The organism is Paracoccus litorisediminis (assembly GCF_009711205.1).
Classification (GTDB): Bacteria; Pseudomonadota; Alphaproteobacteria; order Rhodobacterales; family Rhodobacteraceae; genus Paracoccus; species Paracoccus litorisediminis.
This window is the reverse complement of sequence record NZ_WMIG01000010.1, coordinates 1-55,426: the sequence shown is the minus strand read 5'-3', so window position 1 is coordinate 55,426 and position 55,426 is coordinate 1. Positions and strand designations below refer to the sequence as shown.

Below are 55,426 nucleotides of genomic sequence, written 5' to 3'. Positions count from 1 at the left end.
CCCAAGGATGGGCGGGTGCTGCTGACGCTGACCCATACCGGCCTGACCGAGCGCTCGACCAAGGTCGGTGTCAGTGCCGGGTGGCACGTGCATCTGGACCTGCTGGTGGCCGAAGCCTCGGGCGATACGGCGTCCAGCTTCTGGAAGGACTGGACCGTCCTGCGCCAGACCTATGATGAGCGGATTCCGCAATAGCGGGCTCTGGCATCGGGACGCGGGCCATGCTTCATTGCCGCCCGGCCGGACATTTCCGGCGCAGGCAGGAGAAGAAGCATGGCCCGCGGCACCCCCGCAACGCTGGTCCTGAGCAAGGCCGGGATCACCTTTGAACTGGTCGAATATGATTACGACCCCGGTGGCGAACGGGTCGGCCTGCAGGCCGCCGAGGCCATGCAGGTCACGCCGGATCGGGTGTTCAAGACCCTGATGGCCGAGGTCGATGGTAAGCCCATCTGCGCCATCCTGCCCTCGGATGCCGAGGTTGACATGAAGGCGTTGGCTGCCGTCTGCGGTGGAAAATCGGCACGGATGATGAAGCCCGACGTGGCGGAACGGATGACCGGCTACAAGGTCGGCGGGATCAGCCCGCTGGGCCAGCGCAAGCAGGTCACGGCCCTGCTGGAGCAATCGGCGCAGACCCACGCCACCATCTATGTCAATGGCGGCAGGCGCGGGTTGCAGATCGTGCTGGCCCCGGATGACCTGACCCGCGCACTGTCCTGCGACATGGCGAAGTTCGCGCGCTAGGCTGTCAGGCCACTGCCGCCGCCAGCGCCGGAACGAAGCGCAGGTTGAACCGCGCGGCCAGACTGTCGATGGCCTGCGGCGTCTGCGGGTCTTCGACCTCGACCGCACCGAAAAAGCCCTCGAAGCCGCCGGGCGTCACGATGGTCATCACCCGCCCGGCGCTGTCGCCAATATTCTGGAAGCGATGCACCGCGCCGCGCGGGACGACGATCAGCCCGCCGGCCTCAAGCTCGACCCGCGTGCCGTTGCACCAGAAGGCGAAGCAGCCGTCGAGCACGCGAAAGAATTCATCCTCGCGTTCATGGACGTGCATCGGCGGGCCTTCTCCGGCAGGGATGCAGGATTCAAAGACGCCAAGGCGGCCGCCAGTGGCCTCGGACGGGATACGGATCAGATGCGGGCCAAAGCCCCTGGCCAGTTTCCCTTCGCCTGCGGGCGAAATGGCGGCCTGTTCAAAGCTGGTCATTCGGTTCTCCATCAAGACGATTGTTTTCGGATGCGACCGCTATAATCTGGGCCATGCTGGCCGATAAAGCGGCCGGATCCCGCTGCACTGTCCAGATGGTTTGACGAATGAAGACCGTCGATCCGCTTTACGGCATCGCCGCTTTCCTTGCCGTGGCCGCGCATGAAAGCTTCACCGCGGCCGCCGAAGGGCTGGGCCTGTCGCGGGCCACGGTCAGCGCGCAGGTCGCGGACCTTGAGCGGCGTCTGGGCGTGCGGCTGTTCCATCGCTCGACCCGGCTGGTGCGGTTGACCCCGGCGGGGCAGGTTTACCGCGATCACCTGTCCGATCTGGGCCAGCGCGTCGATCTGGCCGAACGCGCGGCCCGTGCCGAGCATACCGCCCCCGAAGGCCGGTTGCGCCTGACCGCACCACCGGATTTCTGCCAGCGTTTCCTGATCCCATGGACCGCCGAGTTCCTGTCCGCCCATCCCGGCATGCGGATCGAGCTGGACCTGTCGAATGACGAGCGCAACCTGATCGAAGGCCGTTTCGATCTGGCGATCCGGGGCACGATCGCGGTCGGGCCGAACCTTGTGACGCGGGCGCTGGGGGCGTCACCGCTGATGACGTGCGCCACGCCCGACTATCTGGCGCGGCGTGGGCGGCCCATCCTGCCCGGCGATCTGGTCGGGCACGATCTGCTGCATTTCGCGCCCCTGCGGCGGGGGCGGGTCTGGACGATGACCCGCGAGGATGAGCAGGTTGCCGTCCCGATCCTGCCCCGGCTGGAGTTGAATGACGGTAGCGCGCTGATGATCGCGGCGCTGAATGGCGCGGGCATCTGCCAATTGCCCGCCTTTGTCGTGGGCGACGAACTGCGCGCCGGGCGGCTTGAGGCCGTGCTGACGGATTGGCGCGCGGGCGAGGTGCCGCTGCATGCGGTCTATCCCGACAACCGGCTGATCGCCCTGCGGGTCAAGGCCTTTGTCGATTTTCTGGCCCGCAAGTCCAGGCGTCAACCGGATCTGTCGGGTAAGCCCTGACGCGGCGCGCCGTCAGACGGCCTGCTTCTGGTTCACCCGGCGCGATAGTTCTGCACGGCTTTCGACGCGCTCGGAATAGCGGTCGACCAGATGATCGCGGATGTCGCGGGTCAGCAGGGTGAAGCGGACCAGTTCCTCCATCACGTCGACGATCCGGTCGTAATAGGGCGAGGGCTTCATCCGCCCGGTCTCGTCGAACTCGTCCCATGCTTTCGCGACCGAGGATTGGTTGGGGATGGTCAGCAGTCGCATCCAGCGGCCTAGGATGCGCAGTTGATTGACGGTGTTGAAGCTTTGGCTGCCGCCGCAGACCTGCATCACCGCCAATGTCTTGCCCTGCGTCGGGCGCACCCCGCCCAGTGACAGCGGAATCCAGTCGATCTGGGTCTTCATCACCCCCGACATTGCCCCGTGCCGTTCCGGAGAAGACCAGACCATGCCCTCGCACCAGCCGACCAGATCGCGCAGTTCCGCGACCTTGGGGTGATCGGCGGTTGCCTCATCGACCATGGGCAGGCCATGCGGGTCGAAGAAGCGTGTCTCGGCACCCAAAGCTTGCAAAATGCGCGCCGCTTCCTCGGCTGACAGCCGCGAAAAGCTGCGTTCGCGCAGCGAGCCGTAAAGCAGCAGGATGCGCGGCGCATGGCTGCTGCGTTCGGTCGGGAACAGTTGCGCGGGTTCGCTGGGGGCGAAGCAGGCGGGCTGGATATTGGGAAGGTCAGTCAAGGATCTCGCCCTTTTCATTCAGGATCATCTGGCCGTCTTCCTTGAACAGCGGACCGGGAGGCAGGCGGTCCAGCAAGGGCAGCACCGTTTCGGACGGGCGGCACAGGCGCGTGCCCTTGGGCGAGGCGACGATGGGTCGGTTGACCAGCACCGGATGGGCCAGCATCGCCGCCAGGATCGTTTCGTCGCTGACGCCTTCGTCCAGCAGACCCAGTTCGGCGGCGGGGGATTTTGTGGTCCTTAGCGCCTGACGCGGGGTCAGGTCGCAGGCCGCGAACAGCGCCAGCAGTTGCGGCCGGGTCCAGCCATCGGACAGGTAGTCGATGATGACGGGATCAGACCCCGAGGCGCGGATGATCTGTAGCACGTTTCGGGATGTGCCGCAGTCGGGGTTGTGGTGAATGACGATCATCGCGGGCTCCTCAGGCGAAACGGTTGCGGGTGCGGTTGGCAAAGGCAACCAGCGACAGCATCACCGGAACCTCGACCAGCACGCCGACCACGGTGGCCAGGGCCGCGCCCGAATGCAGCCCGAACAGGCTGATCGCCACGGCCACGGCCAGTTCAAAGAAATTCGAGGTGCCGATCATGGCGCAGGGGGCGGCGATGCGATGCGGCACGCGCAGGGCATAGGCTGCGGCATAGGCGATGGCAAAGATCGCATAGCTCTGGATCAGGATTGGTAGGGCGATCAGGGCGATGATGAAGGGGCGGTCAAGGATCACCTGTCCCTGCAGCGCAAACAGGATGGCGACCGTGGCGATCAGGCCGATCATCGATATCGGTTTGATCCGCGCGGAAAACGCCGCGATCGCCTCGGGCGTGCCCAACCAGCGTCGGGTCAGCCAGCCTGCGGCCAGTGGCAGCACCACGTAAAGCAGCGTGGCGATGACCAGCGTGGACCACGGCACGGCGATCTCGGTCACGCCCAGTAGCAGCGCGACGATGGGGGCAAAGGCCACCACCATGACCAGATCATTGACCGAGACCTGCACCAGCGTATAGGTCGCGTCCCCCCGCACCAGTTGCGACCAGACAAAGACCATGGCCGTACAGGGCGCAGCCCCCAGCAGGATCAGCCCGGCAATATATTGCTGCGCGTCCTCGGGTGCGATCCATGGGGCAAAGACATGGTCAAAGAACAGCACCGCCAGCGCCGCCATGGTAAAGGGCTTGATCAGCCAATTGATGACCAGCGTGATCACCAACCCGCGCGGCTGGCGCGCCACACCGGCCACTGCGCCGAAATCGACATTGACCATCATCGGATAGACCATGGCCCAGATCAGCACTGCCACAACCAGATTGACGCTGGCGACCTCGGCCCCGGCAATGGCATGGATCATCCCCGGAGCGGCCGCGCCAAGCGCGATCCCCGTCCCCATCGCCAGCGCCACCCACAGGGTCAGGCCGCGTTCAAATGTCCCCAGTCGTGCCGGGGCGTCATCGGTCATGTCGGTCATCATGTCCTCGGGTCAGGTGCAGTCGCAGGCGATCTGGTCAAGCAGGGGCTGGCACAGCGCGGCATTACCGCCGCAGCAATCCTCCATCAGGAAGCCCAGTAGCCCGCGCATCGTCTGCATCTCAGCGAAATAGCGGATCGAGCGGCCCTCGCGCAGCGCGCGGACCAGCCCGGACGCGGCAAGGATGTTCAAATGGTTCGACAGCGTATTGGCGCGGAACTGAAGCGCCGTGGCGATCTCGCCCGCCGCCATGCCTTCGGGTCCGGCGCGGACCAGCAGGCGAAAGACCTGAAGCCGCCCTTCATGGGCAAGGGCTGAAAGCGAGTCGAGAGCGTGATTCATTTCCATAATTCAGGAATAATGGAAATGATTGGGTTGGTCAAGCGCCTGCAATGACGTGGCGGATAACGGCACGTTCATAAAGATTTAACGCTTTTCGGTCATTGCGATGAAACGATTTGCGCCTGCCGGGCGTTGGCGGGCCAAAAACGAAAGAAGACCATGGCGGAAATACCCAATGACCTGCTGGCCTCGCTTCGCGCGGCGCTGGTGGACCTGAACAGTTCGAACCCCGAAGTGACCGATGAATTTCTTGGAAACGCGGATTCGGCACTGAGCCACGCCTTTGACGACCTGCTGGCCACATCCTACCAGATCGTCGAGGTGGCCAGCGTTTCCTCGACGCTGCGCGAGGGCGCGGCGGCAGCCAAACGCGACGATGCCGATCAGCAGATCGAGACAGCCGATCTGGCGTTGATCTGACGCGGGCCGGGGCCTTGCATTCCCGCAGGGATCACGGCCCCACCCCAAAGGAAAGGTTCATGCAATGGCCAAGAACACGATCTGCCTGTGGTACGACAAGGATGCCGAAGAGGCCGCAAATTTCTATGCCGGGGTTTTCCCCGACAGCCGGGTGACTGCGGTGCATCGCGCGCCTGGCGACTACCCTTCGGGCAAGAAGGGCGATGTCCTGACCGTTGAGTTCACCGTGGCGGGCATTCCCTGCCTTGGACTGAATGGCGGCAGCTATTTTCATCACTCCGAGGCCTTCTCGTTCCAGATCGAGACCGAGGATCAGGAGGAAACCGACCGCTACTGGAACGCCATCGTCGGCAATGGCGGGCAGGAAAGCGAATGCGGCTGGTGCAAGGACAAATGGGGCCTGTCATGGCAGATCACCCCGCGCGCGCTGACCGAGGCCATGGCTGCGGGCGGCGAAGAGGCCAGTCGCGCCTTTGCCGCGATGATGACGATGGGCAAGATCGACGTGGCCGCGATCGAGGCCGCGCGCCGCGGCTGATCGCGCATGAAATACCCAATCCAATGGCAGGGGATGATCAGCCGTCCGCTCGCCGTTGGATTGATTGCAACACCAATTCAATCAGCGATCTAATTGTGAAAACTGCTCTCTTTCGAGGGTGGTTTTCTCGTGTTAGGCTTTTCCTGTTCAGTCAGCACTTCGACAGCTTGCCCGTTTGCCTTGCATGGGGGAATACAGTTGCCCGACGCTCGCTACGATACGCAGGACAGGCCCATCGCCCCCGGCCAACGGTTCAGGGAACTTGCGATTTTCCTTTTGCTTGCACTGGCCATCTGGCCGATTCTTTCGATTGCCTTTGTCGGAGCCTATGGCTTCATCGTCTGGATTTACCAGATATTCACAGGCCCACCCGGACCGCCGACAGTCGGGCACTGACCCGATATGCCAGCCAGTGCCAGCATATCCCGCCGCCAGCTTCTGAGGGGCCGCCCGCTTCCCGCGCCTTTTGAACCGCGCCCGCCCGGCGCGGTGTCGCTTGACGCCTGCACCGGCTGCGGCGATTGCGTCCGCGCCTGTCCGCAGCAGATCCTGTCCATCGCGCAGGACCGGGTGATCCTGCTGCCGCGCGACGAATGCACCTTTTGCGGCGAATGCGCGCGGGCCTGCCCCGAGCCGGTCTTTGGCAAAACCCGGATCATGGGCCATCTGGTCGCGATTTCCGGCGATTGCCTTACGCATGCCGGGATCAGCTGCATGACCTGCCGCGACACCTGCCCCGAGGACGCGATCTCGATGCGGCCGCGCATCGGCGGCCCCTTTCTGCCCGAAATCGACGGCGCCGCCTGCACGGGCTGTGGCGCCTGCATTGCGCCCTGTCCGAACGGGGCAATTGGCATCATCGAAAGGAACATGGCCGATGCAGAGTGAGGAATGGCATGTGTCCTCTGCCGTGATCAGCGTCGTCCCGGAAGCGATGCAATCCGTGCTGGAACAGATTTCCCGCCACGACAATGTCGAGGTGCATGGCCGCGACGATCGCCGGATCGTGGTCACGATCGAAGGCCGCAGCAGCGGCGAACTTGGCGAAAAACTGACGCAGATCAATCTGATAGACGGTGTCCTTGGCGCCAACATGGTGTTCGAGCACGCAGAGAATGCGGGGTAGCTAAGATGAGTGTCGACCAGACCAGACGTAACCTTCTGAAGGCCCATGCCGCGGCGCTCGCGGCGACGGCCGCCGGGCTTCCCGCTTCGGTTCTGGCCCAGCCCGTTCCGGGTGGGGTCGAGGCATTGCAGATCAAGTGGTCCAAGGCGCCCTGCCGTTTCTGCGGCACCGGCTGCGGGGTGATGGTCGGCGTCAAGGAAGGAAAGGTCGTCGCCACCCATGGCGACATGCAGGCCGAAGTGAACCGCGGCCTGAACTGCGTCAAAGGCTACTTCCTGTCCAAGATCATGTATGGCGAGGACCGCCTGACCACGCCCTTGATGCGCAAGACCAATGGCGTCTTCGACAAGGAAGGCGAGTTCGAGCCGGTCAGCTGGGACGAGGCCTTTGACGTCATGGCCGCCAAGGTCAAGGAGGTGCTCAAGGCCAAGGGGCCGGAGGGGGTCGGCATGTTCGGCTCGGGGCAATGGACCGTGCTGGAGGGCTATGCCGCGACCAAGCTGATGCGGGTCGGTCTGCGGTCGAACAACCTTGATCCGAATGCGCGCCACTGCATGGCCTCGGCGGCCACGGCCTTCATGCGCACCTTTGGCATCGATGAGCCGATGGGCTGCTACGACGATTTCGAACATGCCGACGCCTTCGTGCTGTGGGGCTCGAACATGGCGGAAATGCACCCGATCCTGTGGACGCGGCTGGCCGACCGTCGGCTGGGCACGCCGGGGGTGAAATGCGCGGTGCTGTCGACCTTTACCCATCGCTCGATGGATCTGGCCGACATTCCGATCGTGTTCAAGCCGGGGACCGATCTGGCGATCCTGAACTACATCGCCAATCACATCATTGAATCCGGTGCGGTGAACCAGGACTTCGTCGACAAATACACCAAGTTCGTGAAGGGCCAGACCGATATCGGCTATGGCCTGCGCCCCGACAACCCGCTGGAGGTCAAGGCCACCGGCGCGGCCGATGCGGGCAGGATGGACCCCTCGGATTTCGAGGCCTACAAGGCGCTGGTCTCAACCTACACGCTGGATTACGTCAGCAAGCTTTCAGGGGTCGAGCCGGGTTTCCTCAAGGAACTGGCCGAGCTTTACGCCGATCCGAACCGCAAGGTCATGTCCTTGTGGACCATGGGCTTCAACCAGCATGTGCGCGGCGTCTGGGCCAACCAGATGGTCTACAACATCCACCTGCTGACCGGGAAAATCTCGGAACCCGGCAATTCGCCCTTCTCGCTGACCGGCCAGCCCTCGGCTTGCGGCACGGCGCGAGAGGTGGGGACATTCGCCCACCGCCTGCCCGCCGACATGGTGGTGACCAATCCCGAACATGTCAAACATGCCGAGGAGTTGTGGAAGGTTCCTCATGGGCTTCTGAACACCAAGCCCGGTTTCCATGCCGTGCAGCAGGACCGGATGCTGCATGACGGGGTGCTGAATTTCTACTGGATCATGGTGAACAACAACCTGCAGGCTAGTGCGAACAGCTCGAACGAGGCTTATCCGGGGTACCGCAATCCCGACAACCTGATCGTGGTTTCGGACGCCTATCCGACGGTGACGGCGATGGCTGCCGACATCATTCTGCCCGCCGCAATGTGGGTGGAAAAAGAGGGCGTCTATGGCAATGCCGAACGTCGCACCCATGCCTGGCACCAGCTGGTCGACGCGCCCGGCGACGCGAAATCCGACCTGTGGCAACTGGTCGAGTTCTCGAAACGCTTCACCACCGATGAGGTCTGGCCCGCGGAACTGCTGGAGGCCAATCCCGAGTACAAGGGCAAGACCATCTTTGAGGTCGCCTATGCCAATGGTCAGGTCGACAAGTTTCCCCTGACCGAAATCCGCGAGGATTATGCCAACCCCGAGGCGCAGGAATTCGGCTTCTACATCCAGAAGGGCCTGTTCGAGGAATATGCAAGCTTTGGCCGCGGCCATGGCCACGACCTTGCCCCCTATGACATGTATCAAAGCGACGAGATCCGGGGTCTGCGCTGGCCGGTGGTGGACGGCAAGGAAACCCGTTGGCGCTTCCGCGAGGGCTACGATCCTTTTGTCGAAAAAGGCCGCGGCGTGCAGTTCTATGGCTATCCCGACGGCAAGGCGCTGATCATCGGCGTTCCCTATGAGCCGCCCGCCGAAAGCCCGGATGACGAGTTCAACTTCTGGCTGGTCACCGGGCGCGTGCTGGAACACTGGCATTCCGGTTCGATGACCATGCGCGTGCCGGAACTGTACAAGGCCTTCCCCGGCGCCAAGGTCTTCATGAACGCCACCGACGCGCGTGAGCGGGGGTTGAATCAGGGCATGGAGGTGCGGGTGATCTCGCGGCGCGGCGAGATCCGTTCGCGGGTGGAAATCCGCGGCCGCAACCGAATGCCCAAGGGGGTGATCTTCGTCCCGTGGTTCGATGCCAGCCAGTTGATCAACAAGGTGACGCTGGACGCGACCGATCCAATCTCGAAGCAGACCGATTTCAAGAAATGTGCCGTCAAGATTGAGGCCGTGTGATGAACGCGATCCGGACTGCCATGATTGTCCTTGCCTGCTGCGCCGCCAGCCTGACCCTGGCGCAGGGCCTTCCTCAGGACCCGCCCGAACTGACCGGCCCCACGCCTCAGCCGATGGAGCCGATCCCCGCCGCACCGCTGGAACGCTATGTCACCGATGACGTGCGGCAGATGCGCGCCTATCCCGAACAGCCGCCGATCATTCCGCATTCGATCGAGGGCTATCAGCTGTCGGTCAATGCCAACCGCTGCCTGTCCTGCCACAAGCGGGAAAACTCGCTGGGGACGGGCGCGCCGATGATCTCGATCACGCATTTCATGACCCGCGAGGGGCAGATGCTGGCTGATGTCTCGCCCCGGCGTTATTTCTGCACGCAATGCCATGTGCCGCAGGCCGATACCGAGGCGCTGGTGAAGAACACCTTTACCGACATGGCGGATATGGGCACGGAAACGGCGGGGGATCAGTGACATGCTGCACTGGATTCTTGCACCGTTCAAATGGTTCTGGCGCGTGCTCTGGACTCCGGCGGGAACGCTGGGGCTGGGCTTCCTGACGCTGGGCGGGTTCATCGGCGGGGTCATGTTCTGGGGCGCGTTCAACACCGCGCTGGAGCTGACCAACACCGAAAAATTCTGCACCTCGTGTCATGAGATGCGCGATAACGTCTATGAAGAACTGTCGCATACGGTCCATTTCTCGAACCGCTCGGGGGTGCGGGCATCATGCCCGGACTGCCATGTGCCGCATGAATGGACGCATAAGATCGCGCGCAAGATGCAGGCCAGCAAAGAGGTCTGGGGCAAGATCTTTGGTACGGTCAACACCCGCCAGAAGTTTCTGGAAAAGCGGATCGAGCTGGCCCAGCATGAATGGGCGCGGCTGAAGGCCAATGACAGTCTGGAATGCCGCAACTGCCACACGGCGGTCGCCATGGACCTGTCGAAACAGGCGCCGCGCGCCGCCAATATCCACAGCCAGTATCTGCTGACCGGCCAGCGCACCTGCATCGATTGCCACAAGGGCATCGCGCATGAGCTGCCCGACATGAGCGGGGTGGCTCCGGGCTGGACCGTGCCCAAGGACATGGACGCGACCCCCGCCGCCCCGGCCAGCGAGGTTCAGGGTTATCTTTTGCAGCGCGCGCACGAGGGTTAGCCCACCCCAAGCGCCTGCCGAAAGCCGCGCCGTCGCCGGGAAACCGGCGGCGGCGCAACCGTCTGCCGGGCAAACTTCATTGAAACGTCACCGGACTCTCGTCCCAGCGCCACGTTCAGGGCGCAAAGGCTGCGCGACCTTCACGGAAAGTCGCAACAGAAGAACACGAGAGGGAATGATGCTTATCAACCGTCGCCACACGCTGGGCCTGTTCGGTGCCGCCGCCGGTTCGCTGATCCTGCCGCGCGGCTTGCGCGCCCAAGGCCAGCGCCGCGAAATCACCATCGCCGTGCAAAAGATCACCAACAACAACACGCTGGACATCTGGTACGAACAGTCCAACGTCGGCGAGCGCGTCTTCTTCCCGAACCTGTGGGAAGGGCTGATCCTGCGCGACTGGATGGGCAATCAGGGCCCGGTGCCGGGTCTGGCCACCGAATGGAAGCGGCTGGACGACAAGACCATCGAACTCAAGCTGCGTCAGGGCGTCCGCTTCCACAATGGCGACGAACTGACCGCCGAGGACGTGGTGTTCTCCTTCTCGAACGAACGGCTTTTCGCCGGGACCGAGCCTGCGGGCGGCAAGACCCTGTATGAGGCGGATTTCAAGCCGCAATCGGCCAAGGAACTGCCCGCCAGCGTCCCCGGCATCGCCCGTCGCCTGTGGCCCGCCCTGCGCGGCGTCGAAGCTGTCGACAGATACACCGTCCGCTTCCACAACGCGACGCCGGACGTGACGCTGGAAGGGCGGCTGTATGCATTCGGCTCGCAGATCGCCAGCAAGCGCGCCTGGGACGAGGCCGCGACCTATGCCGATTGGGCCGCGAAACCCGTTACCACCGGCCCTTACCGGGTCGAGGAATTCCGCCCCGACGTGTCGCTGACGCTGGTGGCATTCGACGATTACTGGGGCGGCCGCCCGCCGCTGGCCCGCATCCGCTTTGTCGAGGTCCCCGAGGTCGCCAGCCGCGTCAACGGGCTGCTGTCGGGCGAATATGATTTCGCCTGCGACCTGCCGCCCGACCAGATCGCCACCATTCAGGCGGCCCCGGGGCTTGAGGTTCAATCCTCGACCATCTGGAACCACCGCATCTCGGTCTTCAACAAGCAGAACGAGATTCTGGCCGATCCGCTGGTGCGCCGCGCCTTCACCCATTCGATCGATCGCAAGGCCATCGTCGATGCGCTGTGGGGTGGGCAGACCGCGATCCCGGCGGGGATGCAGTTCGATAGCTTCAAGACCTCGGACATGTTCGTCGAGGGCTGGACCGTGCCGGAATACAATCCCGAACTGGCGCGCGACCTGCTGAAACAGGCGGGCTACAAGGGCGATGCGATCCCCTACCGCCTGCTGAACAACTACTATACCAACCAGACCCCCACCGCGCAGATTCTGGTCGAGATGTGGAAGCAGGTCGGTCTGAACGTCGAAATCCAGATGAAGGAAAACTGGGCGCAGATCCACGATCCCGAAGGGGTCAAGGGCGTGCGCGACTGGTCGGCCTCGAACAATATCAACGACCCGATCACGCCGTTGATCACCCAGTTCGGCCCGAATGGCGAGGCTCAGCAGAAGCGCGACTTCTGGAACGACGAGGTCAACCGCCTGTCCGTGGTCATGGAGACCTCGACCAGCCACGCCGACCGCAAGAAGGCGATCACCCGACTGCTGGAAATCTGCGAGCGCGAGGACCCGGCCTATACCGTGCTGCACCAGAACGCGGTCTTCACCGGCATGAAATCCGAGCTGAACTGGAAGGCCGCGCCGGCCTTTGCCATGGATTTCCGCGCCGCGAACTGGAGCGTCTGATTTCGAACGGGCAGGGCGGGTGACAGCATCCGCCCTGTTTCATTTTTCCAAGCAAGACAGGAGGGCGGCGCATGTCGTTCGTCTCCATCCGGGATCTGACGGTCGCCTTTGACGGCGTTCCGGTCCTGCACGGTATCGATCTGGATATCGACCGCGGCGAGGCCATCGGTCTGGTCGGCGAAAGCGGCTGCGGCAAGTCGGTAACGTGGCTGGCAGCGCTGGGATTGCTGCCGGGCAAGGCGCGGGTCCAGGGCTCGGTCCGGTTGGACGGGCAGGAACTGATCGGCGCGCCAAGGACCACACTGGAAGGGGTGCGCGGTGCCCGCATCGCGATGATCTTTCAGGACCCGTCATCTTCGCTGAACCCGGTGCAGCGCGTCGGTCGGCAAATTGGCGAAGGCCTGCGCCTACATCGCGGGCTGCGTGGTGCGCAGGCCCGGACCGAGGTGCTGCGGCTGATGGATATGGTCGGCATTCCCGACGCCAAGCGTCGCATCGACCTGTACCCGCATGAGTTTTCCGGTGGTCAGTGCCAGCGCATCATGATCGCCATGGCCCTTGCCGGTCAACCCGACCTGCTGATCGCGGATGAGCCGACGACCGCGCTGGACGCAACCATTCAGGCGCAAATTCTGGACCTGCTGGCTGGCTTGCGCCGTCAGACCGGCATGGCGATGGTCTTTATCAGCCACGACCTTGGCGCGGTCTCGGCGGTCTGCGACCGGGCGGCAGTGATGTATGCGGGCCGGATCGTCGAGGCGAACGACATCGACAGCCTGTTCGCGGCACCTGCCCATCCCTATACGCACGGGCTGTTCCGCGCGATCCCCGATCTGGAGGCGGGCCGCGCCCGGCTGCGCCCGATCGAGGGCACGGTGCCCGATCCGCGCGCCCTGCCGGCCGGTTGCGCCTTTGCCCCGCGCTGTGATGCCGCATCGTCGCTGTGCAATTCCTATGCCCCGGACCTGAAGGACCAGCGATCCGGCGGCGCGGTCGCCTGTTTTCATCCCGTCCAATCGTCACTTCGACACATGACCCAGCAGGAGGTCCCGGCATGAGCCCGTTGCTTGATGTGCGCGGGCTGGTCCAGCGCTATGCCACCGCCAAACCCCTGTTTGGAAAAGCCAATGATATCCGTGCCGTCGATGGCATCGACCTGACCCTGCACGAAGGCGAAATCCTTGGCATTGTCGGGGAAAGCGGCTCGGGAAAATCGACGCTTGGCCGAATGCTGCTGGGACTGGAACGGCCATGGCAGGGCGAGGTCCGCTATCGCGGCCAGCCGATGCCCGCCCCCGGCAGCGCGGATTGGCGCAAGCTGCGGGCCGATATGCAACTGGTCTATCAGGACCCGCTGGCGGCACTGGACCGGCGCATGACCATCAGCCGCCAGATATCTGAGCCGCTGGAGATCCACGGTCTGGCCAAGGGCGAGGACGCTCGCGACCGCGTGGCCGCGCTGATGGCGCGGGTCGGGCTGCGCGCCGATCAGGCCGACCGCTATCCGCATGAACTGTCCGGCGGGCAGCGCCAGCGCGTCGTCATCGCCCGCGCGCTGGCCAGTCGCCCGCGTTTTCTGGTCTGCGACGAACCCGTCTCGGCGCTGGATGTCTCGATTCAGGCGCAGGTGGTGAACCTGCTGCGCGAATTGCAGGAACGAGAGCGGCTGACCATGGTCTTTATCAGCCATGACCTGAAGGTGGTGCGCAATATCTGTGACCGGGTGGCGGTGATGTATCTGGGCCGCGTGGTCGAGATCGCCTCCTCGGACCGGATATTTTCGGACCCGCGCCATCCTTATACGCGGGCGCTGGTGTCCTCGGTCCCGAAACCGGGGCAGGGGCTGGACGGGCGCATCATCCTGAAGGGAGAGCCGCCCAATCCCGCCAGCCGACCATCGGGCTGTGCCTTTCATCCGCGCTGCCGCCATTCCGATGCAGGTTGCGCCGCGACCCGGCCCGAACTGGCCGAACATGACGGGCGGCTGGCCGCCTGCCTGAAGCTGGGCCACGCCCGGCCCGTTGCCGCCTGAGGTTTTCATGATCCGCTTCATCCTTGCCAAGCTGGCCCGCGCCTTTCTGACCATCCTGCTGGTCGTGACCTTTGCCTTTGTCGTGCTGCGCCTGTCGGGCGATCCGGCGCAGGTCCTGCTGGGGCCGGATGCGCCGCAGGACGCGGTCGATGCTTTCCGCGCCCGTTGGGGGTTGGACGACCCGCTGTGGCAGCAATACCTGGCCTATCTGCGCCAGATCCTCAGCTTCGATTTCGGCGTCTCGATGCGCGACCAGTCGCCCGCCATCGATCTGGTGCTGCAGCGCATCCCGGCGACGCTGGCTCTGACCGTGCCCGCGCTGATCCTGAAACTGGCGATCGGCATTCCGGCGGGGGTCTATGCCGCGCTGCACCGCCAGTCGGTGGCGGATCGCGGCGTCATCATGATGTCGATCTTTGGCTTCACCATCCCGTCCTTTGTCCTTGGGCTGGTGCTGGTTCTGGTCTTTGCAGTCCGGCTGGACTGGCTGCCCTCGGGCGGGCAGTCCAGCTGGCGTCACGCCATCCTGCCCATTGCCACCCTGTCCATCGGCGGCATCGGCATCCTTGCGCGGTTCTCGCGCTCGGCCATGATCGAGGTGCTGGGCCAGCCCTATATCCGCACCGCCATGGCCAAGGGCTTGCCCTGGCGGGAGGTGGTCTGGCGTCACGCGCTGCCCAATGCGGCGGTGCCCATCGTCACGCTGATCGGCTTCATGCTGGGCGCGCTGATCGCAGGCGCGGTGGTGGTCGAAAGCATCTTTTCATGGCCGGGGATTGGGCGGCTGATCGTCGTCTCGGTCGCAAACCGCGATCTGGCGGTGGTGCAATGCCTGCTGCTGGTCATCGCCGCTTCGATGGTGGTGGCGAATCTGCTGGTCGATTTTTCCTATGGCCTGCTGGACCCGCGCCTGCGCGCCAAGCCTGCTCACTGAGGACTGATGATGACGACTGCAACCGTCCTTCCCGCACCGCATCTGCTGACCCGCATCCGTCTGAAGATGCCGTTCCTTGTCGTGTTGTCGATGATCTGGATCGCAACGATGGTGTTGGTGGCGATCTTTGCCGACCAGATCCGCCCCTATGACATCACCCGCATGGACCTGATGGCGCGGCTGGCCCCGATGGGCACGCCGGGCCACCTGCTGGGCACGGATGAACTGGGCCGGGACGTGCTGTCGCGGCTGATCCAGTCGATCCGGGTGTCGCTTGTCATCGCCTTTGGCGCGACGATCCTGTCGGCGGTCTTGGGCACCACCTTGGGCTTCCTGGCCGCGCAATTCCGCGGCTGGGTCGAGCATCTGGTGATGGCGCTGGCCGATTTTCAGGCGGCGCTGCCCTTCATGATCATGTCGCTGGCGGTGCTGGCGTTTTTCGGCTCATCCATGTGGCTGCTGGTCTGCCTGATGGGCTTTTACGGGTGGGAGCGTTACGCCCGCATCGCGCGCGGGTTGGCGATTTCGGCCTCGGCCCAGGGCTATGCGGCGGCAGTGGTGCAACTGGGCGCGAACCCGCGCCGGGTCTATCTGCGCCACATCCTGCCCAATGTCGCCTCGACCCTGATCGTGTCGATGACGCTGACCTTCCCGGAAATCATCCTGATGGAATCCGGCCTTAGCTTTCTGGGGCTTGGGGTGCAGCCGCCGCAAAGCTCACTGGGGAACATGGTGGGCTTTGGCCGCGAATATCTGACGCGCGCGCCATGGATCATGCTGGCTCCATCCGTGGTGATCGTGCTGACGACGCTGAGTATTTCGCTTATGGGGGACTGGCTGCGCGACCGGCTGGACCCGACAATCCGCTGAACGAAGGATACAGACATGCCCAAGATCATGGCGCATCGCGGCGCCCGCAACCTCTGGGCCGAGAACTCGGCCTACGGCTTTCGCCAGACCGTCCGGCACGGTTTCGACGCCATCGAATTCGACCTGCACCTGACCGATGCCGGTGAGCTGGTGGTGATCCATGACGCCACGCTGGAGCGCACGACGGACGGAACCGGTCTTGTCCGTGACCTGACCCCCGAAAGCCGCCGCGCGCTGCGCCTGAAGGGCCCGGATGGTGCGCTGATCGACGAAGGCGTGCCAAGCTTTGACGAGGTGCTGGATATCCTGACCCCGGACACGGCCGATCTGTATGTCGAACTCAAGGCGGATCAGAACGGCCAGCCCTATCCCGGCATGGTCGCCATGGCCGCCGAGGCGCTGCGCCAGCGCGGGTTGCAGGCGCGCTCGGTCCTGCACAGCTTCGACATTTCCGTCGTGCGCGAGATCCGCGATGTTGCCCCGGAATTCGGGCGGCTGATCTCGGTCAACCGCGACTGGGCCACGCGTCAGGGTGGCATCGCGGCGCTTCTGGCCGAGGTCGATGGGCTGGTCGATATCGTCGGCATCCATCATGAGTTGTTCGAGGCCGAGTTCGACCTGATCCGCAGCCTGCGCCCGCTGGTGGCAACCTCGGTCTGGACCGTCAACGACCCCGACCTGATCCGGCACTGGATCGCGCGCGGCCCGGGCTATATCGTCTCGGACAATCCCGTCCTTGTCCGCGAATTGATGACCGAGGAATGCACCGCATGAGTTATGACGCGATCCTTTTCGACTGCGACGGCGTGCTGCTGGACAGCGAGCCGCTGGGCTGCGGAGCGTTGGCGCAGGCCATTACCGCTGCCGGTTTCCCGATGGACCGGGATGAGGCCGCGCGCATCTTTTCCGGCAATGGTGGCGATCAAAGCCGGGGATGGATGGCGCAGGCGGGACTGGACGCCGAACAGGTGTTTGCGGCAGCCGACCGGATGCTGTTCCAGATGTTCGACCAGCATATCCCACATATACCGGGGATCGAGCGTGTGTTGTGGGACTTCGACGTGGCCATGGCGGTCTGCTCGAATTCCAGCATCCGACGGCTGGACCGTTCCATCGCGCGGACGCCGCTGGCGCGGCGTTTCGGTCCGCATGTCTATTCGGCCGAGCATGTCGCCCGTGCCAAGCCCGCCCCCGATCTGGCGATATTTGCCGCCGCGCGTCTTGGCGTCGCGCCGGAACGGGCAATCTTCATCGACGACAACCCGCATGGCATCCTGTGCGCCCGTGACGCGGGATGTCTGGCCGTGGGCTTTATCGGCCCGTCGGAACACCGCGAGGGCCATGCCGACCGCCTGCTTGACGCGGGCGCGCATCACTTGGTCCACGGCATGGACGAATTTCACACATTGTTAAGCGATCTTTCCCTTCCCCTTTTCGAGAAAGCCTGATCATGACCGACCTGCCATTGCTGGGCATGGCGCTGCCGACTGCGGCGCTTGAGGACTTTCGCGATTTCATCCTTGCCGAGGATCGCGATGTCGAGCTTCAGGATTTCTTCGATGCCGATCTGCTGAATGGCGACTGGAAATCGGTGGCCGATCAGGCCCGCCATATCCTGTCTGGCTATCAGGGGCGGTTGGGCATCCACGGTCCGTTCTGGGGCCTGAACATCGCCAATCCCGATCCCGACATGCAGGCGGTGATCACCCGGAAATATCTGCAGGGGCTGGAAGTCTGCGACTATCTGGGTGCGACGCAGATGGTCATCCATTCGCCCTACACGACCTGGGATTTCAACAATCTGGACAATTTCTCGGATCGCTCGGCCTATGACTGGGTGATCGAGAATTGCCATAAGATCATGGCTCCGGTCGTCGCCCGCGCCGAAGATATCGGTGTCACCATGGTCGTCGAAAATATCGAGGACAAGGACCCCGATATTCGCCGCATCCTTGCCGACAGCTTCGATTCCCCGGCCATGGCGGTGTCCGTCGATACCGGGCACGCGCATTACGCCCATGGCGCGACCGGCGCGCCGCCGGTGGATTATTTCATCCGCCGTGCGGGCGAGCGCCTGCAACACGTCCATCTGCAGGATGCCGATGGCTATGCCGACCGCCACTGGGCGATTGGCGAGGGGAACATCCTGTGGCACGGAGTGTTTCGCGCGCTGGCCGAGTTGAAATCCTCGCCCCGGTTGATCCTTGAACTGCGCGACAAGGGCCGGATCATGCGTTCGGTCGAGTGGCTGGCAGCAGCGGGGTTGGCGCGTTAGGTTTCGACCATAACCTTTTGAAATTGGCCACCGGACGGCTTGCCGACCGGTGGTTTTCGTTCAGTTGGGCTGACGTTTGCCCAGCACCAGAAAGGTCATGAAGGGCGGGATGGTTTCGCGCGATTCAAGCTGCAGGCAGGATTCGCCCAGCACGGTCTCGATGCGGAAATCGGAATGCCAGCCAATGACATTGGCCAGCGGCGCAAACGCCTTTTCGATCGCCGCCAGCGCGCCCTCGCTGCGGGCGAAATGGTTGGTGATGACCACCTTGCCGCCCGGTTTACAGACCCGTGCGATCTCGGCCATCACCTTTTCGGGTTCCGGCACCACGGACAGCACATGCATGGCGGCCACGGTGTCGAAATGGTCGTCGGGGAAGTCCAGCGAACGGGCATCCATCTGCCGCAATTCGTGGACCTGGGTCAGGTTCTGTTTTTCGACCTTCTCACGTGCCTTTTCCAGCATTTCATGGCTGAAATCGATGCCCGTGACCCGCATGCCGGGCTCGTAGTGCTGTAGCGACAGGCCGGTTCCGACCCCGACCTCCAGCACGCTGCCACCACGTGAGTTGATGTAACCGACGGCCTTTTTTCGGCCCCCATTGGTCAGCGCCCCGAACGTCCCGTCATAGATCGGGGCCCAGCGTGAGTAGGACGCCTGTACCGCCTTTATATCCATATGCCTTGCTCAACCCGCAGATGATTTGCGTTTCTCCAACAAGGCCCAGATGACCATGCCTACATAGGCAAGGCAAAGCACAATCAACGTCGCCCAAGGAAAAGTCAGCAAGGCGGCCAGCGTTGCCGTCACCGCGATCAGGAAAAACTTGACGTTCTCGCGTGATATGCGGGTTTTCTTGAACGACCATGTCGGGATGCGGCTGATAAGCAACAACCCTACGGCGACCATGTAGATGCAGATGACCGGCTCGGGCAGGACGGGCTTGTTGCCGAACAGGAAGGACAGATACATCGGCAGCATGACCAGCAGCGCACCGGCGGGCGAGGGAACGCCCTGAAAATAGGCGGTGTCGGGGCGTTCGGTCGCATCGGCCTTGGCGCCGACATTGAACCGCGCCAGCCGCATCACGCTGCAAACCGCAAAGACCAGAACCGAGATCCAGGCGATGCCGCGGAAATGGTCCAGGCCCCAGAAATACAGCAGCAGGGGCGGCGCCACGCCGAAGTTCAGGAAATCGGCCAGCGAATCCAGCTCGGCACCGATCTTGCTGGAACTGCCAAGTGCGCGGGCCAACCGCCCGTCCACCCCGTCCAGCACCCCGGCAAGGATGATCAACAGCACGGCCAGCGTATAATTCCCCTGCACGCCAAAGCGGATCGCCGACAGGCCCGCGCAGATGGCGGCCACCGTCAGCACATTGGGCAGCAGTTGCAGCAGGGTCAATTCGCCCGAGGGCTTTTGCGGGTTCTCGGACATCACTCGGTCCGGGTCGAGGTGAGGTCGGCGATGATGCTTTCCCCGGCCACCATGGTCTGGCCGATGCTGACCAGAGGCTCAACGCCCGGCGGCAGATAGACATCAAGGCGCGAGCCGAAACGGATCAGGCCGAAGCGTCCGCCGCGCGTCACCGCATCGCCCGGCTTGACGAAGCAGACGATGCGCCGCGCCACCAGACCGGCGATCTGGACCACGGCCAATTGGCGGCCGTCCTCCATCTCGATGCACAGGCTGTTGCGTTCGTTGTCGACGCTGGCCTTGTCAAGCGAGGCGTTGAAGAACTTGCCCGGGCGGTAGGCGACGGCGGATACCCGGCCCGCGACCGGGGCGCGGTTCACATGGCAGTTGAACACGCTCATGAAGACGCTGACGCGGGTCAGAGGCGCGTCGGCCATGCCCAGTTCCTTCGGCGGAACTGCGGGTTCGATCAGCGAGACGATGCCGTCAGCCGGGCTGATCACCAGTCCGGGGCGGTTGGGGGTGACACGCTCGGGGTCGCGAAAGAAGTAGTAGCACCAGACTGTCAGGCCGACCCCGATCCAGCCCAAAGGCTCCCACAGCAAGAACAGCGCGAGGGTGATGGCTGCAAAGATCGCGACGAAACGACGACCCTCCGGATGCATCGGCTTGATGAACGTGTCGCGCATGCGCATGATCTGGCGTGGTCCTTCCAAGGAATTTCAGGCCAAAGACTTTGGCGAAATCTGGGCCAAGATACAAGATCCGGGGGGCGATAGGGCGGCGCAATGCGCTTTGTATCTGATTTTACCCTTCCGTGTGCAGTACGCAGGGTAGCTGCGATGCTGGAAAGTAGAGTATCGATATATTTTTCAATATTTCAACGGATTAGTCGTAATATATAACCTTCTTTCTTACCATCCAGATGTTGATGTCTCGACGCGCGCTACAAATAGCAGATGTGATAGCTCAGGTCAGACCGGTCAACTCGCTCGCGGCCTGACGCAAGGCGGGCAGGTGTTTCAGCCCGTCCTCAAGTGACAGGCGCTGCACGGGGGCGTGGAAGGACAGCGTCGCGCAGAACAAACCGGCGCGGTCCAGAACCGGCACGGCGACCGCGATCATGCCGGGCACGAATTCCTCGCTATCGGTGGAGTAGCCGCGCGTGCGGATCGCGGCAATTTCGCTGCGCAAGGCGGCGGGGTCGGTGATGGTGCGTTCGGTATGGGCATGCAGCCGCGCCTTGGACAGGAAGCGCTCGAACTCTGCCGCGCCCATCTGGGTCAGCGCCGCCTTGCCCGCCGAGGTCGCGTGCAGCGGCACGCGCGAGCCGACCTTCAGCGCGATCCGTAGCGGCCAATGGGTTTCCACCCGGTCGACATAGATCATCGCATCGCCGTCGGGGATCGACAGGTTGCAGGTCTCGCCCACGGATTCGTTCAGCCGCATCAGCACCTCGCGCCGGGGCAGGTGGTGATGACCGGCGCGCATCACGCCCAGCATCATCTCGCGCAGTTTCGGGCCCGGCAGATAGCTGCGCCCGTCCAGATGCCGCGAGAGATAGCCCTCCTGTTCCAGATTGGCGACCAGCCGGTGGATGGTGGGCTTGGGCAGGCCAAGGACGGCGTTGACCTCGGTCGGCGTCATCGGCCGCGCCTCAAGTGCGATCACCTGCAGGATCTGCAAGTTGCGCAGGCTGGGTGCGCTGGAAATGGAGTCGGGGCTTTGGTCCATCGGCATCGTGCTTTCCTGTCCGGGGCGCCAGTCTAGCGCGGGGCGGGGCGCTGTCCAACCGCGGAACGGATATGCGTTCTGTCATAAATGAGACTCATTGTCTCAAAATTACTTTGACTCAATGCCGATGGCTCGGGCAGCATCCGATCACCGGCATGGGAGGAGCGTGCCGGTTCCGAACAGATTGCAGACGACGAACAACGCACGGGAGGGCGGAATGTCGGATCTGAGCATCGGTGCCTATGGCACTGCCAAACATGAGAACAATGTCAGAAAGGTCGTGTTCGCCAGCCTCGTGGGCTCGACCATCGAATGGTATGATTTCTTTCTTTACGGCGTCGTTGCCGGGATCGTGTTCAACAAGCTGTTCTTTCCCACGGACAACGAAACCGTCTCGATCCTGCTGGCCTATGCCACCTTCGCGATGGGCTTTGTCGCCCGTCCGCTGGGCGGGCTGGTCTTTGGCCATTTCGGCGACCGCATCGGACGCAAGACGATGCTGGTCATCACCCTGCTGCTGATGGGCGGTGCAACGGTCGCCATCGGGTTTTTGCCGACCTATGAAAGCATCGGCATCGCCGCGCCGATCATCCTGCTGTTTCTGCGTATCCTGCAGGGCATCGGCATCGGTGGCGAATGGGGCGGGGCAGTGCTGATGGCCTATGAATTCGCGCCCAAGGAAAAGCGCGGCTTCTATGCCTCGATCCCGCAGATCGGCCTGTCTCTGGGCCTGTTCATGGCGTCCGGGGTGATGGCGCTGCTGACCATGCTGCCGGAAGAGGCCTTCCTGGCCTGGGGCTGGCGCTCGGCCTTTGTCGCCTCGATCATCCTTGTCGGTCTGGGAACCTGGATCCGCAGCAATATCGGTGAAAGCCCGGAATTCGAGAAGGCCAAGGCGGAATCGCGGGGCCGCGATCAGGGCCTGCCCTTTACCGACATGATCAAGCGCTACCCGGCCAATGTCGCACTGGGCATGGGCGCGCGCTATATCGACGGCGTGTTCTTCAACATCTTCGCGGTGTTCTCGATCGTCTACCTGACCAAGTATGTCGGACTCGAGCGCAGTTTCGCGCTGTGGACGGTCTGCGCGGCGGCGGTGGTGATGGTGTTCTGCATCCCGTTCTTTGGCCGGCTTTCCGACCGGGTCGGGCGACCGCAGACCTATGCGATGGGCGCGCTTTTGCTGTGTCTCAGCGTGTTCCCGGCATTCGCGCTGATGACCTCGGGCAATCCGGTGCTGATCGTTCTGGGGATCGTGCTGCCCTTTGGCATCATCTACCCGATTTGCTACGGCCCCGAGGCGGCGCTGTTCGCCGATCTGTTCGATCCCAGCGTGCGCTATACCGGCGTGTCCTTCGTCTATCAGTTCTCGGGGATATTTGCCTCGGGGATCACGCCGATGATCGCGACATGGCTGATGGCCTCGAACAACAACGATCCGTTCTGGCTGTGCTGCTATGTGGTCTTTGCCGGTCTTGTGTCGATGATCTGCGCGATCCTGATCGGGCGGCGTGAGGCGCGCGGCTAACCAAGGCACTGCGGCGTCCCGCCACCGGGGCGCCGCCACATTGTCACTGTGAGGGATAAGACATGGCCGTAGGTCAGGAAATTTCCGATTACGTGGTGGTGGGCGCTGGTTCCGCCGGATGCGTGGTGGCGAACCGGCTGAGCGCCGATCCGGGCATCCGCGTCACCCTGCTTGAGGCCGGGGGCCGCGACACCAGCCCGTGGATACACATTCCGGTCGGCTATTTCCGTACCATGCACAATCCCGAATTCGACTGGTGCTACCGGACCGAGCCTGATCCCGGCCTTGCCGGACGCGCCATCCACTGGCCGCGCGGCAAGGTGCTGGGGGGCTCGTCCTCGCTGAACGGGCTGCTTTACGTGCGCGGCCAGCGGCAGGATTACGACCATTGGGCGCAGATGGGCAATCGCGGCTGGTCATGGTCCGAGGTCGGCCCGCTTTTCGAGGAGTTGGAGACGTTCCAGCGCGGCAGTGGCGAGGGGCGAGGGTCCGAAGGCGCATTGCAGGTATCTGACCCGCGCCTGCGTCGCCGCATCTGCGAATTGTGGATCGAGGCCGCGAAAGCGCAGGGCATTCCCTATAATCCCGATTACAACGGCCCGGTTCAGGACGGGGTGGGGCATTTCCAGCTGACCGTGGACAAGGGGCGGCGCTGCTCCTCGGCCAAGGCCTTCCTGACGCCGATTCGCGACCGCGCAAACCTGCGCATCGAGACCCATGCGCAGGTGCTGCGCGTGATGATCGAAGAAGGCCGCGCCACGGGCGTCGAGATCATCCGCCCTGACGGCAGCCGCGACGTGATCCGCGCCGCGCGCGAAGTGATCCTGTGCGCCGGGGCCATCGGCTCTCCGCAATTGCTGATGCTGTCGGGCGTGGGTGACGCTGAACAATTGACTGCGCAGGGCATCCGCGTGGCCCGCCATTCGCCCGAGGTCGGTCGCAACCTGCAGGACCATCTGCAGGCCCGGCTGGTCTTCAAATGCCGCGAGGCGACCCTGAACGATGAGGTCCGCAGCCTGTTCAACAAGGCGCGGATCGGGTTGGAATATGCGCTGTTCCGCACCGGGCCGATGACCATGGCGGCAAGTCTGGTCTTTGGTTTCCTGCGCACCCGGCCCGAGCTTGTCACGCCCGACATCCAGTTCCACATCCAGCCCTGGTCCGCCGACAGCCCCGGTGAGGGGGTGCATCCGTTCTCGGCCTTCACGCAATCGGTCTGCCAGCTGCGTCCTGAAAGCCGGGGCACGGTGACATTGCGCAGTCCCGACGCGCGGGATGCGCCGCTGATCCAGCCGAATTACCTGTCGACCCGGACCGATTGCGATACCGTGGTCGCGGGCATCGAGATCGCCCGTCAGATCGCCCGGACCGAGCCATTGCGCGCGGCGATTTCCGAGGAGTTCCGGCCTGCCCCCGGCGTTCAGGGCTATGACGAGACATTGGCCTGGGCGCGTGAAAATTCGACCACCATCTATCACCCCACCGGAACCTGCCGGATGGGGGTGGATGATCGGGCCGTGGTCGATCCCCGGCTGCGGGTGCGCGGGGTCGAGGGGCTGCGCGTCGCCGATTGCTCGATCATGCCCGAGATCGTGTCCGGCAATACCAACGCGCCCGCGATGATGATCGGCGCGAAGCTGGCGCAGATGGTGATCGAGGATCGCGCCATGGCCGGGCAGGTTGGTGGGGTCTTGGGCAAGGTGGCCTGACGGCGCTGTTCGCGCCGATGGCCAGCCTTGCAGGGGGCTCTGCCCCGATCCCTTCGGGATCTCCCCGGGATATTTCTACAAGAAAGAAACCGGGGAGTGTCGCTTCAGCCGCAGCGGCTCCAGAGGCAGCTGGTGCATTTTTCGCAGCCATCGGCATGGATCACGGTGAATTCGCCGCAGCTGGGGCAGGCCTGACCCTTGGGTCGTTCCGTCGCGATGGCCGGGACGGCCGCAGGTGCTTCGGGCGCGGTGAAGAAACCGATCGCGATCATGTGCTGTTCGAGGATATTGCCGATCGCGGCCAGGATGGAGGGCACGTATTTGCCCTTCATCCACGATCCGCCGCGCGGGTCGAAGACGGCCTTCAGTTCCTCAACCACGAAGCCCACATCGCCGCCGCGCCGGAACACCGCCGAGATCATCCGGGTCAGCGCGACCGTCCAGGCGAAATGCTCCATGTTCTTGGAGTTGATGAAGACCTCGAACGGGCGGCGGGTGCCGTCCTCGTCGATGGTGTCGTTGACGGTAACATAGATGGCGTGCTGGCTGTCGGGCCATTTCAGCTTGTAGGTCTCGCCCGACAGAACCTCGGCGCGGGCCAGGGGGGTGACGGCGGGGGCGGGCACCGGAGCCGGTGTGGGTTCGGGCTTCTTCTCGGGCTCGACGGACAGGACCGAGCCGGTCACGTCATTCGGGCGATAGGTGGTGCAGCCTTTGCAGCCCAGATCCCAGGCCGCCATGTAGACATCCTTGAATTCCTGAAAGCCGATATCCTGCGGGCAGTTGATGGTCTTGGAGATCGAGCTGTCCACCCATTCCTGCGCCGCCGCCTGCATGGCGACGTGATCGCGGGGTGCCAGCGTCTGGGCGTTGACGAAGTAATCCGGCAAGGGCGCATCGCCATGCAGGTCGCGCCACATCTGGACGGCGTAATCGACGACCTCTTCCTCGGTCCGCGAGCCGTCCTTTTGCAGCACCTTGCGAGTATAGGCATAGGCAAAGACCGGCTCGATCCCGGATGACACATTGCCCGCGTAAAGCGAGATCGTTCCGGTCGGCGCGATCGAGGTCAGCAGCGCATTGCGGATACCATGCTGCGAAATGGCATCGCGCACATCCTTGTCCATCTTCTGCATGAAGCCGGATTTCAGATATTTCTTGGCATCGAACAGCGGGAAGGCACCTTTTTCGCGGGCCAGATCGACCGAGGCCAGATAGGCCGAACGCGCAATGGCCTTCATCCAGACGCGGGTCTGGGCGACGGCATCGTCAGCGCCGTAGCGCAGGCCCAGCATCAGCAATGCATCGGCCAGCCCGGTGACGCCCAGCCCGATGCGGCGCTTGGCATGGGCCTCGGCCTCCTGTTGGGGCAGCGGGAATTTCGATGCATCGACGACATTGTCCATCATGCGGACGGCGGTGCGGACCAGTTCGTCCAAGCCGCGCGCATCCAGTTCCGCCTTGTCCGTAAACGGATGCGTCACCAGCCGCGCCAGGTTGACCGAGCCCAGCAGGCAGGCGCCATAGGGCGGCAGGGGCTGTTCGCCACAGGGATTGGTGGCCGAGATGGTTTCGCAATAGCCGAGGTTGTTGGCCTTGTTGATGCGGTCGATGAAGATCACGCCCGGCTCGGCATAGTCATAGGTGGACTGCATGATGCGGTCCCACAGCGCGCGTGCCTTGACGGTGCGGAAGGTCTTGCCGCCAAAGACCAGCGGCCAGTCGGCATCGGCCTTGACCGCGTCCATGAACGGATCGGTGACCAGAACCGACAGGTTGAACATGCGCAGCCGCTTGGCGTCCTGCTTGGCCGTGATGAATTCCTCAACATCGGGATGGTCGCAGCGCATGGTCGCCATCATCGCGCCGCGGCGCGAGCCGGCCGACATAATCGTGCGGCACATCGAATCCCAGACATCCATGAAGGTCAGCGGCCCCGAGGCATCCGCCGCCACCCCCATGACCGGCGCGCCCTTGGGCCGCAGCGTCGAGAAGTCATAGCCGATGCCCCCGCCCTGCTGCATGGTCAGCGCGGCTTCCTTCAGCATGTCGAAGATACCGGCCATGCTATCGGGGATGGTGCCCATGACGAAGCAGTTGAACAGCGTCACGTCGCGGCCGGTGCCTGCGCCAGCGATGATCCGACCGGCGGGCAGGAACTTGAAACCTTCCAGCGCGGCGTAGAAACGGTCCTCCCATGCGGCGGGGTCGGCCTCGACTCGGGCCAGATCGCGGGCGATGCGCCGCCATGTGTCCTGCACCGACAGGTCGCGTGGTGCGCCCGAGGCCTCTTTCAGGCGGTATTTCATGTCCCAGATCTGCTCGGCGATCGGAGCCGCAAAGACGGAATCGTTCTCGATGGGATGGATCTGGTTCATGGGCCTGTCCTGGCTGCGAAATTGTCGGAAAACTTCCACCTATATGGGTATGATGAGCAAAAAACACAAGATATAGGAAGGCTGTGCGAGGCCCCTGTGGGCCGACAAATCGTCGCAGCCTGTCGGGCGCGGGTTCGGTTCGCGGTGAATCCTGCGGGGCGATGGCTGACAAATCAAGCCAAATGCATGGGCTGTGCGATCAGGGGGCGCGGGCCGAAAAGCGCGGGAATCGGTCCATTGCAGCGAGATTATGCGCAGTCAGGATGACAGGCCGATCAGGCGAAGTGACAGAATTCGAGGGACTGAATCAAGCAAAAGGTGCAAAATACCCTGCGTCGGACGTCCATCTGCCCATTTCCCCCCGGAGCAAGCTGGAGTAACCCGTCCCGCGAATGAAAAAGTCGCAGGTAAACATGACCCGACTCGGAAAATACCCCGCCGGTCTGACCTCGCTCTTCCTCGTCGAGATGTGGGAGCGCTTCAGCTATTACGGGATGCGCGCCATCCTGGTTCTTTATCTGGTCGATGTCGTCGCCAATGGCGGCCTTGGCCTTGCCACCGCGGATGCGGTGGCGATCTATGGCATCTATACGGCCTCGGCCTATATCCTTGCCCTGCCGGGCGGCTGGATTGCCGACCGCTTCTGGGGCTCGCGCCGTGCGATCACCGTCGGTGCGGTGATCATCATCATCGGCCATATCTTGCTGGCGTTTGCCGGTTCAAGCGCGGGTCTGTTCCTGGTCGGGCTGGCTTGCATCGCCATCGGCACGGGGCTGCTCAAGCCCAACATCTCCAGCATGGTCGGTGAGCTTTACGACAAGGACGATATCGGCGGGCGCGATGCGGGCTTTTCGTTCTTCTACATGGGCATCAATATCGGTGCGATCCTTGGCGGCTTCATCGCCGGTTATCTGGGCGAGAAATGGGGCTGGCACTGGGGCTTTGGCGCCGCTGCCATCGCCATGACCCTGGGGCTGGTGAACTTCATCTATGCTGGCAAGAATTCGTTGCGCGGTCTGGGCGGGGCTCCGCAGCCGCATCACCATCCCGATAGCGGGACGGCGCGTTTCGACCATCTGACCACCGTGATCCTGTGCGGCGCGGCGGTGCTGGTGATCGGAGGCATGATGATGGCCGGTTGGCTGGACCTGTCCAGCGCCACCGGAATTGCAGGCGCGATGGGTGTGCTGATCGTCACCGTGGCGGTGGGCTTCTTCCTGAACATCTATTTCGCCGGTGACCTGACTCCCGCCGAGAAACGCCGGATGATCGTTCTGGCGGTGCTGTTCGTGGCCGCCGCCGTCTTCTGGTCGCGCTTCGAGCAGGCCGGGTCGTCGTTGTCGATCTTTGCCGCCGATCTGACCGATCGTCAGCTGGGCAGCTTCGAGGTTCCGGCCTCGTGGTTCCAGAACCTGAACCCGGCCTTCATCGTGCTGCTGACGCCCCTGTTCGCGGCCTTCTGGCTGACCGCGCAGAAGCGGAAATGGGAGATCTCGGTCTTTGTGAAATTCGGGCTGGCGCTGATCCTTGTGGGTCTGGGCTTCTGGCTGCTGGTGCCTGCGGCACGGATGGCGGCGGGTGGCGCGAAAGTGTCGTTCCTGTTCCTGACCGGCACCTTCCTGATCCATACCTGCGCCGAACTGCTGCTTAGCCCGGTAGGCCTCAGTACCTTCTCGCGTCTCGCGCCGCAGCGCTTCACCAGCCAGATGATGGGCTTCTGGTTCGTCGCAAGCTCGCTGGGCAGCCTGATGGCGGGGCTGCTGGCGACGGGCATGGACACTTCCAGCCCGACCAGCCTGCCGCATCTGTTCGATCGGCTGTTCTGGGGCAGCGTCATCCCGGGTGTGCTGCTGATCCTGGCCGCGCGGCCGCTGACCCGCTGGGCCTTGGGCGGCAGCGAGCATCTGCCCGCCGAGGAAGTGAAGCACTAAGATCAGCGGCGGGCCGGGAAACCGGCCCGCCCGCTACGTTCAATGGCCCTTCAGCACCAGTGTCTGCACCGGCAGCAGAATGGCCTGAATGCGCAGGATCAGCGCATGCACCAGCCCCACCGTGTCGATCGCATGCAGCCCGAAGCGTTTAAATGAGCCTGTGCCGGGATCGTCCAGCGCGTCATGGTTGCTGGTATAGGCATTGGCGATGCAGGTCGCACCTTGGGGTAGCCCGTCCAGCGCGCCTTCGAACAGCGGCTCCATGATCACGGTGATCGTGCCGCCCTGTACCAGGTTTTGCATGTCAAGCAGCTGATCCGTGGGCCGGATCTGACCGGCGGCGATCACGTCCTGAACTTCGGTCACCACCATCGGGATCACCTGCCACGGCTTGGCGATGCAGGCGACCTCGCCGATCATGCCGGGTTTCATCACCTGGGATTCGATTTGGCCAAAGCCGGCGACCAGACCGGTGACCTGCCGCTGCGGCACCAGGATACCCGCCGGGCGCAGCATCGGGTTGACCACATCGCCGGGCCGCAATGCGAACTGCTGGACGATCCCGTCGGTGCCTGCCAGCACAAGCGTCTTGTCCAGCTCGACCTGAGCCTCGTGCAGGGCGGCTTCGGCGCTGGACTTGCGGGCAGGCAGTTGGAATTCGACCTGAGCCTTCAGCGCATCCCGCGCGGCGATGGCGGCATCGACCATGCCCTGCTGGGTTTCGACCTGCACCTGCGCGCGCTCGACATCGCGGCGGGCGACGGCGCTGGAGTTCTGCTTGAGCAGGGCATTTCGCGTCTCATATTCGTCCGTGGCCTGCGCCAGCATCCCCTGAGCCTGCGCGATGCGGCCATCCGCCTCGCGGACCTGGATCTGGGCAACTTTCAGCTCGGCCTCGATTTCGGCCAAGGCGCGGCGGTCGGTCTCAACCGCGGCGCGCTGGCTGGTATCGTCCAGCCGGAACAGCGGATCGCCCTGTTTGACGCTTTGGTTGATGTCGACAAAGGTCTCGGCCACCCGGCCATTGGTTTCCGGCAGGATGGTGACCGTGCGAAAGACCGAGGTCGCGGATTTGGTCGAGGGGTGGAAATAGAAGATCGCCGTGATCAGGCTGATGGTCAGCAGCAGACACAGCACGATGCCCCAGCGCAATTCGTACCAGACGGTGAACAGCGTGATTTCCCGACCAAAGCGTTTGCCTTGGGCAAAGCGGCGATACAGGTAATCGGGCAGGATGGTGACGCTTGAGCAAAGCAGCAGTTCCAGCATGGCTCAGACCTCCGCCGGTTTGTCGGCCTCGGCCGTGGGTGCGGGTTCGGGTTCGGGTGGCGCGGGCGGGGCCATGCGGCCCAGTGACTGCGCCATCGAACTGAGCGGCGTGCTGAAATCGGGAACCGGGACCATCGCCAGCAGCAGCCCCGCGATCCAGAAGGCGTGGTTATGGGTGAACAGGGCGATCAGCGCCAGAACCGCGACCAGCTCAAGCTGCACCTTTTGGCCGCGATGGGCCATGTGCTCGGGCAGGGCGTGCAGTCTAAGGTAGAACACCCCGATCCCGACGATGAACAGGATCAGAAAACCCGCCATCCCCACCATGAGCCAGTCCGTTTGTCCGGGCAGGGTAATGAAGCCCGGCAGATGAGGCACCGCCTCGGGATGCAGCAATTTGGTCGCGTCGCTTCCAGTGGCCAATTTCCTTGCCCTCCTGCTGAGTTAGCACGCCGTACGAGTTCATGCCCGTTGGCGTCACGATACGCCCGGCATGTGCCTTGCGACAAGCGTGGCCGCATTGCATCTGCATCGGTAAAAACATCTGGATAGATCGCGATACAAATGTAATATCACCCCGACGCAGCCACAGCGGGCGAGTCTGCATGTCATGCCAGTCAAGGGCTTGGCCCAAGCGGCAGTTGCAGACCCTTGCTTCATGAAACGCGCGGTGAATGGGGGATGACACCAATGGCGCTTGAGAAATTCCGACTGGACGGCAAGGTCGCGCTGATCACCGGCGGCAATCGCGGGATCGGTCTGGCCATTGCCGCGGCTTTCCTTGAGGCGGGGGCGAAATGCCTGCTGACCAGCCGGTCGCGGACGCCTGCGCTGGACGCGCTGCTGGCCGACAACCCCAAGGCGGCCTCATGGTTTCAGGCCGACGTGACCGCTGATGACGCGCCCGAGGCCATGGTCGCGGCGGCGCTGGAGCGTTTCGGTCGTCTTGACGTGCTGGTGAACAATGCGGGCATTGCCGATAACGGCGATTTCCACGATTTCGACGACGCCCGGCTGAAGGCGATCATGGACACGAACCTGATGGCACCGTTCCGCATCGCGCGGGCTGCGGTGCGGCCAATGCTGGCGCAGGGGGGTGGGGCAATCGTGAATATCGGCTCGATCTCGGGCCATGTCGCGAACAAGCCGCAATTGCAGGTCGCCTATAATGCCTCGAAGGCGGCGGTCCACCAGATGAGCACGGTCATGGCCTTTGAATATGCCGGGCGGGGCATCCGGGTGAATGCCTTGGCACCGGGCTACGTGGTCTCGGACATGACGGCGGGCGGGATTGCGAATGCCGACTGGAACCGCATCTGGACCGAGAACACGCCGATGGGCCGCTTTGCCCAGCCCGAGGAAATGGCGACCTGCGCGTTATTTCTGGCATCCGACGCGGCCAGCTACGTGACTGGGGCGGTTCTGGTCGCGGATGGCGGTTACACCACGCACTAACAGGGGGGACGAGGACATGGCGGAAAGCCTGAAGGATAAGGTTGCGCTGATCACCGGCGCGGCATCGGGGATCGGGTTGGCGACCACGCGGGCGCTGATCGAGGCGGGGGCGCGGGTCATCATGGCCGACCGCGATGCGCAGGCGCTGGACCGGCTGGTGGCCGAGTTGGGCGCGGCGGCGATTCCACAGGTCACCGACCTGCTGGACGCGGAAAGCTGCGCCGCGATGGTGCCGCAGGCGCTGGAAAAGACCAGGCGCATCGACATCCTGCATTGCAATGCCGGAACCTATATCGGCGGCGATCTGTCCGAGACCGATCCCGCCACCATCGACCGCATGCTGAACCTGAACGTCAACGCGGTGATGAAGAACGTCCATGCCGTCATCCCGCATATGACCGAGCGCGGCAGCGGCGACATCATCGTCACCTGCTCGGTCGCCGGGCATTCGGCCATTCCGTGGGAGCCGGTCTATTCCGGCTCGAAATGGGCGATCACCTGTTTCGTGCAGGCGATGCGGCGGCAATTGAACCGCAAGGGCATCCGGGTCGGGCAGGTCTCTCCGGGTCCGGTGATCTCGGCCTTGCTGGCGGACTGGCCCGAGGAAAACCTGCGCAAGGCGAAGGAATCCGGCAGCCTGATCGAACCCGAGGAGGTGGCCGAGGCGATCATGTTCATGCTGACCCGCAATCGCAATGTCACCATCCGGGACGTGATCGTCCTGCCCACCAACTTCGACATCTGAGGGCGCGATGGGCGAGTTCGAGGGGCTGACGGTGCTGGTCACCGGCGCTGCGGGAGGCATTGGTCGGGCGATGGCCGAAGCTTTCGCCGCAGGTGGCGCGCGGCTGGCGCTGGTCGACCGGATGGATGCGGGCGAATTGGCGGCGGAACTGGGGCAGGGGCATCGTGCCTTCACGCTGGACCTGTCCGATCCAGCGGCCATCGCAAGTGTCGTGCCCGAAATCGGCGAGGCCATGGGCATCGATGTGCTGGTGAACAATGCTGGGCTGGGCATCGTCTTTCCGGCGGACCAGCCCGATGTCGCGGCATGGGACGCGACGATGGCGGTGAACCTGCGCGCGCCATGGCTGATGGCGGTGGCGGCGCTGCCCTGGCTGAAGCGCTCGGGGCGGGGGCGGGTGATCAATGTCTCGTCTCAGGCGGGGGTGGTCGCGATCGACGAACATGCCGCTTACGGGGCCAGCAAGGCCGGGCTGAACCTGCTGACCAAGGTGCTGGCGGTGGAATGGGCCGGGCATGGCATTACCGTCAATGCCATCGCGCCCACCGTGGTGGAAACGCCGATGGCACTGGTCGGCTGGGCCGGGGAAAAGGGCGAGAAAGCCCGGCGCGACATTCCCGTGGGCCGCTTTGCCCAGCCACGGGAAATCGCGGCGGCAGCGCGGTTTCTGGCATCAAGCGATGCCGCCATCATCACCGGCGAGGTGCTGATGGCCGATGGCGGCTACTCGCTGCGTTGATCACTGCACTCCGCGGATCGCCGGATAGGCGGCGCGGAAGTCCTGATAGGCGGCGTCAAAGGCGTCGCGCAAGGCAGGGTCTGGGCTGATTTCGACCGTGGTTTCCGGGGCCGTCATCACCTGATCGACGCTGCCTGCGCCCGAGGCGACCCGGCCCAGCCGCGCCGCGCCCAAGGCCGCGCCGAATTCGCCGTCGCTGGGCAAGGCCAGCGTCACATCCAGCGCCGTCGCGATGATCCGCAACCATTGATGCGACCTTGCGCCGCCGCCGATGGCCAGCAGCCGGTCGGTCCGCGCCCCGGTGGCCTTCAACGCCTCATGACTGTCGCGCAGACCAAAGGCCACGCCCTCCAGCACGGCGCGGGTCAGGTCGTCACGGCTGGTATCCGAGCCAAGACCGGTGAAACTGCCCCGGATCAGCGGATCGTTATGCGGCGTCCGCTCGCCCGAGAGATAGGGCAGGAAACGCACCGGGCCGGGGGCGCGCAGCGCCTCGCCCAGACCTGCGGTCAACTCGGCCGGTTTCGCCCCGGTGATGTGCGACAGCCAGTTCAGGCTGTCGGTCGCCGACAACATCACCCCCATCTGATACCACTTTTCCGGCACCGCATGACAGAAGGTGTGGACGGCGGTTTCGGGTGCCGGACGATAGCCGTCGCGCGCCACCAGCAGCACGCCCGATGTCCCCAGCGAGACGAATCCCTGCCCCTCGGTCATCGCGCCGATGCCGCAGGCGGCGGCGGCATTGTCGCCTGCGCCGCCTGCCACCGCGACCGGGCCGTTCAACCCCCATTCCCGTGCCAGATCCGGACGCAGCCGACCCGCTGTGGCCGACCCCTCGATCAGCCGGGGCATCTGGTCGCGGCTCATGTGGCTGGCCGCCAACAACTCGGCGGACCAGTCCCGCCGCCCGGTATCCAGCCAGGACGTGCCCGCGCTGTCCGACATGTCCGCGACATGATCCCCGGTCAGCCACAGGTTCAGATAGGCGGCGGGCAGCAGGACATGGGCAATACGGGCGAAGTTTTCGGGCTCATGTGCGCGGACCCATTCCAGCTTGGGCGCGGTGAATCCGGGAAAAACGATATTGCCCGAAAGCCTGCGAAAGGCGGGCAGGGCGTCCAGACGCGCGGCCTCGGCATGGCTGCGGGTGTCGTTCCACAGGATGCAGGGTCGGATCACCCGGTCCTGGGCATCCAGCAGCACCGCGCCATGCATGTGGCCAGCGACTCCGATCCCCTGCAATCCGGCGAATTCGGGATATTCTGCCCACAGTTCGGCAATGGCGCCCTGCAAGGCTGCGATCCAGTCGGCGGGGTCCTGTTCGGACCAGCCCGATTTCGGGTGGCTGACCTGATAATGCCGTTCGGTTGCGCCAATGGGGGTGCCATCATCGGAAACCAGCAATGCGCGCAGCCCCGACGTGCCCAGATCGATTCCAAGGAAACTCATTGCATCACATTGCCAGATAGCGGGTCAGCGCCGCTCGCGCCCCTTCTTTGTGGATGAGCCTCAGCCATCCGTCAAACGCATCCGCAAAGGGGGCGGTATCGGCCAGCTCGCCGTAAAGGGCGGGGACCAGCCAGAGACGCGGATCGGCTGCCGCCTGTCGGGCGCGATCCTGAAGGATGGACCAGTCGGGGTCGTTTGGTTCGATCACCGAGCCGTCCTCGCGCGTACCGGTGCAGTAGCGCGCCCACAACGCCTCGACCAGCGCAAGCCCGGTGACCGGCGTACCCGCGGCCAGCCCGTCCCGGACCGAGGGCAGCACGAATCCCGGATGCCGGCTTGAACCGTCAAAGGCAACGCGCCGCGTGGTGTCGCGGATGGCGGGATTGGCGAAGCGGCGCTTGATCAGGTCCAGATAGGCGGCGGGCGTGTATTCGGGGACGGCATGGATATGGGGCAGGATCTCGGCTTCCTCGACCCGGCGGAACAGGGCGGCGATGTCGGGATCGGCCATGGTTTCGGCGATGGTGACGATGCCCAGAAGGTCCGCGACATTGCCGATGACCTGATGGCCCGCGTTCAGCACCCGGATCTTCATCCGCTCATAATCATGCACCCGGTCCGAGAAGGTCGCGCCGACAAGGTTCCAGTCGGGACGACCGGCGCAGAAGGCATCCTCGATCACCCATTGGCGGAAATTTTCATGGGTGACGGGGGCATCGTCCTGAACCCCCAGCTCGCGGACCAGTTCCAGTTCCGCGGGGCCGGTGGCGGGAACGATGCAATCGACCATGGAATTGGGAAAGGCTCCATTCGCCTCGATCCAGTCGGCCAGTTCCGGGTCGGAAAGCCGGGCAAGGCCCACGACGGTCTGGTGCAGGATCGCGCCATTGCCTTGCAGGTTGTCGCAGCTTTGCGCGGTGAATGCAGGAAGGCCTGCCGCGCGCCTAAGCGACAGCGCCGCGACCATGGCGCCAAAGGCGGTGCGGGGGCGGGCAGGATTTTCCGCGTCATGGCGGATATCGGGATGGGTGACATCCAGCCCCTTGTCGGGGTTCAGGTAATAGCCGCCCTCGGTCACGGTCAGAGACACGATGCGGATGGCCGGATCGGCCATGGCGGCGATCAGGGGGGCGTGGCCCTCCTCGATCGGGACATAGCCGATCATCGAGCCCACCACCTCGGCCGAGCGGCCCGCCGGGTCCAGTTCGATCAGCGTGGTCAGCCAGTCCTGTGCGGCCAGCCGGTCGCGCATGGCGCTGTCATAGGGCCGCACGCCCGCGCCGATGATCGCCCAGTCCTGCGCCAGACCCTGCTGCATCAGCCGGTGCAGGTACCATGACTGATGGGCGCGGTGGAAATTCCCCAGCCCGATATGCAGGATGCCGGGGCGCAACGCGGCGCGGTCATAGGTCGGGCGCAGGATCTGGGCGGGCAGGTCGGGCAGGGTCGAGTTGGAAAGGCGGGTCATGCGGTTCCCTTGATTCACAGGCGGCGTTCGGACTGACGGTCGAACAGATGGACATTCCTGGGGTCGATGACAAAGCCGATACGCTCGCCGGGGCGGGCATGGATGCGGTCCTTGACCACGGCATTGATCAGGTCGTTGTCGACGCGGGCAAAGACCTGGGTCTCCGAGCCGGTGGGTTCGGTGACCACGACATCGACGGGCACGCCTTCGGGGCCGATATCGATATGTTCGGGTCGAATGCCATAGGTCAGCGGGTGGCCCTCGACCAGCGGGGTCTGTGGCAAGGGCAGCTCCAGCCCGCCATCGGTGACAAAGACGAACCGCCCGTCCCGCTGTGACGCCCGCCCGTGCAGGAAGTTCATCGAAGGCGAGCCGATGAAACCGGCGACAAAGACGCTTTCGGGCCGGTCGAACAGTTCCAGCGGCGCGCCGATCTGTTCCACCTGACCGTCGCGCATCACGACGATCTTGTCGGCCATGGTCATCGCCTCGATCTGGTCATGAGTGACATAGACGATGGTCGTGCCAAGGCGCTGGTGCAGTTCCTTGATCTCGACTCGCATGCTGACGCGCAGCTTCGCGTCAAGGTTCGACAGCGGTTCGTCGAACAGAAACACCTGCGGATTGCGCACGATGGCGCGGCCCATGGCAACGCGCTGGCGCTGGCCGCCGGAAAGCTGCTTGGGGTAGCGGTCCAGCAGATGCGCAAGATCAAGGATCGAGGCCGCGTGCCGCACCTTTTCCGCGATCTCGGCCTTGGGGCGCTTGGCCATCTTCAGCGGAAAGCCGATATTCTCGGCCACGGTCTTGTGCGGGTACAGCGCGTAGGACTGGAACACCATCGAAATGTCGCGTTCCTTTGGCGGCACGTCGTTGACTACTCGTTCCCCGATCGAGATGGTGCCCTCGCTGATCTGTTCCAGCCCGGCCAGCATCCGCAGCAGGGTTGATTTACCGCAGCCCGAGGGGCCGACCAGCACGACGAATTCGCCATCCTCGATATCGACGCTGACCCCGTGCATGACCTGCAGCGCGCCGTAGCGCTTGAAAACCTTGTCGATCTTGACCCGTGCCATGCCCGTCCCCCCTACCCTGGTAACTCGATCTGCATCTTGACGTCGCCCGCAGGTGCGGATGCCGCTATTTCAAAGGCTTGAACGCTATCCTTGAAGTCGAATCGACGGGTGATCAGCGGTTTCACGTCGATCGCGCCCGAGGCGATCATGTTCACGCAGCGCGGAAAGGCATGGGCGTAGCGAAAGATGTTCTCGACCCGCGCCTCGCGCACCATCGCCGCCCCGGCATCATAGGCGATGGGGTCGGGCTGGCCGCCGATCAGCACCACGCAACCTCCGGGCGCGAGCGGCGGAAAGATCCCCGCCGCCGCCTTGGGCGAGCCGGTCGCCTCAAAGACCACCTCGGCCCCCCACCCATCGGTTTCGCGCAGGACGCGCGCCGCCAGATCCTCATGCGCGACATTGATCGGGGTGATCGCGGGCGAAAGGCTGGCCCCGATCTCCAGCTTGGGCTGGGCGATGTCGGTCAGGAACACCCGCGCACAGCCCGCCGCCAGTGCCGAGAGCGCGGTGACAAGCCCGATGGGACCCGCGCCCATGACCACGGCATTGTCGCCGGGCTTGATCCGGGCCTTGGTCGCGGCATGGATGCCGACGGCCAGCGGCTCGACCATCGCGGCCTCGGCAAAGCTGACATTGTCGGGCAGCTTGAAGGTGAAGGCCTCGGGATGCACACAGGTCGGGCGCAGGATGCCATGGACCGGCGGCGTCGCCCAGAAGCGCACGGCCGGGTCCACGTTATACATGCCCAGTCGGGTGGCGCGGCTGTTCGGGTCGGGGATGCCCGGCTCCATGCAGACGCGGTCGCCGGGTTTCAGGGTGGTGACCTCGGTCCCGACCTCGATCACCGTGCCCGAGGCCTCATGGCCAAGGATCATCGGGGCATTCACGACGAAAGGACCGATGCGCCCATGCGTGTAGTAATGCACATCCGATCCGCAGATCCCCACCGTATGCAGCTTGATGCGCACGTCGCGCGGGCCAAGCACTTCCTCTTCCCGGTCGATCTGGGGGAAATCGCGCAGGGACAGTTCCCCCTGCCGTTCAAGCACCAGCGATTGCATGACCTATCCCCTTCGAATGATGATGGCGGCAAGCACGACCGAGATCGCCACGCCGATCCAGATCGACAGGCCCAGCGGTTCCAGAAAGCGCAGCCAGAACAGCGACAGCGCCACCCACAGCACGACGCTGATGAACAGCCGGTCGAACCAGTTGGTCTCGATGGGCAGAAAGCCCGTGCGTTCCTGAGACATGGTCTATCCTTTCACCGCGCCAAAGGTCAGGCCGGCGACGATATGGCGTTGCACAAGGCTGAAGACGATCAGCGCCGGGATCAGCGTAAAGACCGAGATTGCCGCCATGATCCCCCAATTGGTGCCGGTTGTGGTGACATATTCGGACAGGCCCGTGGTCAGGGTGCGGGCGTTGAAATTGGTCAGCGTCGCTGCCAGCAGGTATTCGTTCCAGGCAAAGACCCAGGTCAGGATCAGTGTCACCGCAAGGCCGGGTCGGGCCAGCGGGAAGACCACCTCACTGATGACCTTCCACGGGCTGGCACCATCGACAAAGGCGGCCTCGTCCAGCTCCTTGGGGATGGCGTCCAGCGTCGGGCGCAGGGTCCAGATCGCGAAGGGCAGGTTGAAGGTGCAATAGACAAGGATCATCCCGATCCTTGTGTCGGCCAGCTTGAAATCTCCGATGGTGTAGATCTGTGTCATCAGCAGATAGAGCGGCAGCAGGAAGACCGCAGGCGGGGCCATGCGGTTGGTGATGGTCCAGAAGAATACGCTTTCCTTGCCGGGCAGATCGAAGCGCGACAGAGCGTAGCAGGCCAGAAAGCCCAGCGTGGTGCACAGGATCGCATTGCCCGATGAGATGACCAGCGAATTGATCATGTAGCCGCGCAAGGTGCGATCGTTCAGCACGTCGGTGTAGTTCTTCCAATACAGATCGCCCGACAGCCAGACCGAGGGGGTCGTGAACAGCTCGATCGCCGGTTTGACCGAGATGACGAACAGCCAATAGATCGGGAACAGCGTCAGGAAGCTGATCAGCACCCAGAACAGCACCGACAGCCACGGATTGCCCTTGCGCATGGATCAGCCCTTTCCCTTGTTGCGGGGTGCGATCAGGCCGACATACATCAGCCAGCAGGTGACGATGGTCAGGTACAGGACGATCACCGACACGGCCGATCCGTAGCCGTAATTCGTCCTTGGAAAGACTTCCTTGAAGATATGCACGCCGACATAGCGCGTGGCCGAGCCGGGGCCGCCGCCGGTCAGCATCAATACCTCATCGACGGTCCGCATCGCGTCCATCATGCGGATGAAGACGGTGGCAAGGATCGCCGGACGGATCATCGGCAGCGTGATGTGCCAGAAGATCTGCCGCCGGTTCGCGCCGTCGATCTGCGCCTGCTCGAACGGATCGGCGGGCAGGGACACCAGCGCCGCGATCAGGGTCAGCGTGACCAGCGGCGTCCAGTGCCAGATGTCCATGACCACGGTGGTGGCAAAGGCCTGCCACGCGCTTTGGCCGATATTCAGGTCATAGCCCAACCAGTTCGACAGCAGGTTCGGGATGATCCCGATGGACGGCGTCGTCATCAACTTCCAGACCGAGCCGACGATGATCGGAGCCATGATCAAGGGCAGGGTGTGGATGGTGCGAAAGAACGTCTTGCCGGGAAAATCCCGCATCAGGGCCTGCGCCAGAAAATAGCCAAGGATCAGCTCGGACAGGACGGCGAAGAAGACGAAGGCCGCCGTCACCCCCAGCGAGGCCAGGAACTGCGCGTCAAAGACCAGCTTGCGGTAATTGTCGGCCCAGTTGAACACCATGTCGGGATTGGCCCCGAACGGGTTCCATTGGTGGAAGGACACGAACAGCACATAGATGAAGGGCACGACCCCGAACAGCGCCAGGATCAGCAGCGTGGGGGCCAGCAAGGCCCAGCCCAGAAACTTGGATTGCATGGCTTTTCCCGTCCAATGCGCGGAGATGCGCGCGGCTTGCCAATCGCCGCGGGATTGCTCCCGCGGCGACCGGGGGAGGAACGCTTATTTCCGGTAGCCCAGATCGGTCAGTTCCTGCTCGGCCTTGGCGGCCATCTGGTCCAGACCCGCATCGGGATCGACCTTGCCGGTCAGGATGTCATAGAAGATCGGCGCGGTCGCCTCGCGCAGCTGGGCGTGGAACGGATAGGGCGGCGCACCGCCGAACAGCTTGCCGTCATCGCGCAGCATGCCGAAGTAATTGCCCAGCTTGTCGTTCAGCTCGGTGACCTTGGGGGAATCGTAGGTCGCGGTGGTGGTGATGCGCGATCCGGCGACGGCCCAGTCGGGCTGCAGGTCTTCTTCGGCCAGGAATTGCAGGAACAGGGCGGTCGCATCCGGGTTCTTCGATGTCACCGGCAGGCCAAAGGCCCCGCCATCGTAATAGCCGATATAGCCCTTGCCCTCTTCGGCTGCCTTCAGCACACCTTCTGACAGCGGTGGCAGTGCGACCGAGATCTTGCCCACCACCTTGGACTGGTTCGGGTCCGAGGCGATCCAGGCGACGTTCTCGCCATAGACCAGACCTTGGGCGGCGCGGCCCGCGGCCATGGTTGTCGCGACCTCGGACCAGGTCGACTGGACCGATTCAGGCGGGCCGATATCGCGCAGATGCAGCCACCATTTCATCGCTTCCTTGGCTTGGGGTGAGTTCATCAACCCGCCATGTTCGACCGTGGCGCCGTAATTGTTGGCCGCGTCGATCCCCCAGTTGTAGACGCCAAAGGTCGGCGCGACGGATTCAAAGAATTCATACCACGAGGCCGGATGCCCGGTATGGGCCTGCGCAGTCGAGCCCCACAGGTCCAGCTTGTGATCCTTGCCCCATTGGGTGAAGAAATCCGCGATCTCGGTATATTCTTCATGGGTCTTGGCCGGGGCCAGGTCGCGGCCGGTCTTTTCCTTGAAGGCGGCCTTGATCTCGGGGTCATTGAACAGATCGGTGCGATAGACATAGGGCTTGATGAAGGCTTCCATCGGCATGCCGAACAGGTCGCCATTCTCGCCCCGGAAGTAATTGGCAAAGGTGGTCAGCTTGGCCTCGTCGAAATCGGGGGCCTTGAGCTCGGGCTTTTCCTTCAGCTTGGCGGTCAGATCGACCAGGAAGTTCCGCGCCAGATAGGCATAGACGATGTCCTGTTCGATATAGACCATGTCATAGATGCCGGTCCCGGCCTCCATGTCCTTGATCGCCTTGTCATACATCTGGTCCCATGAGGTGGTTTCGATATCCACCCTGATCCCGGTCAGCTCCTCGAATTTCGGCGCAAGCACCTCGCGAACATAGTTCGAGGCCGGGGTGGATTCCGTCACCCCGCGCAGGGTCACGCCGGAAAACCCGGTCCCCGCCTTCTTGTAGAAATCTTCGTCCAAGGCAAAGGCGCTGCCCGCCACAAGGGACAGCGCAAGCGCGGATGCGCTCAGCCTGACTAGCTTGTTCATCAACCATCCTCCCTGATCGGCGAGGTGCGGCGGGAAACTGTCGTTGCCGCTCCGGCCTTCCTCGTCCCATGGGCATCTTGGCAAATCCGCCAAGCTTCGCGCAAGAAAAACTTGCAAATGTATTTCTAAAAATACAGTTGTAAACGGGGCGGGATTTCCGATGCTTGACAAGCGCCTCCCGCCCGATGAGATGCGCCCATGTTGAACAAGGATTTTCCGCAGGCCGATGCCTTCACCGTCGAAGTCTGCTGGCATTATTTCGTGAATGAATTGACCCAGGCCCAGATCGCCAAGGCGATGGGCGTGACCCGGTTGCGGGTGAATCAGGCCATCCAGCGCGCCCGCGCCCTGGGGTTGGTCAAGGTCGAGATCGATTCGCCCTTCCTGCCGCGCTTTGATCTGCAGGACCAGTTGCAGGAACGCTTCGGGCTGGCGCGTGCGTTGGTGGCCCCGGCCAATCCCGAACATTACGATTATCACAATGCCTGCGGCGCGGCGCTGGCGGCCTATATGGCGGAGCGGCTGCAGGCAGGCGAATGGCGGCGCATCGGCGTGTCATGGGGGATGACGCTGCAAAGCGCGATCAACCGGATGATGCAGCAAAGCCTGCCCGAGCTTGAGGTGATCTCGATGATCGGGGGGACCAGCCGGGGGGATTCGCTCAATGCCTTCGGTATCGCCTCGGGTTTGGCGGGGCGGCTTGGGGCGCGCTATTCGCTGCTGGCCGCGCCGATCTTTCTTGCGCCGCAGATCGACCGTGCCGCCTTTCTGGCGCAAGAGATCTTCACCGAGCATTTCCACAAGCTGACGGCGCTGGACGTGGCGATCCTGACGGCCAGCGACATTTCCGAACGCAGCTATCTGATCCGCACCGGCCTGCCGTCCGAGGTTGGCATGCGCGACCTGACCGATGCGGGCGCGATCGGGGATGTGGTCTGTCGGTTTCTGGACGGGCAGGGCCAGCAGGTCAGGACGGCATTGGACGACTGCACCATCGGCATTGATCTGGAAACCTTGCGCCAGACGCCTGAACGTGTGCTGGCCGCAGCCGGTCCGCATAAGGTCGCGATCATTCGCGCGGCCCTTCGGGCGGGATTGGCCAATATTCTGATCACCGACGATCTGACCGCGCGTATGGTGTTGGAACACGACGCGCGGGTTTGATCCCGCGACCGTATTCCGCATCCGACATTCAATGCATCGGAGAACCCCATGCCTCTGCCCGTAGCAGCCCTTGCGCCGCTGGACCCTCATGCCCTTGTCGGGCTGCGCGAGCATGTGCACCGCGCGTTGCGGCAGGTGATCCTGCAGGGCGGATTCGAGCCGGGCGCGCGGCTGAACGAACGCGCCATCGCAGAGCAACTGGGCGTCAGCACCACCCCGGTGAAAGAGGCCCTGCGCCTGCTGGAAGCCGACGGTCTGGTCCGCACCAAGCCCCGCAGCGGGGTGATCGTGAATTTCGATTTCGCCTGGGCCGAGGAAATGATCCTCGCCCGCGCCGCCATCGAATCGACCATCGCCCGGCTGGCCGCGCAGCGCATCACCGCGCCAGACAAGCCGGTACTACAGGCCATCCTTGACGACATGCAGCGCGCCACTGCCGAAAGCAGCGCCGAGGAACTGGTGCAGCTGAATGAGGTCTTTCACGGCCATATCCGCTCGGTCGCGCGGGCGAATTACCTGCGGCTGTTGAACGATCGGCAGGATGTCTATGACAGCGGCGCAAGGCGGGTGATCCATTCCGATCCGGCGGAACGCCAGCAGGCCCTGACCGAGCATCGGCAGATCGGCCGCGCGGTCATTGCTGGCGACCCCGATGCCGCCGAAGTCGCGATGAAGGCTCACGTCCTGCGTGCGGGCGACAGCTATCTCGATCTGGTTTTCAGAAAGAAAAAGGACTGACACGCGCCAAAATGGCTTTCCGACGAGCCCGGTTGATGGGCAGATCGAGGCTTGGAGGCGGGCGTTCTAAGTCATCGCAGCAATGGCGCGAATGTCGTGGTGGTCACGAATAGGCGTGATCTTCACCATGGCCTCTCGCTGAAAAAACCGGCGCCGCGATGGCGGCGCCGCAGTTTCGGCCGCGCCGCCCGGGGGGACGACGGCGCGACCTTGTGGCTTAGTTGCCGCGGATCGCGGCCAGTTCTTTCTGCACGCGGTCGACGACGTCTTCGCCGATATCGGCCTTGTGCTTTTCGTAGACCACTTGCGACTTCTCAAGCATGCGGGCCTGTTCTTCCGGGGTGATGGTGTTGAACTTCAGCCCGGCAGCTTCGACCTTGGCCAGCGAGGCCTTGTTCAGCTCTTGGATGACCTTGCGTTCTTCATCGCGGCCAACGGCGGCGCAGTCACGCAGGGCCTGCTGTTCCTCGGGCGAATAGGTGTTGAAGATCGCCTTCGAGAACAGGAACAGGAACGGGGTGTAGGCGTGCTTGGTCTCGCTGACATAGCTTTGCACCTCGTAGAATTTCGAGGTGTCCAGCGTGACATAGGGGTTTTCCTGCGCGTCGATCGCCTTGGTTTCCAGCGCCGAGAATACCTCGCCAAAGGCCATCGGCGTGGCGTTGGCACCGAAGTTGGCGAAGCTGTCGAGGAAGATGTTGTTCTGCATCACGCGCAGCTTCAGACCCTCGAAGTCTTCCCATTTGGTGATCGGCAGCTTCGAGTTCGACACGTTGCGGAAGCCGTTTTCCCAATAGGCAAGGTTGACCAGCCCGGCCTCGTCCAGCTTCTGGTTCAGGAAGTCGCCGAACTCGCCATCCATGACGGCATAGGCTTCTTCGTTGCTGCGGAACAGGAAGGGCAGGTCAAAGACGCCAAGCGCCGGGACGATGCCGACCAGCGGCGAGGACGAGGTGACAACCGCTTCCTGCACGCCCGAGCGCAGCGCCTGCGTCGCCTGAAGGTCGCCGCCAAGCGCGCCGCCCCAGAAACCGGTCATCTTCATCTGGCCGCCGGTCTTCTCATCCAGGCAGACCTGCATGGCCTTCATGCCGTTGTTGACCGGGTGATCCTCGTTGATCCCGTTCGAGACGCGGAAGTTGCGCGCCTGGAAATCGGCAAGGGCGGGCGTTGCGGCACCCAGCAGGGTCGAGACAAGCAGCGCGGCCTTGATTGCGTGGTTTTTCATGTGGTTCCTCCCAGGAATTCAGAAAACGGTTGAAGTTTGATCAGTAGAACCAGTTCGCCGGGACCGTCACGATCTGCGGGAACAGGACCAACAGGAACAGGACGATGGTTTCGGCGATCAGGAAGGGCCAGACACCGGTGATGACCTTGCCCAGAGGGATCTTGCCGACGCCGCTGACGACGTTCAGCACGACGCCCACCGGCGGGGTCAGCAGGCCGATGCAGCAGTTCATGATGAACATGACGCCAAAGTAGATCGGGTCGATCCCGGCCTTGACGACGATCGGCAGCAGCACGGGCGTCAGGATCAGGATGGTCGGCGTCAGGTCCAGTGCCGTGCCCACGATCAGGATCAGCACCATGATGGCGAACATCAGCAGTTTCGGGTTGTCGATCAGCGGCTCGATGTAGCCCGTGATCTCATTCGGTATGTTGGCGGCGGTGATCAGCCAGGCCGAAACCAGAGCGGCGCAGACAAGGAACATGATCGCGGCGGTGGTCTTGGCTGCGGACAGCAGCACCTTGGGCAGATCGGCGGGCTTCAGTTCGCGATAGACGAACATGCCGACGAACAGTGCATAGAAGGCGGCGACAACGGCAGCTTCGGTAGGCGTGACGACGCCCATCTTGATGCCGCCCAGAATGATGACCGGCATGCCAAGTGCCCAGGCCGCACGCGCGGCAGAGCGGCCGCGATCAGGCCAGCTGGCGCGCGGCAGGCTTTCGATCTTGTCCTTGCGGACCACGATCAGCCAGGTGATCAGCAGCGACACGCCCATCAGCACGCCCGGCACGATCCCGGCCATGAACAGTTTCGAGATCGAGACGTTGGCCGAGACGCCGAAGACGATGAAGGCCATCGACGGCGGGATGACCGGCGCGATGACGCCGCCCGCTGCAATCAGACCGGCCGAGCGCGGCACGTTATAACCGGCCTTGGCCATCATCGGGATCAGGATCGCGGCCAGCGCCGCGGTATCCGCCGCAGCCGAGCCCGAGATCGAGGCCATGATGATCGCGGCGACGATGGCCACGATGCCCAGACCGCCCCGGATATGGCCGACACAGGCGATCGAGAAGTCGATGATCCGCTTGGACAGACCGCCAGCGTTCATCAGCTCGCCCGCAAGGACGAAGAAGGGAATGGCCAGCAGCGTGAAGGTATCGGCGCCGATCATCATGTTCTGGGCGATGATCTGGGTGTTGAACATGCCCATATAGGTCATGAGCATGACGCCGCAGAAGATCAGGGCAAAGGCGACGGGCGCGCCAATGGCCATGGCCCCGATCAGGGAAACGATAAAGACGATTAGGGTCATAGGCCGCGCTCCGCCAATTCTTCGACGCTGTGGAACTCACCGGCAAAGGCGGCGATCTCGGCTTCGGTCACGCGACCGGTCAGCAGGCGGATGAAACGTTCAAGCGTGATCAGGATGATGCAGGTCGCGGTGAACAGGCCGGTTCCATAGACCCAGCCCATCGGGATGCCGGACACAGGGGCCAGCATGCTCATGTTGATCGGAAGCTGTTTCCAGCTGCCCCAGAACAACACGAACGAGCAGCCGATGATCAGCAGGTCCGAAAGACCCATCATCAGCATGCGGCCCTTGCGGCCCATCATCGCGACAAAGGTTTCCATGCCCATATGCAGGTTGTGGCGATGCGCCACGACCGCGCCGATGAAGGTCAGCCAGACAAAGAAGAAGCGCGACAGTTCCTCGGTCACCGGAATGCCCGAGTTCATGGTGTAGCGCATGACGACGTTCACAAAGACCATCAGAGCCATGCCGCCGATCAGGAAGATCAGCACATAGTCCAGAAGGCGGTAGAACAGGTTGATTACGGTCTTGACCATCTCAAATCCTTTCCCCCAATCCGCGTTTCACCAGATTGCGCATCAGCTCGCGCGTGCCGAAACCCCATTCCGGGCAGGCGTCCGAGCGGTCGACCCAGTTCACCAGACGGCCCAGACGCGGGGTCGAGATCTCGACCCGGTCGCCCATTTCATGGGTAAAGCCCTGACCCTTGCCGCGGCGGTCCTTGACCGGGGCGAACATGGTGCCAAGGAACAGCACCGCGCCATCCGGGTATTGGTGCGAACGGTTGCGCATCTGCCCGACCAGATCGGCGGGCTTGCGGCTGATGGCTGCCAGCGGGCTTTCGCCCGTCATCTCGAACCCGTCCTCGCCCTGAACCAGCAGCGAGACGACGACCTGTTCGACCACTTCCAGCGTGAACTCGCCATCGAACAGCCGGATGAACGGCCCGATCGAGCACGACGCGTTGTTGTCCTTGGCCTTGCCAAGCAGCAGGGCCGAGCGGCCCTCGACATCGCGCAGGTTCACGTCATTGCCCAAGGTCGCGCCGATGATGGTCCCGTCGGCGCGGGTGACCATGACCACTTCCGGCTCGGGGTTGTTCCATTCGGAAATCGGGTGCAGCCCGACCTTGTCGCCGCAGCCGACCGAAGACATCGGCTGGGCCTTGGTGAAGATCTCGGCGTCGGGACCGATGCCGACCTCAAGATATTGCGACCACAGGTTCATTTCCTGCAGCAAGGCTTTGACTTGACGAGATTTTTCCGAACCGGCCTGCACGCCGCGCAGGTTTTCCCCGATCACCGGGGCCAGACGTGCGCGGATTTCCTGCGCCCGGCCGCTATCGCCACGCGCCTGTTCCTCGATCACGCGTTCCAGCATGCTGTCGGCGAAGGTCACGCCAGCGGCCTTGACCGCCTGCAGGTCGATCGGGGCCAGCAGCCGGCCACGGCTTCCGTCCAGATATTCGTCCAGATGGCCGAGATCGGGCAGATCGGCGGTGCCCAGACGCTGGGCCACATCGTCAAGTTCCAGAAGACCCGAGACCGTCGCGGCAATCCCGCTGAGATCAAGCACGCGGCCATTGCGCAGCGTGACGGGGCAGGGGCCGCCTGCGTCATTGGACCAGACACGGCCGACAAGGATGGCGCGATCCGCGTCATCGGGCAAAATCCCGACCGCTTTCAACGCATGAGTTGAAACCAATGCAACCTCCCGTTTTTTCACGGCGCCTCCACGCGCCGTGCTGACATCAGGTGTCAGACAACATTATGACCTGATCCTTAACGCTGCGGTAAGATTCTGTCCACCGCCAATCGTCTTGTTGCCAAACTTTGGATCAGAGGATTGTTTCAGTTGAAAAATTCCAGCTCCATGCCGACCCGGCTGGCCGACCCGGTCAGGTGCTGGCGCATGGCGCGCCGTGCGGCCAACGGATCGCGGGCACGGATGGCGTCGCGGATGGCCATATGCTCATCGATGGTGATGGCCATGATTTCATCGAACAAAATCTGCTCGCGTGCGGCCATGATGACATGGCCGACCCGGTCGGCGATGGCGCTGATGAACTGGTCGAAATATGCATTCCCGGTTGCCAGCGCGATGATGCGGTGAAACTCCAGATCGGCGGCGACGCCTTCGGTGTTCCAGTCCTGCGATTGCGACATCCGGGCAAGGGCCGCGTCCAGCAATTCCAGCTGCGGCGGCGTGTGGTTGACCGCAGCCAGCCCCGCCGCCTCGATTTCCAGCGGCACGCGCAGCTGAAAGAGGTCGGTGAAGTCGTGCTTGTTCATCTGCTCGCCATCGCCAAGCCGAATGTGGCGAGCCTGCCGTTCGACCACGAAGGCGCCGACGCCCTGCCGGGTCTCGACCAGCCCTTCATTGCGCAGCTGCGCGATGGCCTCGCGAATCACGGTGCGGCTGACGCCGAAGGTCTGCGCCATCGCATGTTCGGTCGGCAGCTTGTCGCCGGGCTTGATGTCGCCCCTGTGGATGCGTTCCGCGAATTGCGACGCGATCCGCGCCGGCAGATGTTCGTTACGCGATATCTGCCCAAATCCCTGTGTCATCTCTGATCGAGCCTTTTTTTTCGTTCCTGATCCATCTCTTATCAGGTCCGGTCGATCTGACAGCCCGGATTCATCACCCCTTCGGGGTCAATGGCGGCCTTGATGGCCAGCAGCAGGCGGCGGCGGGTTTCCGGTAGGCGGGCGGTGAAATCGGGCTTCTTCAGCCGGCCAATTCCATGTTCGGCGCTGATCGAGCCCTGGAAGCGGTCCAGCACGGCGTTCACGATCTTTTTCGATTTCAGGATTTGCGCATCAAGACTGTCCGGGCCTTGGGCAAAATCCGGCAGCACGTTCAGATGCACATTGCCGTCGCCGACATGTCCATAGGACACACAAACCGCGGCGGGCATGTCCTGCGCGATGGCGGCCTCGGCCTCGGCCACGAAATCGGCCAGTTTGGACAGCGGGACCGAGACATCGGTGCGCAGATGCTTGCCGCGCTTGGCCTGACCTTCGTTCATGCCCTCGCGGATCAGCCACAGGTTCTGGGCCTGCGCATGGGATTGGGCGACGACGCCATCGACGACCAGCCCTTCCTCCATCGCGAGTTCAAGGAAGCGCGCCATCAGGTCGTCGATATCGACCAGACCCGAGCCCGAGATTTCCATCAGCACATAGGCCGGATGGTCAGCCTGAATCGGGATCTGCAGGTCCGGGATTGCCTCTTGTGCCAATGTCAGGGCCAAGGGTGGCATGAATTCGAATGCCGACATCAGGTCGCAGCATTGGCGACGGGCGCGGCGGTAAAGCTCGATCGCGTCGGGCAGGCTGTCCAGCGCCAGCAGGGCGGTCGCGACATGTTCGGGCCGGGGCAGCAGCTTGACCGAAACGGCGGTGATGATGCCCAGCGTGCCTTCGGCCCCGATGAACAGCTGCTTCAGGTCCAGCCCGCGATTGTCCTTGCGCAGCGTCGACAGCCCATCAAAGACCGTTCCATCGGGCAGCACCACTTCCAGTCCCAGCACCAGATCGCGCGTCATCCCGTAGCGCAGGACATTGACGCCCCCGGCATTGGTCGAGACATTGCCGCCGATCTGGCAGCTACCCTGCGCACCAAGCGCGAGTGGAAAAAACAGCCCGGCCTGCGCCACCTGATCCTTGAAGCTTTCAAGAACAGCGCCTGCCTCGACCACTGCCGAGAAATCATCGGCGTCGATGCGGCGGATGCGGGTCATCCGCTCAAGGCTGATGACCACCTGCGCGGCGGGCGCGTCGGGCGTCGCGCCCAGCACCAGCCCGGTATTGCCACCCTGCGGTACGACATCCAACCCCAGCGCCACGGCGGCGCGCATGCAGGCCGCGACCTCGGCTGTGTCGCGCGGACGCAGCACCGCGACCGCGCCGCTATGCACATCGCCATGCCAGTCGCTGCAATAACGCGCCGTCTCGGGTCCGGTCAGGACCACATCCGTGCCAAGGCTGTCGCGCAGACGTGCGGCCAATGCGTCGCTGTCGGCGGCAAGGGCCGCGCGGCCCGCCTCCTGAATATGTCGATCCATGTCGCCAGACCCTCCCTGGTCGCGCTTCGGCGTGAAAACACCTTGCATCATACAAAGATCAGGTTATCAGACAACCATATAAATCCGCTCGGCGGCGCGGTGCCGGAGCGGCGAGGTTTCGAGGAGGAGACCAGATGCATATTCTGATCATTGGCGCGGCCGGCATGGTGGGTCGCAAGCTGACGCAAAAACTGGTCGCCGAGGGCGGTCTGGCCGAACGCGCCATCGACGCGCTGACCCTTGTTGATGTTGTCGAGCCCGATGCCCCCGCGGGCTTTACCGGCAAGGTGACGCGTCTGACCGCCGACCTGTCCGATGCGGGCACCGCTGAAAAACTGATCGCGACGCGGCCTGACGTGATCTATCACCTTGCCGCCATCGTCTCGGGCGAGGCGGAGCTTGATTTTGAAAAGGGTTACCGCATCAACCTCGACGGCACGCGCGCGCTGTTCGAGGCGATCCGGCTGGCGCAGGCGGTGGATGGCTACCGTCCGCGCGTGGTCTTTGCGTCCTCCATCGCCGTGGTCGGCGCACCGCTGCCTTTCCCGATCCCGGACGATTTCCACACCACGCCCCTGACCAGCTATGGCACGCAAAAGGCGATGAGCGAGCTGCTGTTGGCCGACTATTCGCGCCGCGGCTTCTTTGACGGTATCGGCATCCGTCTGCCCACGGTCTGCATCCGCCCCGGCAAGCCAAACAAGGCGGCTTCGGGCTTCTTCTCGAACATCCTGCGCGAGCCGCTGATCGGTCAGGAAGCGGTGCTGCCGGTTCCCGAAAGCATCCGCCACTGGCATGCCTCGCCGCGTTCGGCGGTGGGCTTCATGCTGCATGCCGCGACCATCGACGTGGATCTGGTCGGCCCGCGCCGCAACCTGTCGATGCCGGGCCTCAGCGCCACGGTTGGCGAACAGATCGAGGCTCTGCGGCGCATCGCCGGCGACAAGGCCGTGAACCTGATCCGCCGCGAGCCTGATCCGATGATCATCCGCATGTGCGAAGGCTGGGCCCCCGGCTTTGAGGCCACCCGCGCCCGCGAACTGGGCTTCACCGCCGAGTCGAGCTTTGACGAGATCATCCGCGTCCATGTCGAGGACGAGCTGGGCGGCCAGTTGTGAGCGGGGTGAAGATCGTCTTTCTGGGGACGGGGTTGATGGGCGCACCGATGGTGCGCCGCCTGCTCGGGGCCGGGTTCCCGGTGACGGTCTGGAACCGCGCCCCGGAAAAGGCGCAGGCCTTGGCCGCCGACGGCGCGGTTGTCGCAACGGACCCGGTGCAGGCCGTGATCGGGGCGGATGTGGTCTTTACCATGCTATCGGACGGGCACGCCGTCGCTAATGTGCTGTTTGAACAGGGAGTGGCGGGCGCGCTGGCATCCGGCGCCGTCGTCATCGACGCCTCGTCCATTGCCCCGGCAATGGCGCGCGATCATGCCGCAAGGCTGGCGGAACTGGGCATTGCCCATGTCGACAGCCCGGTTTCCGGTGGCGTTGTCGGCGCACAGGCTGGCACCTTGGCCCTGATGGCCGGGGGCGACGCGGATGTGATCGCGGGTCTGGCCGATGTGTTCGCGCCGCTGGGGCGCCTGACCCATGTCGGTCCGTCCGGTGCGGGGCAGGTCTGCAAACTGGCGAACCAGCAGATTGTCGCCGTCACCATCGGTGCGGTGGCCGAGGCGATGATGCTGGTGCAGGCCGGCGGCGCGGATCGCGCCAAGTTCCGCGATGCGATCCGGGGCGGTTTCGCCGAAAGCCGCATCCTCGAATTGCACGGCGCGCGTATGGTCGAACGGAACTTTGCCCCCGGTGGCCCTTCGCGGCTGCAACTGAAGGATCTGAACGCGGTGGCCGATCTGGCAGCGGCCACCGACCTGACGCTGCCCCTGACCGAGGTTGTCCGCAGCGCCTTCACCGATTTTGTGGCATCAGGCCATGGCGATACCGATCACAGCGGGCTACTGCTGCATCTGGAAAGACTGAACGCAGCCATCCCTGCGGAGGAGAGCAAATGACCTCGGACCAATCGCCACGCCGCCTGCGCTCGCAGGACTGGTTCGACAACCCCGATCATGCCGACATGACGGCGCTTTATCTTGAGCGCTTCATGAACTACGGCACCACGCCCGAGGAACTGCGCTCGGGCAAGCCGATCATCGGCATTGCGCAATCGGGCAGCGATCTGAACCCCTGCAACCGCCACCATCTGGATCTGGCCAAGCGCGTGCGCGACGGCATCCGCGATGCGGGCGGGATTCCGATCGAATTCCCCTCGCATCCGCTGTTCGAAAACTGCAAGCGCCCGACCGCTGCGCTGGACCGCAACCTGGCCTATATGGGTCTGGTCGAGCTGCTTTACGGCTATCCCTTTGACGGGGTCGTGCTGACCACCGGCTGCGACAAGACCACGCCTTCGGCGCTGATGGCGGCGGCGACGGTGGATATTCCGGCGATCGTTCTGTCCGGCGGGCCGATGCTGGATGGCTGGCACGATGGCGAGCTGGTGGGTTCCGGCACGGTGATCTGGCGCTCGCGTCGGAAATATGCGGCTGGCGAAATCACCCGCGAGGAATTCCTTGACGCGGCGCTGGATTCGGCCCCCTCGGTCGGCCATTGCAACACCATGGGCACGGCCAGCACGATGAACGCCATTGCCGAGGCGCTTGGCATGTCGCTGACCGGCTGCGCGGCGATCCCCGCCGCCTATCGTTCGCGCGGCCAGATGTCCTATCGCACCGGCCGCCGCGCCGTGGAACTGGTGCTGGAAGACATCCGCCCCTCGGACATCCTGACGCGCGAGGCTTTCCTGAACGCGATCCGGGTGAACTCGGCCATTGGCGGCTCGACCAATGCCCAGCCGCATATCATGGCGATGGCGAAACATGCTGGCGTCGATCTGCGTCCCGAGGATTGGCAGGCCCATGGCTATGACATTCCGCTGCTGGCGAACGTCCAGCCCGCCGGGGCTTATCTGGGCGAGCGTTTCCACCGCGCGGGCGGCGTCCCGGCGATCATGTGGGAACTGTTGCAAGCCGGCAAGCTGAACGGCACTTGCCCGACGGTCAGCGGCCAAACCATGGCCGAAAACCTCGAAGGCCGCGAGTCGACCGACCGCGAGGTCATCAAGCCCTATGCCGATCCGATGATGGAGCGCGCAGGCTTCTTCGTCCTCAAGGGCAACCTGTTCGACTTCGCGATCATGAAGACCTCGGTGATTTCCGCCGATTTCCGTGCCCGCTACCTGTCGGAACCGGGCCGCGAGGGCATCTTTGAGGGCAAGGCCTTCGTCTTTGACGGCTCCGAGGATTACCACGCCCGCATCAACGATCCGGCGCTGGACATCGATGAGCGTTCGATTCTGGTCATCCGGGGCGCGGGTCCGCTGGGCTGGCCGGGCTCGGCCGAGGTGGTGAACATGCAGCCGCCGGATCACCTGATCAAGCGCGGCATCACCAGCCTGCCGACGCTGGGCGACGGGCGGCAATCGGGAACTGCGGACAGCCCGTCGATCCTGAACGCCTCGCCCGAAAGCGCTGCGGGTGGTGGTCTGGCGTGGATTCGGACGGGCGATATCATCCGTCTGGACCTGAATACGGGCACCTGCGACATGCTGGTGGACGATGCCGAGATCACCCGCCGCAAGGCCGATGGCATCCCTGCTGTCCCGCCCTCGCGCACGCCATGGCAGCGCATCTATCGCGAGACGGTGACGCAGTTGCAGGACGGCGCGACCATTCGCGGCGCCGAGGATTTCCAGCGCATCTCGTCGACCCCGCCGCGGCACAACCACTAAGCTATCGCTCTGCGCCGGTCGGGATTGGCCGGCGCAGAACTTGCTATCCGTCCCAGCGCGATCGCATGCGCCGCACTATTGCCGGAGCATCGTGCCCGAATGTTCGGCCACCACTTGCCGGATCATGATCATCGTAGCGGTCTTCATTGCATTGAAAATGCATTTCCGACGGCAAGCTCGGTGTCGTCTCTTTCAGTGTTGGACAAACGTCAGCAAATCGATCAGGCCCCGTGTCAGTTCTGCTGTCTGTGATTGAGGACGCGCACGAGCGCGTGCCCTCTGCCATATCCGCCCGCGGGCATCGGCAACCAGCAGCGCGGATCGCTGCGGCGGGGGCGAACGCACTCGCGCGCCACGAGATAGGGAAGCAGCCCCAGTTCAGGGCGTCACGGATTCTGCGACAGCAGCGACAAGCCGCCGACCAAAACACCCGTCGCGATTTGCAATGGTGCCGTCCCGGCCAACATCGCGTGACGGTCACCATGCATTGTCAGCGGTCGTTCATTCCCTTGCCCGCAAGGACCTTAGGTGTGGCCTTCACGATACGCGAGGTGCGGGTTTCCGCCTGCTTCGGCTGCGAGAAATGCAGCACCCAGCTGCGCCGACGTCCCGGCGTGAGTGCCTCGAATGCGGTTCTAAAGGTCGTATCCGTATCAAGGTGATCGACCAGTTCGGTCGGATATTCCAGATCGTCCTTGGGCAGATCGACCTTTTGCCCGGCCATCTCGATGGCGATCGCCTCGCGAAGATAGTCCATCAGGACGGGCCGCAACCGTTCGACCTGCTCAAGTGAGGTGAAATTGACGACCCGTTGCGATCGCGAGTTTTCGCCGGGGGCTTCCAGAATGCCTTTGGAGTCTGGCAACAGCACGCCCTTGAAAAAACCCAGCGCCGCTCGATCCTTGAAGTCCCAGATGATCGCGACATTGCCGCGCGCGCAGGCATAGACCGGGAAATGCCATTTGAAGGTCTCGGTCAGGCCGCTTTGCAGCAGGATGTCCCGCAGGGCGCTTAGTTCCTTTTGCCATAGGCTCAGCCCGGCAAACCATGCCTCGACCTCGGGATGCTTCTCCGACATTGCAATTCTCCCTCGTTCGGGGCGATCTTGCCGTGGCGGTTGGGTTCTGTCGAGATGATTGGTCGGATGCGTAGATTGGTTACATAAGTCCGATTATTCTGCAAAATTGTATAGCGAGGTGGATTCAAGTTGGAACTGCGACTTTGATGTAAAATCAGTGCATTGCATCAAGGAGTATTCTCCATGTCCAAACCTTAC

General features: G+C 63.6%; 57 protein-coding genes (1 of these 57 cut by a window edge). 30 read left to right on the top strand and 27 right to left on the bottom strand.

Annotated features, from left to right (window positions below; all coding sequences use genetic code 11):
• Together GL300_RS16260 and ybaK are read left to right on the top strand one after the other, a co-directional pair.
• A protein-coding gene (locus tag GL300_RS16260) for an SRPBCC family protein (RefSeq protein WP_155040713.1) crosses the window boundary here: on the top strand, window positions 1-195 show its 3' portion. 336 nt of this gene lie to the left of the window's left edge; the window shows 195 of its 531 coding nt (coding positions 337-531); its start codon lies beyond the left edge, outside the window; its stop codon occupies window positions 193-195.
• Window positions 196-273: 78 nt separating this feature from the next.
• Complete coding sequence (ybaK, locus tag GL300_RS16255; protein ID WP_155040712.1) at window positions 274-747, top strand: Cys-tRNA(Pro) deacylase; 474 nt, start codon at window positions 274-276, stop codon at window positions 745-747.
• Window positions 748-751: 4 nt separating this feature from the next.
• Here ybaK and GL300_RS16250 read toward each other — a convergent pair whose 3' ends face one another.
• The gene (locus GL300_RS16250; protein ID WP_155040711.1) at window positions 752-1,213 is read right to left on the bottom strand and encodes a cupin domain-containing protein; all 462 of its coding nucleotides are present in this window, start codon (window positions 1,211-1,213) and stop codon (window positions 752-754) included.
• Between the two features lie 107 nt (window positions 1,214-1,320).
• On the opposite strand from GL300_RS16250, the gene GL300_RS16245 reads away from it, so the two are divergent.
• A complete protein-coding gene (locus GL300_RS16245; protein WP_155040710.1) occupies window positions 1,321-2,238 on the top strand; it encodes a LysR family transcriptional regulator in 918 nt (305 codons plus the stop codon).
• 12 nt (window positions 2,239-2,250) lie between these two features.
• On the opposite strand, the gene arsH is transcribed toward GL300_RS16245, so the two are convergent.
• Genes arsH through GL300_RS16225 form a run of 4 tightly spaced genes read right to left on the bottom strand, consistent with a single transcriptional unit; the run spans window position 2,251 to window position 4,775 of the window.
• Window positions 2,251-2,964, bottom strand: coding sequence for an arsenical resistance protein ArsH (arsH, locus tag GL300_RS16240; protein ID WP_281353149.1), 714 nt, complete (start codon window positions 2,962-2,964; stop codon window positions 2,251-2,253).
• Complete coding sequence (locus tag GL300_RS16235; RefSeq protein ID WP_155040708.1) at window positions 2,957-3,376, bottom strand: arsenate reductase family protein; 420 nt, start codon at window positions 3,374-3,376, stop codon at window positions 2,957-2,959. The genes arsH and GL300_RS16235 overlap by 8 nt, the downstream gene beginning before the upstream one ends.
• A 10-nt stretch (window positions 3,377-3,386) precedes the next feature.
• Window positions 3,387-4,427, bottom strand: a complete 1,041-nt coding sequence (gene arsB / locus GL300_RS16230) for an ACR3 family arsenite efflux transporter (RefSeq protein WP_155040707.1) — start codon at window positions 4,425-4,427, stop codon at window positions 3,387-3,389.
• Between the two features lie 12 nt (window positions 4,428-4,439).
• Entirely contained in the window at window positions 4,440-4,775 is a 336-nt protein-coding gene (locus GL300_RS16225; protein WP_155040706.1) for an ArsR/SmtB family transcription factor, read from the bottom strand.
• Between the two features lie 153 nt (window positions 4,776-4,928).
• Between GL300_RS16225 and GL300_RS16220 the strand changes: the two genes are divergently transcribed.
• The 16 genes from GL300_RS16220 (at window position 4,929) to GL300_RS16145 (ending at window position 18,445) form a co-directional block, all read left to right on the top strand.
• On the top strand, window positions 4,929-5,189 hold the full coding sequence (locus tag GL300_RS16220) for a hypothetical protein (RefSeq protein ID WP_155040705.1): 261 nt from the start codon (window positions 4,929-4,931) through the stop codon (window positions 5,187-5,189).
• A 64-nt stretch (window positions 5,190-5,253) separates the two neighbouring features.
• A complete protein-coding gene (locus GL300_RS16215) occupies window positions 5,254-5,727 on the top strand; it encodes a VOC family protein (protein WP_155040704.1) in 474 nt (157 codons plus the stop codon).
• Window positions 5,728-5,856: 129 nt separating this feature from the next.
• Complete coding sequence (gene napE, locus GL300_RS27115; protein WP_343043080.1) at window positions 5,857-6,123, top strand: periplasmic nitrate reductase, NapE protein; 267 nt, start codon at window positions 5,857-5,859, stop codon at window positions 6,121-6,123.
• Window positions 6,124-6,129: 6 nt separating this feature from the next.
• Window positions 6,130-6,615, top strand: a complete 486-nt coding sequence (locus GL300_RS16205) for a ferredoxin-type protein NapF (RefSeq protein ID WP_155040702.1) — start codon at window positions 6,130-6,132, stop codon at window positions 6,613-6,615.
• Window positions 6,605-6,853 (top strand): chaperone NapD, encoded by a 249-nt coding sequence (locus tag GL300_RS16200; RefSeq protein WP_155040701.1) that lies wholly within the window; start codon window positions 6,605-6,607, stop codon window positions 6,851-6,853. Before GL300_RS16205 ends, GL300_RS16200 begins: the two co-directional genes overlap by 11 nt.
• Window positions 6,854-6,858: 5 nt before the next feature.
• Entirely contained in the window at window positions 6,859-9,366 is a 2,508-nt protein-coding gene (napA, locus tag GL300_RS16195; protein WP_155040700.1) for a periplasmic nitrate reductase subunit alpha, read from the top strand.
• Window positions 9,366-9,836, top strand: a complete 471-nt coding sequence (locus tag GL300_RS16190; protein WP_225612413.1) for a nitrate reductase cytochrome c-type subunit — start codon at window positions 9,366-9,368, stop codon at window positions 9,834-9,836. The genes napA and GL300_RS16190 overlap by 1 nt, the downstream gene beginning before the upstream one ends.
• A gap of 1 nt (window position 9,837) precedes the next feature.
• On the top strand, window positions 9,838-10,524 hold the full coding sequence (locus tag GL300_RS16185; RefSeq protein ID WP_155040699.1) for a NapC/NirT family cytochrome c: 687 nt from the start codon (window positions 9,838-9,840) through the stop codon (window positions 10,522-10,524).
• A 175-nt stretch (window positions 10,525-10,699) separates the two neighbouring features.
• Complete coding sequence (locus GL300_RS16180) at window positions 10,700-12,334, top strand: ABC transporter substrate-binding protein (protein ID WP_155040698.1); 1,635 nt, start codon at window positions 10,700-10,702, stop codon at window positions 12,332-12,334.
• Window positions 12,335-12,405: 71 nt separating this feature from the next.
• Window positions 12,406-13,392: an ABC transporter ATP-binding protein gene (locus GL300_RS16175; RefSeq protein ID WP_155040697.1), complete on the top strand. Its 987-nt coding sequence runs from the start codon at window positions 12,406-12,408 to the stop codon at window positions 13,390-13,392.
• Window positions 13,389-14,366 carry an ABC transporter ATP-binding protein gene (locus GL300_RS16170; protein WP_155040696.1) on the top strand — a complete coding sequence of 326 codons (978 nt, stop codon included), beginning with the start codon at window positions 13,389-13,391 and terminating at the stop codon, window positions 14,364-14,366. The genes GL300_RS16175 and GL300_RS16170 overlap by 4 nt, the downstream gene beginning before the upstream one ends.
• 7 nt (window positions 14,367-14,373) lie before the next feature.
• A complete protein-coding gene (locus GL300_RS16165) occupies window positions 14,374-15,300 on the top strand; it encodes an ABC transporter permease (protein ID WP_155040695.1) in 927 nt (308 codons plus the stop codon).
• Between the two features lie 9 nt (window positions 15,301-15,309).
• The gene (locus tag GL300_RS16160; RefSeq protein WP_170297693.1) at window positions 15,310-16,170 is read left to right on the top strand and encodes an ABC transporter permease; all 861 of its coding nucleotides are present in this window, start codon (window positions 15,310-15,312) and stop codon (window positions 16,168-16,170) included.
• 15 nt (window positions 16,171-16,185) lie between these two features.
• Window positions 16,186-16,944, top strand: a complete 759-nt coding sequence (locus tag GL300_RS16155) for a glycerophosphodiester phosphodiesterase family protein (protein WP_155040693.1) — start codon at window positions 16,186-16,188, stop codon at window positions 16,942-16,944.
• Window positions 16,941-17,618 (top strand): HAD family hydrolase, encoded by a 678-nt coding sequence (locus tag GL300_RS16150; protein ID WP_170297692.1) that lies wholly within the window; start codon window positions 16,941-16,943, stop codon window positions 17,616-17,618. The genes GL300_RS16155 and GL300_RS16150 overlap by 4 nt, the downstream gene beginning before the upstream one ends.
• A 2-nt stretch (window positions 17,619-17,620) precedes the next feature.
• The gene (locus GL300_RS16145) at window positions 17,621-18,445 is read left to right on the top strand and encodes a sugar phosphate isomerase/epimerase family protein (protein ID WP_155040691.1); all 825 of its coding nucleotides are present in this window, start codon (window positions 17,621-17,623) and stop codon (window positions 18,443-18,445) included.
• 60 nt (window positions 18,446-18,505) lie between these two features.
• Here GL300_RS16145 and GL300_RS16140 read toward each other — a convergent pair whose 3' ends face one another.
• From GL300_RS16140 to GL300_RS16125, 4 genes are all read right to left on the bottom strand, one after another.
• Window positions 18,506-19,123, bottom strand: a complete 618-nt coding sequence (locus tag GL300_RS16140; RefSeq protein ID WP_155040690.1) for a class I SAM-dependent methyltransferase — start codon at window positions 19,121-19,123, stop codon at window positions 18,506-18,508.
• A 9-nt stretch (window positions 19,124-19,132) separates the two neighbouring features.
• Window positions 19,133-19,882 (bottom strand): CDP-diacylglycerol--serine O-phosphatidyltransferase, encoded by a 750-nt coding sequence (gene pssA / locus GL300_RS16135; protein ID WP_155040689.1) that lies wholly within the window; start codon window positions 19,880-19,882, stop codon window positions 19,133-19,135.
• Window positions 19,882-20,556: a phosphatidylserine decarboxylase gene (locus GL300_RS16130; RefSeq protein WP_155040688.1), complete on the bottom strand. Its 675-nt coding sequence runs from the start codon at window positions 20,554-20,556 to the stop codon at window positions 19,882-19,884. The genes pssA and GL300_RS16130 overlap by 1 nt, the downstream gene beginning before the upstream one ends.
• A gap of 274 nt (window positions 20,557-20,830) precedes the next feature.
• Window positions 20,831-21,601, bottom strand: coding sequence for an IclR family transcriptional regulator (locus GL300_RS16125; protein WP_343043078.1), 771 nt, complete (start codon window positions 21,599-21,601; stop codon window positions 20,831-20,833).
• Window positions 21,602-21,812: 211 nt separating this feature from the next.
• On the opposite strand from GL300_RS16125, the gene GL300_RS16120 reads away from it, so the two are divergent.
• Both GL300_RS16120 and GL300_RS16115 read left to right on the top strand, forming a co-directional pair.
• A complete protein-coding gene (locus GL300_RS16120) occupies window positions 21,813-23,123 on the top strand; it encodes an MFS transporter (RefSeq protein ID WP_155040687.1) in 1,311 nt (436 codons plus the stop codon).
• A 62-nt stretch (window positions 23,124-23,185) separates the two neighbouring features.
• Window positions 23,186-24,832 (top strand): GMC family oxidoreductase, encoded by a 1,647-nt coding sequence (locus tag GL300_RS16115; RefSeq protein WP_155040686.1) that lies wholly within the window; start codon window positions 23,186-23,188, stop codon window positions 24,830-24,832.
• A 104-nt stretch (window positions 24,833-24,936) separates the two neighbouring features.
• On the opposite strand, the gene GL300_RS16110 is transcribed toward GL300_RS16115, so the two are convergent.
• Entirely contained in the window at window positions 24,937-27,210 is a 2,274-nt protein-coding gene (locus GL300_RS16110; RefSeq protein WP_155040685.1) for an adenosylcobalamin-dependent ribonucleoside-diphosphate reductase, read from the bottom strand.
• 413 nt (window positions 27,211-27,623) lie between these two features.
• Here GL300_RS16110 and GL300_RS16105 point away from each other — a divergent pair, with 413 nt between their 5' ends.
• The gene (locus tag GL300_RS16105; protein WP_155040684.1) at window positions 27,624-29,141 is read left to right on the top strand and encodes a peptide MFS transporter; all 1,518 of its coding nucleotides are present in this window, start codon (window positions 27,624-27,626) and stop codon (window positions 29,139-29,141) included.
• A 39-nt stretch (window positions 29,142-29,180) separates the two neighbouring features.
• On the opposite strand, the gene GL300_RS16100 is transcribed toward GL300_RS16105, so the two are convergent.
• Together GL300_RS16100 and GL300_RS16095 are read right to left on the bottom strand one after the other, a co-directional pair.
• On the bottom strand, window positions 29,181-30,410 hold the full coding sequence (locus GL300_RS16100; RefSeq protein ID WP_155040683.1) for an HlyD family secretion protein: 1,230 nt from the start codon (window positions 30,408-30,410) through the stop codon (window positions 29,181-29,183).
• A 3-nt stretch (window positions 30,411-30,413) separates the two neighbouring features.
• The gene (locus GL300_RS16095) at window positions 30,414-30,833 is read right to left on the bottom strand and encodes a hypothetical protein (RefSeq protein ID WP_192337161.1); all 420 of its coding nucleotides are present in this window, start codon (window positions 30,831-30,833) and stop codon (window positions 30,414-30,416) included.
• A 267-nt stretch (window positions 30,834-31,100) separates the two neighbouring features.
• On the opposite strand from GL300_RS16095, the gene GL300_RS16090 reads away from it, so the two are divergent.
• Genes GL300_RS16090 through GL300_RS16080 form a run of 3 tightly spaced genes read left to right on the top strand, consistent with a single transcriptional unit; the run spans window position 31,101 to window position 33,349 of the window.
• Window positions 31,101-31,865, top strand: a complete 765-nt coding sequence (locus GL300_RS16090; protein ID WP_155040682.1) for an SDR family NAD(P)-dependent oxidoreductase — start codon at window positions 31,101-31,103, stop codon at window positions 31,863-31,865.
• 16 nt (window positions 31,866-31,881) lie between these two features.
• Window positions 31,882-32,610: an SDR family oxidoreductase gene (locus GL300_RS16085; protein WP_155040681.1), complete on the top strand. Its 729-nt coding sequence runs from the start codon at window positions 31,882-31,884 to the stop codon at window positions 32,608-32,610.
• Window positions 32,611-32,617: 7 nt separating this feature from the next.
• Window positions 32,618-33,349, top strand: coding sequence for an SDR family oxidoreductase (locus tag GL300_RS16080; RefSeq protein ID WP_155040680.1), 732 nt, complete (start codon window positions 32,618-32,620; stop codon window positions 33,347-33,349).
• Here the strand turns inward: GL300_RS16080 and xylB are convergent, their stop codons facing one another.
• The 8 genes from xylB to GL300_RS16040 form a co-directional block, all read right to left on the bottom strand.
• On the bottom strand, window positions 33,350-34,801 hold the full coding sequence (gene xylB, locus GL300_RS16075; RefSeq protein ID WP_155040679.1) for a xylulokinase: 1,452 nt from the start codon (window positions 34,799-34,801) through the stop codon (window positions 33,350-33,352).
• Window positions 34,802-34,805: 4 nt separating this feature from the next.
• Window positions 34,806-36,269, bottom strand: a complete 1,464-nt coding sequence (locus tag GL300_RS16070) for a mannitol dehydrogenase family protein (RefSeq protein WP_155040678.1) — start codon at window positions 36,267-36,269, stop codon at window positions 34,806-34,808.
• Between the two features lie 14 nt (window positions 36,270-36,283).
• Entirely contained in the window at window positions 36,284-37,345 is a 1,062-nt protein-coding gene (locus tag GL300_RS16065) for an ABC transporter ATP-binding protein (RefSeq protein ID WP_155040677.1), read from the bottom strand.
• An 11-nt stretch (window positions 37,346-37,356) separates the two neighbouring features.
• Window positions 37,357-38,409 (bottom strand): NAD(P)-dependent alcohol dehydrogenase, encoded by a 1,053-nt coding sequence (locus GL300_RS16060; RefSeq protein ID WP_155040676.1) that lies wholly within the window; start codon window positions 38,407-38,409, stop codon window positions 37,357-37,359.
• Window positions 38,410-38,412: 3 nt separating this feature from the next.
• Window positions 38,413-38,601 (bottom strand): DUF2160 family membrane protein, encoded by a 189-nt coding sequence (locus tag GL300_RS16055; RefSeq protein ID WP_155040675.1) that lies wholly within the window; start codon window positions 38,599-38,601, stop codon window positions 38,413-38,415.
• A 3-nt stretch (window positions 38,602-38,604) separates the two neighbouring features.
• Window positions 38,605-39,444 carry a carbohydrate ABC transporter permease gene (locus GL300_RS16050; protein ID WP_155040674.1) on the bottom strand — a complete coding sequence of 280 codons (840 nt, stop codon included), beginning with the start codon at window positions 39,442-39,444 and terminating at the stop codon, window positions 38,605-38,607.
• Between the two features lie 3 nt (window positions 39,445-39,447).
• Entirely contained in the window at window positions 39,448-40,326 is an 879-nt protein-coding gene (locus GL300_RS16045) for a carbohydrate ABC transporter permease (RefSeq protein WP_155040673.1), read from the bottom strand.
• Between the two features lie 84 nt (window positions 40,327-40,410).
• The gene (locus GL300_RS16040) at window positions 40,411-41,847 is read right to left on the bottom strand and encodes an extracellular solute-binding protein (RefSeq protein WP_155040672.1); all 1,437 of its coding nucleotides are present in this window, start codon (window positions 41,845-41,847) and stop codon (window positions 40,411-40,413) included.
• 198 nt (window positions 41,848-42,045) lie between these two features.
• Here GL300_RS16040 and GL300_RS16035 point away from each other — a divergent pair, with 198 nt between their 5' ends.
• Together GL300_RS16035 and GL300_RS16030 are read left to right on the top strand one after the other, a co-directional pair.
• The gene (locus GL300_RS16035; RefSeq protein WP_155040671.1) at window positions 42,046-43,011 is read left to right on the top strand and encodes a sugar-binding transcriptional regulator; all 966 of its coding nucleotides are present in this window, start codon (window positions 42,046-42,048) and stop codon (window positions 43,009-43,011) included.
• A 48-nt stretch (window positions 43,012-43,059) separates the two neighbouring features.
• Entirely contained in the window at window positions 43,060-43,749 is a 690-nt protein-coding gene (locus GL300_RS16030) for a GntR family transcriptional regulator (protein WP_155040670.1), read from the top strand.
• A 217-nt stretch (window positions 43,750-43,966) separates the two neighbouring features.
• Here the strand turns inward: GL300_RS16030 and GL300_RS16025 are convergent, their stop codons facing one another.
• From GL300_RS16025 to GL300_RS16000, 6 genes are all read right to left on the bottom strand, one after another.
• Complete coding sequence (locus GL300_RS16025) at window positions 43,967-44,977, bottom strand: DctP family TRAP transporter solute-binding subunit (RefSeq protein ID WP_155040669.1); 1,011 nt, start codon at window positions 44,975-44,977, stop codon at window positions 43,967-43,969.
• 40 nt (window positions 44,978-45,017) lie between these two features.
• On the bottom strand, window positions 45,018-46,295 hold the full coding sequence (locus GL300_RS16020) for a TRAP transporter large permease (RefSeq protein WP_155040668.1): 1,278 nt from the start codon (window positions 46,293-46,295) through the stop codon (window positions 45,018-45,020).
• Window positions 46,292-46,831: a TRAP transporter small permease gene (locus tag GL300_RS16015; protein ID WP_155040667.1), complete on the bottom strand. Its 540-nt coding sequence runs from the start codon at window positions 46,829-46,831 to the stop codon at window positions 46,292-46,294. Before GL300_RS16015 ends, GL300_RS16020 begins: the two co-directional genes overlap by 4 nt.
• A gap of 1 nt (window position 46,832) precedes the next feature.
• Window positions 46,833-48,020: a fumarylacetoacetate hydrolase family protein gene (locus tag GL300_RS16010; protein ID WP_343043077.1), complete on the bottom strand. Its 1,188-nt coding sequence runs from the start codon at window positions 48,018-48,020 to the stop codon at window positions 46,833-46,835.
• Window positions 48,021-48,145: 125 nt separating this feature from the next.
• Entirely contained in the window at window positions 48,146-48,862 is a 717-nt protein-coding gene (locus GL300_RS16005; protein ID WP_155040666.1) for a FadR/GntR family transcriptional regulator, read from the bottom strand.
• Between the two features lie 41 nt (window positions 48,863-48,903).
• On the bottom strand, window positions 48,904-50,361 hold the full coding sequence (locus GL300_RS16000; RefSeq protein WP_155040665.1) for an FAD-binding oxidoreductase: 1,458 nt from the start codon (window positions 50,359-50,361) through the stop codon (window positions 48,904-48,906).
• Between the two features lie 134 nt (window positions 50,362-50,495).
• Between GL300_RS16000 and denD the strand changes: the two genes are divergently transcribed.
• Genes denD through GL300_RS15985 form a run of 3 tightly spaced genes read left to right on the top strand, consistent with a single transcriptional unit; the run spans window position 50,496 to window position 54,150 of the window.
• Window positions 50,496-51,479, top strand: a complete 984-nt coding sequence (gene denD, locus GL300_RS15995) for a D-erythronate dehydrogenase (protein WP_155040664.1) — start codon at window positions 50,496-50,498, stop codon at window positions 51,477-51,479.
• Entirely contained in the window at window positions 51,476-52,372 is an 897-nt protein-coding gene (locus GL300_RS27290; protein WP_343043076.1) for an NAD(P)-dependent oxidoreductase, read from the top strand. Before denD ends, GL300_RS27290 begins: the two co-directional genes overlap by 4 nt.
• Entirely contained in the window at window positions 52,369-54,150 is a 1,782-nt protein-coding gene (locus GL300_RS15985; RefSeq protein ID WP_155040663.1) for an IlvD/Edd family dehydratase, read from the top strand. The genes GL300_RS27290 and GL300_RS15985 overlap by 4 nt, the downstream gene beginning before the upstream one ends.
• Before the next feature lie 490 nt (window positions 54,151-54,640).
• Here GL300_RS15985 and GL300_RS15980 read toward each other — a convergent pair whose 3' ends face one another.
• The gene (locus tag GL300_RS15980) at window positions 54,641-55,228 is read right to left on the bottom strand and encodes a YdeI/OmpD-associated family protein (protein WP_155040662.1); all 588 of its coding nucleotides are present in this window, start codon (window positions 55,226-55,228) and stop codon (window positions 54,641-54,643) included.
• Window positions 55,229-55,426 lie beyond the last annotated feature (198 nt).

Excerpts from the sequence above, each read along its gene's own strand:
- GL300_RS16215 (WP_155040704.1), top strand. The coding sequence starts at position 5,254 with ATGGCCAAGAACACGATCTGCCTGTGGTACGACAAGGATGCCGAAGAG.
- GL300_RS16140 (WP_155040690.1), bottom strand. The coding sequence starts at position 19,123 with ATGGATATAAAGGCGGTACAGGCGTCCTACTCACGCTGGGCCCCGATC.
- GL300_RS16190 (WP_225612413.1), top strand. The coding sequence starts at position 9,366 with ATGAACGCGATCCGGACTGCCATGATTGTCCTTGCCTGCTGCGCCGCC.
- GL300_RS16040 (WP_155040672.1), bottom strand. The coding sequence starts at position 41,847 with ATGAACAAGCTAGTCAGGCTGAGCGCATCCGCGCTTGCGCTGTCCCTT.
- GL300_RS16050 (WP_155040674.1), bottom strand. The coding sequence starts at position 39,444 with ATGCGCAAGGGCAATCCGTGGCTGTCGGTGCTGTTCTGGGTGCTGATC.
- GL300_RS16155 (WP_155040693.1), top strand. The coding sequence starts at position 16,186 with ATGCCCAAGATCATGGCGCATCGCGGCGCCCGCAACCTCTGGGCCGAG.
- GL300_RS16145 (WP_155040691.1), top strand. The coding sequence starts at position 17,621 with ATGACCGACCTGCCATTGCTGGGCATGGCGCTGCCGACTGCGGCGCTT.
- GL300_RS16160 (WP_170297693.1), top strand. The coding sequence starts at position 15,310 with ATGACGACTGCAACCGTCCTTCCCGCACCGCATCTGCTGACCCGCATC.
- GL300_RS16175 (WP_155040697.1), top strand. The coding sequence starts at position 12,406 with ATGTCGTTCGTCTCCATCCGGGATCTGACGGTCGCCTTTGACGGCGTT.
- GL300_RS16185 (WP_155040699.1), top strand. The coding sequence starts at position 9,838 with ATGCTGCACTGGATTCTTGCACCGTTCAAATGGTTCTGGCGCGTGCTC.
- GL300_RS16225 (WP_155040706.1), bottom strand. The coding sequence starts at position 4,775 with ATGGAAATGAATCACGCTCTCGACTCGCTTTCAGCCCTTGCCCATGAA.
- GL300_RS16120 (WP_155040687.1), top strand. The coding sequence starts at position 21,813 with ATGTCGGATCTGAGCATCGGTGCCTATGGCACTGCCAAACATGAGAAC.
- GL300_RS16080 (WP_155040680.1), top strand. The coding sequence starts at position 32,618 with ATGGGCGAGTTCGAGGGGCTGACGGTGCTGGTCACCGGCGCTGCGGGA.
- GL300_RS16165 (WP_155040695.1), top strand. The coding sequence starts at position 14,374 with ATGATCCGCTTCATCCTTGCCAAGCTGGCCCGCGCCTTTCTGACCATC.
- GL300_RS16070 (WP_155040678.1), bottom strand. The coding sequence starts at position 36,269 with ATGACCCGCCTTTCCAACTCGACCCTGCCCGACCTGCCCGCCCAGATC.
- GL300_RS16105 (WP_155040684.1), top strand. The coding sequence starts at position 27,624 with ATGACCCGACTCGGAAAATACCCCGCCGGTCTGACCTCGCTCTTCCTC.
- GL300_RS16130 (WP_155040688.1), bottom strand. The coding sequence starts at position 20,556 with ATGCGCATGCGCGACACGTTCATCAAGCCGATGCATCCGGAGGGTCGT.
- GL300_RS15980 (WP_155040662.1), bottom strand. The coding sequence starts at position 55,228 with ATGTCGGAGAAGCATCCCGAGGTCGAGGCATGGTTTGCCGGGCTGAGC.
- GL300_RS16110 (WP_155040685.1), bottom strand. The coding sequence starts at position 27,210 with ATGAACCAGATCCATCCCATCGAGAACGATTCCGTCTTTGCGGCTCCG.
- GL300_RS16200 (WP_155040701.1), top strand. The coding sequence starts at position 6,605 with ATGCAGAGTGAGGAATGGCATGTGTCCTCTGCCGTGATCAGCGTCGTC.
- napA (WP_155040700.1), top strand. The coding sequence starts at position 6,859 with ATGAGTGTCGACCAGACCAGACGTAACCTTCTGAAGGCCCATGCCGCG.
- GL300_RS16250 (WP_155040711.1), bottom strand. The coding sequence starts at position 1,213 with ATGACCAGCTTTGAACAGGCCGCCATTTCGCCCGCAGGCGAAGGGAAA.
- GL300_RS16180 (WP_155040698.1), top strand. The coding sequence starts at position 10,700 with ATGATGCTTATCAACCGTCGCCACACGCTGGGCCTGTTCGGTGCCGCC.
- GL300_RS16020 (WP_155040668.1), bottom strand. The coding sequence starts at position 46,295 with ATGACCCTAATCGTCTTTATCGTTTCCCTGATCGGGGCCATGGCCATT.
- GL300_RS16015 (WP_155040667.1), bottom strand. The coding sequence starts at position 46,831 with ATGGTCAAGACCGTAATCAACCTGTTCTACCGCCTTCTGGACTATGTG.
- GL300_RS16030 (WP_155040670.1), top strand. The coding sequence starts at position 43,060 with ATGCCTCTGCCCGTAGCAGCCCTTGCGCCGCTGGACCCTCATGCCCTT.
- GL300_RS15985 (WP_155040663.1), top strand. The coding sequence starts at position 52,369 with ATGACCTCGGACCAATCGCCACGCCGCCTGCGCTCGCAGGACTGGTTC.
- GL300_RS16060 (WP_155040676.1), bottom strand. The coding sequence starts at position 38,409 with ATGCAATCGCTGGTGCTTGAACGGCAGGGGGAACTGTCCCTGCGCGAT.
- GL300_RS16205 (WP_155040702.1), top strand. The coding sequence starts at position 6,130 with ATGCCAGCCAGTGCCAGCATATCCCGCCGCCAGCTTCTGAGGGGCCGC.
- GL300_RS16065 (WP_155040677.1), bottom strand. The coding sequence starts at position 37,345 with ATGGCACGGGTCAAGATCGACAAGGTTTTCAAGCGCTACGGCGCGCTG.
- GL300_RS16125 (WP_343043078.1), bottom strand. The coding sequence starts at position 21,601 with ATGCCGATGGACCAAAGCCCCGACTCCATTTCCAGCGCACCCAGCCTG.
- GL300_RS16045 (WP_155040673.1), bottom strand. The coding sequence starts at position 40,326 with ATGCAATCCAAGTTTCTGGGCTGGGCCTTGCTGGCCCCCACGCTGCTG.
- pssA (WP_155040689.1), bottom strand. The coding sequence starts at position 19,882 with ATGTCCGAGAACCCGCAAAAGCCCTCGGGCGAATTGACCCTGCTGCAA.
- xylB (WP_155040679.1), bottom strand. The coding sequence starts at position 34,801 with ATGAGTTTCCTTGGAATCGATCTGGGCACGTCGGGGCTGCGCGCATTG.
- GL300_RS16150 (WP_170297692.1), top strand. The coding sequence starts at position 16,941 with ATGAGTTATGACGCGATCCTTTTCGACTGCGACGGCGTGCTGCTGGAC.
- GL300_RS16245 (WP_155040710.1), top strand. The coding sequence starts at position 1,321 with ATGAAGACCGTCGATCCGCTTTACGGCATCGCCGCTTTCCTTGCCGTG.
- GL300_RS16025 (WP_155040669.1), bottom strand. The coding sequence starts at position 44,977 with ATGAAAAACCACGCAATCAAGGCCGCGCTGCTTGTCTCGACCCTGCTG.
- GL300_RS16100 (WP_155040683.1), bottom strand. The coding sequence starts at position 30,410 with ATGCTGGAACTGCTGCTTTGCTCAAGCGTCACCATCCTGCCCGATTAC.
- GL300_RS16055 (WP_155040675.1), bottom strand. The coding sequence starts at position 38,601 with ATGTCTCAGGAACGCACGGGCTTTCTGCCCATCGAGACCAACTGGTTC.
- denD (WP_155040664.1), top strand. The coding sequence starts at position 50,496 with ATGCATATTCTGATCATTGGCGCGGCCGGCATGGTGGGTCGCAAGCTG.
- ybaK (WP_155040712.1), top strand. The coding sequence starts at position 274 with ATGGCCCGCGGCACCCCCGCAACGCTGGTCCTGAGCAAGGCCGGGATC.
- GL300_RS16005 (WP_155040666.1), bottom strand. The coding sequence starts at position 48,862 with ATGACACAGGGATTTGGGCAGATATCGCGTAACGAACATCTGCCGGCG.
- GL300_RS16220 (WP_155040705.1), top strand. The coding sequence starts at position 4,929 with ATGGCGGAAATACCCAATGACCTGCTGGCCTCGCTTCGCGCGGCGCTG.
- GL300_RS16115 (WP_155040686.1), top strand. The coding sequence starts at position 23,186 with ATGGCCGTAGGTCAGGAAATTTCCGATTACGTGGTGGTGGGCGCTGGT.
- GL300_RS16170 (WP_155040696.1), top strand. The coding sequence starts at position 13,389 with ATGAGCCCGTTGCTTGATGTGCGCGGGCTGGTCCAGCGCTATGCCACC.
- GL300_RS16090 (WP_155040682.1), top strand. The coding sequence starts at position 31,101 with ATGGCGCTTGAGAAATTCCGACTGGACGGCAAGGTCGCGCTGATCACC.
- GL300_RS16035 (WP_155040671.1), top strand. The coding sequence starts at position 42,046 with ATGTTGAACAAGGATTTTCCGCAGGCCGATGCCTTCACCGTCGAAGTC.
- GL300_RS16085 (WP_155040681.1), top strand. The coding sequence starts at position 31,882 with ATGGCGGAAAGCCTGAAGGATAAGGTTGCGCTGATCACCGGCGCGGCA.
- GL300_RS16235 (WP_155040708.1), bottom strand. The coding sequence starts at position 3,376 with ATGATCGTCATTCACCACAACCCCGACTGCGGCACATCCCGAAACGTG.
- arsB (WP_155040707.1), bottom strand. The coding sequence starts at position 4,427 with ATGACCGACATGACCGATGACGCCCCGGCACGACTGGGGACATTTGAA.
- GL300_RS16000 (WP_155040665.1), bottom strand. The coding sequence starts at position 50,361 with ATGGATCGACATATTCAGGAGGCGGGCCGCGCGGCCCTTGCCGCCGAC.